The organism is Lacrimispora sp. 210928-DFI.3.58, from assembly GCF_020554865.1.
Taxonomy (GTDB): Bacteria; Bacillota; Clostridia; order Lachnospirales; family Lachnospiraceae; genus Enterocloster.
On sequence record NZ_JAJCIC010000006.1, the window covers coordinates 115,344 to 156,226 of the forward strand.

General features: G+C 48.0%; 31 protein-coding genes (1 of these 31 only partly in view). 6 read left to right on the top strand and 25 right to left on the bottom strand.

What is annotated here, in order from left to right:
- From LIZ87_RS06100 to LIZ87_RS06110, 3 genes are all read right to left on the bottom strand, one after another.
- A protein-coding gene (locus LIZ87_RS06100; protein WP_009320106.1) for a site-specific integrase crosses the window boundary here: on the bottom strand, window positions 1-961 show its 5' portion. Its footprint begins 233 nt before the window's first position; 961 of the gene's 1,194 nt are visible here — the first part of the coding sequence; its start codon is at window positions 959-961; its stop codon lies beyond the left edge, outside the window.
- A 78-nt stretch (window positions 962-1,039) separates the two neighbouring features.
- Complete coding sequence (locus LIZ87_RS06105) at window positions 1,040-1,243, bottom strand: excisionase (protein WP_002607397.1); 204 nt, start codon at window positions 1,241-1,243, stop codon at window positions 1,040-1,042.
- Window positions 1,243-2,304, bottom strand: coding sequence for a replication initiation factor domain-containing protein (locus LIZ87_RS06110; RefSeq protein WP_259302594.1), 1,062 nt, complete (start codon window positions 2,302-2,304; stop codon window positions 1,243-1,245). Before LIZ87_RS06110 ends, LIZ87_RS06105 begins: the two co-directional genes overlap by 1 nt.
- Before the next feature lie 496 nt (window positions 2,305-2,800).
- On the opposite strand from LIZ87_RS06110, the gene LIZ87_RS06115 reads away from it, so the two are divergent.
- The 5 genes from LIZ87_RS06115 to panD all read left to right on the top strand — a co-directional run bounded on the left by LIZ87_RS06115 (window position 2,801) and on the right by panD (window position 6,859).
- Window positions 2,801-3,472 carry a helix-turn-helix domain-containing protein gene (locus LIZ87_RS06115; RefSeq protein WP_004847061.1) on the top strand — a complete coding sequence of 224 codons (672 nt, stop codon included), beginning with the start codon at window positions 2,801-2,803 and terminating at the stop codon, window positions 3,470-3,472.
- A gap of 440 nt (window positions 3,473-3,912) precedes the next feature.
- Window positions 3,913-4,806 (top strand): Rossmann-like and DUF2520 domain-containing protein, encoded by an 894-nt coding sequence (locus LIZ87_RS06120; protein WP_009320104.1) that lies wholly within the window; start codon window positions 3,913-3,915, stop codon window positions 4,804-4,806.
- Complete coding sequence (gene panB, locus LIZ87_RS06125; protein WP_004847068.1) at window positions 4,781-5,608, top strand: 3-methyl-2-oxobutanoate hydroxymethyltransferase; 828 nt, start codon at window positions 4,781-4,783, stop codon at window positions 5,606-5,608. The genes LIZ87_RS06120 and panB overlap by 26 nt, the downstream gene beginning before the upstream one ends.
- An 11-nt stretch (window positions 5,609-5,619) precedes the next feature.
- Window positions 5,620-6,465, top strand: coding sequence for a pantoate--beta-alanine ligase (gene panC, locus LIZ87_RS06130; protein ID WP_004847070.1), 846 nt, complete (start codon window positions 5,620-5,622; stop codon window positions 6,463-6,465).
- Between the two features lie 13 nt (window positions 6,466-6,478).
- Window positions 6,479-6,859, top strand: coding sequence for an aspartate 1-decarboxylase (panD, locus tag LIZ87_RS06135; protein WP_004847071.1), 381 nt, complete (start codon window positions 6,479-6,481; stop codon window positions 6,857-6,859).
- A 491-nt stretch (window positions 6,860-7,350) separates the two neighbouring features.
- Here the strand turns inward: panD and LIZ87_RS06140 are convergent, their stop codons facing one another.
- The 3 genes from LIZ87_RS06140 to LIZ87_RS06150 all read right to left on the bottom strand — a co-directional run bounded on the left by LIZ87_RS06140 (window position 7,351) and on the right by LIZ87_RS06150 (window position 13,670).
- Window positions 7,351-8,418 carry an FAD:protein FMN transferase gene (locus LIZ87_RS06140; protein ID WP_227145814.1) on the bottom strand — a complete coding sequence of 356 codons (1,068 nt, stop codon included), beginning with the start codon at window positions 8,416-8,418 and terminating at the stop codon, window positions 7,351-7,353.
- A 47-nt stretch (window positions 8,419-8,465) separates the two neighbouring features.
- Window positions 8,466-12,995, bottom strand: coding sequence for a hemoblobin-interacting domain-containing protein (locus tag LIZ87_RS06145; protein WP_227145816.1), 4,530 nt, complete (start codon window positions 12,993-12,995; stop codon window positions 8,466-8,468).
- A 282-nt stretch (window positions 12,996-13,277) separates the two neighbouring features.
- Window positions 13,278-13,670: a hypothetical protein gene (locus tag LIZ87_RS06150; protein WP_178316086.1), complete on the bottom strand. Its 393-nt coding sequence runs from the start codon at window positions 13,668-13,670 to the stop codon at window positions 13,278-13,280.
- Between the two features lie 272 nt (window positions 13,671-13,942).
- On the opposite strand from LIZ87_RS06150, the gene LIZ87_RS06155 reads away from it, so the two are divergent.
- A complete protein-coding gene (locus tag LIZ87_RS06155) occupies window positions 13,943-14,941 on the top strand; it encodes a Gfo/Idh/MocA family protein (RefSeq protein ID WP_178316087.1) in 999 nt (332 codons plus the stop codon).
- Window positions 14,942-15,079: 138 nt separating this feature from the next.
- Here LIZ87_RS06155 and LIZ87_RS06160 read toward each other — a convergent pair whose 3' ends face one another.
- From LIZ87_RS06160 to LIZ87_RS06250, 19 genes are all read right to left on the bottom strand, one after another.
- Entirely contained in the window at window positions 15,080-15,454 is a 375-nt protein-coding gene (locus LIZ87_RS06160; RefSeq protein WP_178316088.1) for a DUF956 family protein, read from the bottom strand.
- A gap of 15 nt (window positions 15,455-15,469) precedes the next feature.
- Entirely contained in the window at window positions 15,470-16,381 is a 912-nt protein-coding gene (locus LIZ87_RS06165) for a PTS system mannose/fructose/sorbose family transporter subunit IID (RefSeq protein WP_227145818.1), read from the bottom strand.
- Between the two features lie 20 nt (window positions 16,382-16,401).
- Window positions 16,402-17,205 carry a PTS mannose/fructose/sorbose transporter subunit IIC gene (locus LIZ87_RS06170; protein ID WP_178313163.1) on the bottom strand — a complete coding sequence of 268 codons (804 nt, stop codon included), beginning with the start codon at window positions 17,203-17,205 and terminating at the stop codon, window positions 16,402-16,404.
- 17 nt (window positions 17,206-17,222) lie between these two features.
- The gene (locus LIZ87_RS06175; RefSeq protein ID WP_178313162.1) at window positions 17,223-18,218 is read right to left on the bottom strand and encodes a PTS sugar transporter subunit IIB; all 996 of its coding nucleotides are present in this window, start codon (window positions 18,216-18,218) and stop codon (window positions 17,223-17,225) included.
- A gap of 466 nt (window positions 18,219-18,684) precedes the next feature.
- Window positions 18,685-20,082 carry a glycoside hydrolase family 1 protein gene (locus LIZ87_RS06180; RefSeq protein WP_178313408.1) on the bottom strand — a complete coding sequence of 466 codons (1,398 nt, stop codon included), beginning with the start codon at window positions 20,080-20,082 and terminating at the stop codon, window positions 18,685-18,687.
- A gap of 5 nt (window positions 20,083-20,087) precedes the next feature.
- Entirely contained in the window at window positions 20,088-20,984 is an 897-nt protein-coding gene (locus LIZ87_RS06185; RefSeq protein WP_227145820.1) for an ROK family protein, read from the bottom strand.
- Window positions 20,965-23,058, bottom strand: coding sequence for a beta-galactosidase (locus LIZ87_RS06190; protein ID WP_178315862.1), 2,094 nt, complete (start codon window positions 23,056-23,058; stop codon window positions 20,965-20,967). The genes LIZ87_RS06185 and LIZ87_RS06190 overlap by 20 nt, the downstream gene beginning before the upstream one ends.
- Before the next feature lie 89 nt (window positions 23,059-23,147).
- A complete protein-coding gene (locus tag LIZ87_RS06195; RefSeq protein ID WP_178315863.1) occupies window positions 23,148-24,752 on the bottom strand; it encodes a response regulator in 1,605 nt (534 codons plus the stop codon).
- Window positions 24,749-26,482, bottom strand: a complete 1,734-nt coding sequence (locus LIZ87_RS06200) for a cache domain-containing sensor histidine kinase (RefSeq protein WP_227145822.1) — start codon at window positions 26,480-26,482, stop codon at window positions 24,749-24,751. The genes LIZ87_RS06195 and LIZ87_RS06200 overlap by 4 nt, the downstream gene beginning before the upstream one ends.
- Before the next feature lie 70 nt (window positions 26,483-26,552).
- Window positions 26,553-27,386: a carbohydrate ABC transporter permease gene (locus LIZ87_RS06205; RefSeq protein WP_178317194.1), complete on the bottom strand. Its 834-nt coding sequence runs from the start codon at window positions 27,384-27,386 to the stop codon at window positions 26,553-26,555.
- Window positions 27,387-28,271 (bottom strand): carbohydrate ABC transporter permease, encoded by an 885-nt coding sequence (locus LIZ87_RS06210; protein ID WP_178317193.1) that lies wholly within the window; start codon window positions 28,269-28,271, stop codon window positions 27,387-27,389.
- A gap of 16 nt (window positions 28,272-28,287) precedes the next feature.
- Window positions 28,288-29,601 carry an extracellular solute-binding protein gene (locus LIZ87_RS06215; protein ID WP_227145824.1) on the bottom strand — a complete coding sequence of 438 codons (1,314 nt, stop codon included), beginning with the start codon at window positions 29,599-29,601 and terminating at the stop codon, window positions 28,288-28,290.
- 219 nt (window positions 29,602-29,820) lie between these two features.
- Window positions 29,821-30,504: a P-II family nitrogen regulator gene (locus LIZ87_RS06220; protein ID WP_227145826.1), complete on the bottom strand. Its 684-nt coding sequence runs from the start codon at window positions 30,502-30,504 to the stop codon at window positions 29,821-29,823.
- Between the two features lie 18 nt (window positions 30,505-30,522).
- On the bottom strand, window positions 30,523-32,052 hold the full coding sequence (locus LIZ87_RS06225) for a DUF1538 domain-containing protein (RefSeq protein WP_442912182.1): 1,530 nt from the start codon (window positions 32,050-32,052) through the stop codon (window positions 30,523-30,525).
- Window positions 32,053-32,217: 165 nt separating this feature from the next.
- Window positions 32,218-33,147, bottom strand: a complete 930-nt coding sequence (locus LIZ87_RS06230) for a ketopantoate reductase family protein (protein WP_178316083.1) — start codon at window positions 33,145-33,147, stop codon at window positions 32,218-32,220.
- Between the two features lie 43 nt (window positions 33,148-33,190).
- Window positions 33,191-34,807 carry a diguanylate cyclase gene (locus LIZ87_RS06235; RefSeq protein WP_227145828.1) on the bottom strand — a complete coding sequence of 539 codons (1,617 nt, stop codon included), beginning with the start codon at window positions 34,805-34,807 and terminating at the stop codon, window positions 33,191-33,193.
- A complete protein-coding gene (locus tag LIZ87_RS22545; RefSeq protein ID WP_227145830.1) occupies window positions 34,804-37,071 on the bottom strand; it encodes a bifunctional diguanylate cyclase/phosphodiesterase in 2,268 nt (755 codons plus the stop codon). The genes LIZ87_RS06235 and LIZ87_RS22545 overlap by 4 nt, the downstream gene beginning before the upstream one ends.
- A gap of 6 nt (window positions 37,072-37,077) precedes the next feature.
- Window positions 37,078-39,441 (bottom strand): diguanylate cyclase domain-containing protein, encoded by a 2,364-nt coding sequence (locus tag LIZ87_RS06245; RefSeq protein ID WP_227145832.1) that lies wholly within the window; start codon window positions 39,439-39,441, stop codon window positions 37,078-37,080.
- On the bottom strand, window positions 39,428-40,732 hold the full coding sequence (locus LIZ87_RS06250) for an EAL domain-containing protein (RefSeq protein ID WP_227145834.1): 1,305 nt from the start codon (window positions 40,730-40,732) through the stop codon (window positions 39,428-39,430). The genes LIZ87_RS06245 and LIZ87_RS06250 overlap by 14 nt, the downstream gene beginning before the upstream one ends.
- Window positions 40,733-40,883 lie beyond the last annotated feature (151 nt).

The following is a 40,883-nucleotide window of genomic DNA, read 5'->3' on the forward strand; positions in this document are numbered from 1 at the left end:
AGGCGTTGTAATCAATCGCAACTTTTGGCTTGTCCTTATGATTGACAAATAGGAAATTGCCCCGTCCGTCTATCACAAATGGTTCTGCCTTTGGGCGTTTCTTCATAACCCGTTGAAATGCCTGTATCGTTTCTCTGCTTAATGGTACTTGCCTTATTCCGCTTTTCGTCTTAGGCGTTTCAATATAATAGCCTTGTTCCTTGCTCTTTAGTAACTGGTGGTCGATAATCACAACTTCATTCTTGAAATCAATATCGGCTACTGTCAGTCCGCACAGTTCCGAGATACGAAGTCCTGTTTTTAACAGTATCAGCACATCATCATAATACTTGTGATACACATTGTCCGTCTTGATGAATGAGAGTAAGGCTTGTTCCTGTTCCTCTGTCAATGCAACTTTCTCTTTGGTATCATTTTCTAGGACTTCACTTAACTTGAAATCAAAGGGATTTTTCCTTACGCAATCGTCTTGTATGGCGATATAGAATGACGCTTTTAACGAGCGTTTATGGTTGTTAATGGTATTGTAGGAAAAGCCTTTGTCTTTCATGCGTACCGCCCATTCTTTAGCGTCAGAGGGCTTGATTGTATCAATGCTCCTAGCACCCAACTTGTCCTCTTTCAATAACCGCATGAGTTGTTCCCGTTGTTTCATTGTGCTTTTCTTCACATTTGCCCTCTGTGCGTTCTGTTTGGCATAGAGTTGGCAAAGCGTCATTTTCTTGCCTGTGCTGTCGATACCGTCCTCAATATCCCGTCTTATCTGCTGTTCCAGTTCTCGAAGTGAGGGTTTTTCCCGTTTTCCCTTTGGTGTCGGGTCTGTGGGTGTCAATCTCCAAGCATACACATATTTTGTGTTTCCAAATGCGTCTACATATTTATATAAGTATTTTCCGTCTGTTCGTTGGCTCTCTCCAGTATGCAGGATACGACCTTTGCTATCCCGTCTTTTTTCTTTCATGGTGTCTGCTCCTTTCCTTGTTGGAAAGAGCCTTGATATGACTTGTGTTCATCATAACACATACAAGGCTCATTTGCATTAGATTGCGTCCAATTTGTCAATGACCTGTTCAAACTGTCGGCGTTTAATCTGTATGCGGTTGCCATTCATAATGAGCCAGCCAGCGTCCTTGTTTTCCTCTGCCAATCGTCTTAACTTGTTTTCTCCAATGCGGAAATACTTTGACGCTTCTTCAATGGTAAGGGTGTATTTTTCCCATACGGGAATATCGTTGTTATTCATCAGATACCCCCTTTCCCATGTTTTGTGTCATACTGGATATAGGGGATAAGGTCGGTGCGGTTTATCCTCTGTAAATGGGCGGTTAATTTACTGGAAAGGGAATTGCTGTATCTTGCCTTATCAAGCATAGTTCCTACTTTTTCCAGTCCACCTAATGCGTCATGTTCTTCCAAGAAATAAAAACTTTTGACAGCGGAAATGACGCCACCCTCTGTGAGCCATTGCTGTGTTTCTTCAAGGGAATTATGCTGCTTTGGTACTTGCAGTTTCAAGACTTCCACAGCCCCTAAAAAGCGTTCCCAAAATCGACACGTTTTCCACCTGCTTTTATTACTTTCGTTTCTGTTTGGCACGACAAAGCGTAGGTTGTTTGCCAGTAGCCCGAAAGCCAGTTCCCCAAGTTCCAGCGGTCTGTCCTTAAATGTCATGGCAAAAACATGAGCCTTATCATCACGCAGTTGCATTTCTGTTCGTTTCCAACTGCCGACTTCCTCAAGCGTCTTATTATGTTTTGAACAGACTTCCTTATCCTTATCATAAAAGCGGTAGGATAATCCAGATTTTCCAGCACCGATATAAACAGTCTTTGCGGTGTCGAAATCGTCAAACTTGCTTTCATCAAAGTGGTAGCCCTCACTATTGGAGATAAATTCCTCTTTTTCGCATTTCTTCTTTATCTGCTCTATGGTAAAGAATGGCTTTTCGTTCTTATCATCAATGGCAATATCAAGTCTTGTGAAATGAAAATTATCCAGTCCGTATCTTCGCTCACAGCGTCGGAACATATCCCCAAAGGTATAATTCCTACTGTCGAGAATACGGAAAATATCATCACAACCTCTGCCAGTCATAACAAGATAACAGCCTAGCCCCTGTGGGTTGTCCTCTGTCTTTCTTGCGTCCCCCGATACATAAATATCTCCAATCTGCCAGCGTGCTTGATAGGTTTTGTATTTAATGCTTGCCGGATAGACATTGAAAATATCAGTCGGTAAACCTAAAATGTGCATGATTACATCTTCAGCGGTTGCCGTTTCAAATACAATGCTGATGTAATCAATCTTAACGGATAAATTTTTGTGTGTAGTTATAGTGCATTACTCCTTTCGTATGCCCCGTTTTTTTGCGGGGTAAAAATAGCGTTTTGTCCTTTATTTATCACAGTTTCTAGGTACTATGACATGTATGCGCAGGGCGGTGTTACATATACGCCCTTTACGAGCGCCTAAAGGCGTTCCCTTTCTTCCTGTGTCTGTTCCGTTCTTAACGCTCACGAGCCTTGAGAGGCTCGTGGCTAAACGAAACAGCCCCAGTCAGAAACCCTATTTTTAGTCTGATAGTCCATGCTCATTCATGCTATCAAAGTGAAAACATCTCTTATATATGCTTACTCAAGTGTGTGATTGACCCTAGCGTGCTTAATCACTCTGTCTGATAAGATAATAACGCCACTAGAATTACTTGTCAAGAAGTTTCGATTGACTTTTCGATATATATTAAGTATGATATGCTTATAAATGACAATAAAAGCAACGAAAGGAGCGGTTATACTAAGTTATGGAGTATTATGAAAAGAAAATCAGTTTCTTAGGAGAAAACATACAAATCATAAGAAAACACAGGGGAATGAAACAACAGGAACTTGCCAATAAAATCGGTATCAATATGCAGAGCCTTTCCAAGATTGAACGAGGTGTGAATTATCCTACCTTTGATACATTGGAAAAGATAATGGACGTGCTGGGAGTAACACCGAATGAATTATTGTCGGGGGAATGGAAATATATTGACCACACCGAGCCATATATCATGGACGTTATCAAACGAGAACAGGATTTTAATGTTTCCTTAGATTATTTGTCTGAAAATGAATTTTTCAATGACGAAAAAGAATGTAGATTTTACATGGAAACTACATTGATTAGATACATTAGCAATTATCTTTCTAGTGAGGTAGTAGAGTTGGAAGAACTTATGGAAATCAAGCAGTTGATACAGCGTCAGAAATTGGAACGCATGATGAAAGTACATAAGGAAATGCGAGGGTTAGACCGATACAGAGAACAGCCCAAAGAGTATAAATATCACGACCCTTATGATGATTGGATATTCCGTCAGCTTGCAGATATAGACAACAGAAACAACATTCCCAACACTTCGCCACAATTAGATTTTAATGAAACGGACTATGAAGATTATCTAAAAGAGAAATGGAATAGAGGACTTTAATTTTCCTCTTGCATGAAAGATACAGCAAACAAAAAGCCCAATCAAGAGTGCAAAGCACCACCAATGGTGGTAAGGCTCTTTACAGGGTTCTTTCTTTTCTGTGGTGGGTAATCAAGCGAAAAATGAAGAAGTGTTTTGTCATGCTTTATATTTTTATCCCGACTTTGATAATTCAGATTGTGAAAATGATTAAATACAGAAAAGCTAAATAACACGATTTATATTAGCATCACTTTAATGATAAATTAGTTAGAGTGGTGCCTTATTTTTTTCTCTGTACAATCACTTAAATAGGTGCTATAGTAATGGGTAGATAGTATTCGAACAGAAACTATACCACATATTTTTTATTTTTAAACCATGAGGATTATATCAGTTTGAACGAGACCTCATCCATGCAGATTTTCATGATTGTCACTTCCCAGAAAGGAGTGATCGATATGAGAGCAGGATTTATCGGAGCGGGGAAAGTAGGATTTTCCCTTGGAAAATACCTGAAGGAAAACGGCGTAGAGATTACGGGTTACTTCAGCAAATCACCGGAATCAGCTAAATCAGCAGCAGATTTTACTAACACAAAACTATATAAGAGTATAGAGGATATCTTAAGTGACAGTGATACCCTGTTTATTACTGTGCCTGATGGACAGATAAGCAAAGTATGGGATTATATGAAGAATCTGGATATTAAAAATAAAAATATTTGTCATTGCAGCGGTTCGATTTCATCAACCGTTTTTTTTGATGGTGAAAACCTCGGTGCAAATATCTATTCGGTACATCCCCTATATGCAATAAGTGATAAGTGCGAATCATGGAAACACTTGAATAAGGCTTATTTTACTGTGGAGGGTTCGGCAGAGAATCTAGATGAGATTAAGAGTATCTTTGAGCGAGCAGGAAATAAGGTAATCGCAATGGGAGCGGAAAATAAATCTCTTTACCACTGCGGTGCAGTAGTTGTAAGCAATCTCGTAAACGGACTTTTTCAAGTGGGGGCTGAAATGCTTGTAAAATGCGGCTTTGATAAAAAAGATGCAAAGAAAGCCTTAGTGCCTTTGTTTACTGGAAATGCCGACACATTGGCAGAAAAAGGAGTTGCGGCTGCCCTCACAGGTCCTGTTGAGCGAAATGATTTGTCGACTATCACAAAACACATTGAAGCTATTAAGGCAGCATGGATAAACGAGTCTGAGGAAAAGGTGGGATATGAGATGATATATCTTTTGCTTTCAGAAAAGCTTCTCAGTATTGCACAGGAAAAACATTTAGACAGTGACTATTTGAAGATGACGGAGGTAATTAAAAATGAAAAACACAGTATCCACTTTTAAAGAACAGAAGGTTAAGGGCGATAAGATTACAATGCTGACAGCCTATGACTATTCGACAGCTAAATTGATGGATCAGTCAGGTATTAACGGTATTCTCGTTGGAGATTCTCTTGGCATGGTTATGCTCGGATACGAAAATACTTTGCCGGTAACAATGGAAGATATGATTCACCATACAAGAGCAGTTACAAGAGGTGCCAAAGATGCCTTAGTAGTTGGAGATATGCCGTTTATGTCATATCAAGTTTCAGTTGAAGAGGCCATGTATAACGCAGGAAGACTTATGAAAGAAGGAAGATGTCAAGCAGTAAAGCTAGAAGGTGGAGCCTCTGTTTGTCCACAGATTAAAGCTATTACAGCTGCTTCAATTCCTGTTATGGCACATATTGGACTTACACCTCAGTCAGTGAACGTTTTTGGAGGCTTTAAAGTTCAGGGAAAAAGTGAAGAGGGAGCAAAGAAACTCATTGAAGAGGCAAAAGCTGTTGAAGAAGCAGGAGCATTTGCGATTGTTTTGGAATGCGTACCTGCAAAATTAGCGGAAATTATTTCTGAAAGCATTAATATTCCTACAATAGGAATAGGTGCAGGATCTGGCTGCGATGGACAGATTCTCGTTTATCAGGACATGCTTGGAATGGTCTCTGACTTTACACCTAAATTCGTAAAACAATTCGCAAAGGTAGGAGATGTAATGAAAGAAGCCTTTGCTGCATATATAGAAGAAACTAAACAGGGAAGCTTTCCAGCACCTGAACACACATTTAAAATTTCAGAAGATGTAATTAACAAGTTATATTAGGAGATAGAACGATGAAAATAGTAAAAACCGTAGATGAAGTGAGAGTTATAGTCAAAGAATGGAAGAAAGAAGGTCTTACAGTAGGTCTTGTTCCTACTATGGGATTTTTGCACGAAGGACATAAGAGTTTAATTACAAGGGCTGTTTCAGAAAACGATAGAGTTGTTGTCAGTGATTTTGTAAATCCGACTCAATTTGGAGTAGGGGAAGATTTGGAAAGCTATCCGAGGGATTTGGAAAGGGATACTATGCTATGTGAGGAGGCAGGTGCTAATTTAATATTTAATCCTGAGCCGGAAAATATGTATTTTGACGATTTTTCAACATATGTAAACATAGAAAGTCTTTCAGAGGAACTTTGTGGAAAATCACGACCAATACATTTCAGGGGTGTAGGCACAGTAGTATCTAAACTTTTTAATATTGTAAATCCCGACAGAGCTTACTTTGGTCAAAAGGATGCACAGCAGCTTGCGATTATAAAAAGAATGGTTAGAGATTTGAACTTTGATATCGAAATTGTGGGCTGCCCTATAGTTAGAGAAGAGGATGGTCTTGCAAAGAGTTCAAGAAATACATATCTAAGCAAAGATGAGAGAAAGGCGGCACTAATTTTAAGCAAAGCAGTTAAGCTCGGAGAAGATATGGCAAAAGCAGGAGAAAAAGATACAGATAAAATTGTATCAGAAATGATTAAGCTTATTGAAACTGAGCCTATGGCGAAAATAGATTATGTTCAGGCTGTAGACGCTGTTTCAGTTAAACCGGTCAAGGAGATGACAGCACCAGTACTAGTTGCCATGGCAGTTTATATCGGCAAAACCAGATTGATTGACAACTTTATTTACGAAGGTTAAACGGGGGTTAAATATGACATTTGAAATGTTAAAGGGGAAGATACACAGAGCTACAGTAGTTCAAGCAGAACTTGATTATGTAGGAAGCATCACTGTAGACGAAGACTTACTTGACAGTGCTGGAATTTTGGAGTATGAAAAGGTAAGTATCGTAGATATAAATAATGGGAACAGATTTGAGACATACACAATTGCAGGAGAAAGAGGCAGCGGAATGATATGTCTCAATGGAGCTGCTGCAAGATGTGTTCAGACAGGTGATAAGATAATCATAATGTGCTATGCACAGATGACTCCAGAAGAGGTAAAGAAAAATCCACCTAAAGTAGTATTTGTAGATGAGGATAACAAAATATCAAGAGTCGCAAGATACGAAAAACATGGTAAGCTATAAGACATGTAATTTGCAAATAAAAAAGGGAATTTCGGTAATTAAAAAATGTAAAAGGTGAAGAATATGTCATCTGCCCTCGTTGTGAGCAAGAAGTTTATAAAGAAGTAATAATTTATCCATTTTGTAACTTTGGCATAATGGCATGGCTTGAAGGAGAAAATGATGAAAATAGCAAACCAGTGAAAGATAAATCTAAGTAAAATCTCAGCTTAACAATTTAATATCTATATTTACAAAGCAGTTGGTCTTATGATTGACTGCTTTTAAAAAAGACACCGTTTAGGTGTGAGGTCTTTTTAGTGTTATTTATAGTCATATCAAGGCTCGTTTAATTATGGTAAATTCGTGGTAAAATGAGTGCTTTTCTATACTTCAAAATATTTGAAAGTATAGTGTTTATACGGATAATCAAAAATTAGATATAAAATTTATTATAATTTAACGCTACTTACCTTTATTTTATTAGTCAGGGTTTATTAATTGAAAAAATGTCAGTTTCTGCGGATGATCCTTCTGTCTCGCTCAAGGCCTGCATCTGCCGGGATAAAGCTCTCCTCCAGGCCTTCTGTCATACTGATCGTGCCATCCGCCTCCACAAAAACAGCTTCAAAATCACCGTACTGCCTCCAATGCTCTTCTGCCTTCTCCATCCCCATTACAAAGAGAGAGGTGGACAGGGCATCGCACAGCAGGCCGCTTTCGCTGACCACAGTCACGGAGATCAGCCCGTTTTCTGCCGGAGCACCTGTAACGGGATCAATGATATGCCAATAAATGTTTCCGTCCTCATCCTCAAAAAAGCGCTCATAACCGCCGGAAGTGATGACCGCCTTGTCAGAGACAGCAACTCCTCCCAGATAGCCGGAGCCCTGGGGATCCTGTATGGCAATGAGCCAGTCTGTACCATCCGGCCTGCTTCCCAATGTCTGGACATTTCCTCCAAGGTTCAAAAGGGCAGAGGTGATGCCGTTTTCCCGAAGGAGCGCCAGCAGCTCATCCCCCGTGTAGCCCTTTGCCACACTTCCCAGATCGATTTCCATGTCAGGCTCCAGGGATGCATGGCCTGATGTAAGGCGGATTTTCCGGTAATCTACGTTCTCCAGCAGCTGCGCTCTCTCCTCCTTGCCGGGGACATGGTATTCCCCGGTGGTAAAGCCCCAGCTTTTTACCACAGGATAAATGGAGATGTCCAGGGTTCCCTGGGTCCGGCTGCACATTTTCAATGCACTCTCCAGCAGGCGCTCCGTATCCTCTGACAGCTTTGCCTTCCCACGGCTGTTCAGCTCATGGATCTCACTGTTCTCATCTGTGACAGAGAACAGTCCTTCCAGCTGTTTTATGCGCTCTTCCGCCTGTGACATCAGCCTGTCATTTCCCCCGTAAACAGACAAGGACATGACGGTGTCCATTGCAAACACCGTCATGTCACAGCTTTCCTCTGTCTTGCGGGAGCTCTGGCCGGGGCGGTCATAATGGGCCGTCCCGGTTTCCTTTGGCGCTAGCTGCTCCCTGCAGCCGCACAGCAATAGTGCCAGAAATATCCAACACCATCTTTTCATTCCTTCATTTCCTCCCAAATAGAGTAATACTCCCGCAGGATCCCTGGTTACAGGACTTCGGCGGACTCGCCAGACTGATCGTTGGCATCAGAAGGTGCTGCCTCCTCTGTGCTTTCTCCGGAAGCTCCGCCGTCCTCGGAATTGCCGTCCCCGGAGGATCCGTCTTCATCCAAACTGCCATCCTCCTCCGGCTCACCTTCCTCTGGAGTTTCCTCTGGATTCTCGCCCTTGGCAGGCTCAGTCTCCTCTGGATCCTCACCTTCGGCCGGGCCGGACTCTCCTGGCCCTTCGCCCTGTGCCGGGCCGGACTCCCCTGGCTTCTCTTCCTGGACTGAGCCGGATTCCTCTGGCTTTTCTCCCTCAGCCGAATCATTCTCATCCGGAGTTTCTCCTGCATCAGGCTCCTTCTCCTCCGGCTCTTCTGTTTTCTCAGAATCCGCCCCCTCCGGCTGCACAGCCTCCGCGGTGTCCTCCTTGGCTGTAAGATTGGTTTCCGCCTTCACGGCCTCAAGGATGCTGCTCTTTAAGGCTGTGATATTTAAGGCTGCCCTGAGTGCGGAGGACTCTTCTGTCTTGATCAGCTTTCCGTCCTTTACGGTAAAGGCGATATCCTCATAGCCATCTGCAGAGATCACAACCTCGATCTCCTCTTCTCCGGCAAAGCCATCGGTTGTCAGGTCAAGGCAGTCGTATGCATAGGCATCATACATGCTGTCTGCAGCCGAAAGCTTATACTCGCTGACAGAGTTCCAGAAGGAAGAGGTTCTCTTATAATCTATGCTTCCTACACGCACAGAAGTAATCTTGTTCAGATAACCAGTCAGTACATCACCTGATAATCCTCCAAAGGTCACGCGGTAGCACTCCGTATCCAAAAGGGACGACGGGACCTTTTTCTTAAACTCCTCTACTGTTGGAGCTTTATTGCCCTCCTCTGCTTCTTCCTCAACATCGATATCCACCGTATTATCTTCGTAGCCGTCTGCTTCCACTGTAAGTGTGACCATGCTGCCGCTTTCTAAACCGCTGACATCAATGGAAAGCTCACTGCCGCTTACATGATAGGATAACTCTTCATCCGCATCATAATAAATCTTTGAGACCGCTTCCAGATATTCCTCATCATCGCAGGTTAATATCACCTTTTCACCAGCACTGATCGTGGTTTCACCCTTTAACTTTGGTGCCGGTTTTACCTCAATTGTTTCTCCCGTTACCAGCTGTCCATCCTTATCTACTGTGAATATTACATCATCATAGCCATCTGCAAGGATTGTGACTTCTGTGTTCTCATCTGTACTGAAGCCATCCAGCGTCAGATCCAGGCAGTCATACTGTCCTGTTCCGTCCGTTACATTCTGATAATATTGCGGTCCGTCATAGGAATTAAGTCCAAGGAGCGGCCGCCTATAGGATGTGCCGTTGACTTCAACATCTGTGATTGCCTTCAAGTAAGCTTCCAGATCTGCTCTTACAAGTCCTTCAAACGTCACCCGGTAATGTTCCGGTGTGAAGCTCATAAAACCGGCATTATATGTAACCTTCCCGACCTGCGGCGCCTCTTTCTGCTCCTCTGCCGGCTGTCCGTCCTTTACTGCAAACTCTGCTTCCAGCTCATCCTCATAATATTCTGCTGTGATGGAAACCGTATAGCTTCCAGGCCTTACATTGCAAAGCGTGATGCTCTTTTTATCCTCAGAAACCACATAATATACGGCATCGCTTCCCTCTGCGCCTTTTGCTAATACATTGTCTGCCTCCTGATTTTCATCTGTCAGCACCACTGTCTTCAGATTCTTCAGGAAATCACCTTCTGAATTTCCTACAATGAAGGATGCCTCTGCATAACCATTTTCATCTGCTGTAAATGCTTCTTCATTTTCCGGATAATCCGGGAACAGCTTCAATCCGGTCTCCAGCACCTTCTGGTAATCCACTGTGACTGCCTGGCTCTTGTAGCCCGATGCATCGACCACCAGCTTCACCTCTCCGGCAGAGAGTACACTGGCGTCAATTGTCAGCGTACCGGCTGCTGCGTCTACTGTGTATTTATCAGATGCCAGTTCCTTCCAATCGCCGTTCAGATATACAGCTGTTATCTTTTCAAGGTACTCTGTATTTGAGCAGCTCAGAACGACTGCTTCGCCCTCTGCTCCCTGCTTTGGCTGAAGCTCCGGCGCATCCAGGCGTCCGTAATCACTGTTGTACTGGATATCGCCCAAAAGTCCGTCCTCCAGAACTTCCTTCACTGCATAGGGACGGTTTAAGTACTCTTCACCATCTTCTTTGTATGCCTCAAATGTCAGTACGGTATTGTTTACTTTTGCAGCTTCCACCTCATCAATGTAATCTGTCCAGTCATAATATACCGTATCACCGATATCCAGAACAGCATCATAGCTCATACTGTTCCAATAGTCCATCACAGCTATAACGGCGTCATTCTGCTCACCCAGCTCATTTAAGATCATGGCATTTACCAGCAGGTCTGTATCGAACAGAAGGTCTGCTGCTGTGTAGCTGCTGCCTCCGTCTCCGCTGCCTGAGGAGCCTCCTGAGGAGGAAGTGGCACGGCTGACGGCATCAAATGCAACTGCCATTTTGGCTCTGCCTGACCTTCCCGGCGAAGAGTCTCCCCCTGTCACCACAAAGCTCTTGCTCATGTTCTTAAAGCCATTGGAATATACGGTGATAGTGTAGGTACCATTATAGGGAATGTTGTTGCGTCCGTTTTCTGCTTCCACATCATTATACAGAACGAACAGATCTCCGATCAGATACCAGTCATCGATCATGGTCAGTTCCTTTGTGTCTCCTGCCGGATCTGTCAGAGTGACTCGCTCCACAGGCTGGGTGATCCCATAGACCATATTTTCCACTTCAAAATGCAGGTTCTTTCCGGATACGGCGCTCTCTTTCAGCTTCATTGTTGGCGCTGTTTCATTTACCAGGTGGATGGAAACCATAGCAGAGCTGCCTGTGGAGGATCTTACCCGCACATAATACCGTCCGTTGGTAGTAAAATTGCTCTGGCCCACAGGGATCGTCAGTTCTCCCACCTTTCCCTGACCATGGGAAACATTTTTTCTGGCCTTAAATTCCAAAGAGGAATTCATGGTATTGCGGTTCTCATTATATTCCACCAGTTCCAGAGTATGGATGCCGTCAAACCACTCCTTTTCCTCCTCTGTATTGTAATTGAAAAGGATCCTCACCTCTCCCGACACATCAAACGTACCGCTTCCGGCAATCTCCGCTTCCGGTGAATAGCCCGGATGAGCCGCTGACATCTCTCCCAGATTGAAGGTGGTCTTTGCCGGAGACACCCGCACCTCACCCTCATCATCGTAATTCGTCAGATAATAATCCCACACAGGAACAGCGCCATGGGTCAATATCTTTTCCGGAAGGTATCCCGTACCCGCATACACGGCATTGGCATCTGATCCTCCCAGCTTTACGGTCTCTGATTTCGAGCTGTCCGCCATGCTGGCAACGACCAGCGTGCCCGGACGGCCTGTCAGAGGAAGCTTTGCAATGGTGCCATCATCGGTTACCCTTGTTGCCAAAGAGGACACGTCCTGGCCGTCTACCGTGATAACACAATTATCCAGGCTATAGCCCTCCTCAAATACCAGAGGAAGCCATGTGGCTAAGGAATCCACCGGCATGATCTTTGTCATGTTCTCTTTTACGAGGGAATCCGTGGACGTATTTGTGCTGTCGGAGCCTGTGTTTCCTGCACTGCTTCCACCGCCGGAGCTGCTTCCGCTGCCCTCACTGCTTCCGCTTCCCGAACTGTTTCCGCTACCTGTACTGCTTCCGCTACCGGAGCCGCTTCCGCCACCGGAACTGCTTCCACTGCCGGAGCCACTTCCACTGCCTGTACTACTTCCGCTGCTGGAGCCACTTCCACTGCCGGAGCTGCTTCCGCTGCCGGAACTGCTTCCGCTGTCTGTACTGCTCTTGCCTATCCTTGATGCAGCTTCCTCTGTCTCAGTTGCAGAAAGCCCCTGCTTATCATGGCGCACAGTGCCATCCTTATCTACCCACCGGCCCTGCACATCCACAATAAATCCATCCGGCGTTACAGCGCCCTTATACATCTTTCCGTTATCAGCGCCCTCTGCCGGATCAAAATAATAACAGCTTCCCTCGATCCACTGCCATCCGGTCAATCGTGCTCCAAAGCTTCCGTTATGGGCAGTATTCATAAAGTAGCTGCTGCCATTTTTATCCTCCAGCCAGCCGCTGTGAAGGCGTCCCTCAATGGCTCCTTTTCCTCTGTTTACATCTTCCAGAGTTTCAAAATAGTACCATTGGCCATCAACGTCCTTCAACCATCCCGTCTTCATGATTCCTGTTATAGGATCCAAGTAGTACCAGCCAGATTCCTTGTGGATCCATCCTGTGCTTCTGACACCTTCCACATCCACATGTATCCATCCTTTGTCTGTTTCCTGCCATGTACCGCTTATGTAACTTCCCGCAGCCATAGTGGGAATCAAGCCTGTTTGCAAAACAACGCAGCCTGCGGTCAATGCAGACACTACTGTCTTTCTGAATAATTTCTTCAATTGCATTCCTCCTTACCTTCCAGTTAGTGTTTACTAACTCTCTGATACATTCTACCGTATACTGCCAAGTCATTACAAGTACAAAATGCATTGTATAATGACTATTTTTATCAATTGCATATCTTCATGTTGAATCAATCCAGGATAAGACGATCAGAAAGCTGTCCGCAGACTCTCACCAGAAAACAGATAAAGCGCAGAGCCTCTGTTTCAGACTTTGCGCTTTATATATGATATAATGCCCCACTCCGCTTATATGATCACTTATTTTTATAGCGGCAGTTACTCCACCATGGCCTTCAATCTCGTAACCTCCTCCGCCTGCTGATTGATCAGCCGCAAAAGCAGGTCAGAGTTATCTGCTTTTAAAAACAGTGCGTTATATTTTCCATTCAATTCTTTAATGCTGTCCTGATTTTCAAGCGCAATGCGCTCAACCCTCATTAATTCATCAAAGGTATCACTGCCTTGCTTTTTCAGGTCTTTGATATCTGTTTTCATGTTGTGTATGTCAACTGTTATACCCTGCATGTCAGACTTCATACCCTGTATATCAGACTTCATACCCTGTATATCAGACTCCATACCCTGCATATCGGTCTTCATACCCTGCATATCGGTCTTCATACCACACATTTCAGATAAAATCAATTCGAGCTTCTCGCTGTCTGTCATATCCGTATCCCTCCCTAAAACGAGATAGGGCTATTATACCATATGTAAAACGCAAAGTCACTATTCACTTTCCAAGGTAGATGATGTCCAATTTTCTAAGCCGGAAAATCACAGAGGAACCTCTGTTATCGATATAAATGATGTTAGATCAGACTTTCTATCTTTTAACATACTACATTTTCAGCCCTTTGTCAAATACTATTGGACACGCAGGCTGCCATCACCTATAATAGAAAAACAGGCAACTGCCATCAGATGCAAAGGAGGCTGACATGGGAAAACTGTCATTTGCAACTATCGGAACAAATTTTATTGTGGACCGTTTTTTAAATGCCGGAAAGCGCTGTGATGACTTTGGGCTTAGTGTGATCTACTCCAGAACAAAAGAGAAGGCCAGACAGTTTGGGGCGCGCAGCTGCTTTTTAGAATACCGGATATGCGATTCCCTGGAGGACTTGTCAGAGGATAAGGAGGTGGATGCTGTCTACGTGGCAAGCCCCACTGCCCTGCACTGCCGCCAGACTATCGATATGTTAAACAGACGCAAGCATGTCCTATGTGAAAAGCCCGCTGCATCCAATGCCCATGAGTGGGAACAGATGTGCCAGGCCGCCAGACAGTCCGGCTGCATCCTCTTAGAAGCAACGCGCCCGGTTTTTCACCCTGCCTATGAAGTTATCAGGGAAAATCTGGACAAGATCGGCCCCATACGCAAGGTATTCCTCCAATACTGCCAGTATTCCTCCCGCTACGACAATTACAAAAAGGGGATCATAGAAAATGCCTTCCGACCCGAACTGTCCAACGGCAGTCTCATGGATCTGGGGATCTACTGCATTGAGGTGATGGTCGGACTGTTTGGGAAACCATCCAGTGTGTCCAGTAAGGCCCTCCTTCTTCCCGGAAGCATTGACGGCCAAGGCACGATCCTGGCGGAATATCCCGGAATGCAGGCCATCATCTCCTACTCCAAAATTTCAGATTCTGCCATGCCCTGCGAGATCCAGGGCGAGAAGGGGGCCATACTCTGGCAGGATGTGGGCTGTCCGAAAAATGTCACCCTCAAGCTCCGCGGGCAGAATAGGACGGTCATTTACAACGAGTCCCCAATTCCTGATATGGTCTACGAAATACAGGAGTTTCTGCGCCTGGTACGCCAGAACAGAAATGCAGAAGCTTACCATGCGATCACAGCAGAAAGCCTCAGGATCACAGACGAGGTCCGCAGGCAGAACAGCATTATCTTCCCGGCTGACCGGAAGGCTGATTAACAGACCAGCTGCACATACAAAGGAGCCATCCTCCATGGATTTTAAATTACCCATGGAGGATGGCTCCTCTTGTATCATAACCGCATTCCCCCGGCTGGCTTCAAATACTCCCCTTCACTTGCCGATCAGCGTTTTCTGCTATTTCTTTTGCAGCCGTGCCTGCAGCGCTCTTTTCAACACTTGGAAAAAGCCCAGAGAATGTACCATCCGCTCTCTCGGAATGTATTGATTGATCGTCCGCAGCACTTTTTTCGGCTCTCTGGAGGAAAAGGAAAATGTCCCGCTCTGTTTTGTCCGAATCGCATAACGCGGTATATATCTCCCCTTGAACAAGACAGAGGCGATCACATAATCGACCTCACTCCAGGGTATCTGAATATAATCAGTCACTTTACGCCCATTGTAATACTCAAAGGCCTTGTCACCGATCATGATCTCCCCATAGGAATTCAGTCCCTGGAAGGATGTTCCCTTCACCACCAGATCCACCTTTGTATTTAATGACTGAACCATAAGCAGTGCCCTGCTTTAGAGCAGCCCAACCAGATGGCCAACGATACCTACAACAAACAGACCGATAATGATAACGATCGGGGAAACGTTCTTCTTTAACAGCCACATGCAGAACAGAGTAAGCAGCAGCGGCATAAATCCGGGGATCAGAGAATCCAGGTTGTTCTGCAGAGTCGTTACCTTCTCCGGAGACAGGGCCATGCCTGCGGAATACTGCATAAAGGCCTGCTTAATACCCTCGCCGCCTGCCGGAAGGCTTGCCCAGTCAATATAAGCACCCTCACTCAGCTGAACGGTGGAGACAACCGGCGTAAAGTTGATGGATACCCAGCGTTGGATCAGTGAGCCCAGCACAAACATACCCAGAATAGAAGCTCCCTTTGTAACCTTCTGAAGAAGGCCGCCGGAAAGGTCGTCTGTGATCTTGCTTCCTGCACGGTAGCCAAACTCCTGTGTGTACCAGATGAAGGCCCAACGGATCACGTTAAACAGTACAAAGAAGAGGATCGGTCCAAGAATACTTCCGGTCATAGCCAGAGAAGCTCCCAGTGCTCCCAGAATGGGACGTACCGTGTACCAGAACACAGGATCGCCCACACCGGCTAAAGGTCCCATCATACCTACCTTAACACCCTGGATCGCAGCATCGTCAACGGGAGTACCATTGGCCCGCTCCTCCTCCAGAGCCAGCGTAACGCCCATAACAGGAGCAGATACGAAGGGCTGTGTATTATAGAATTCCAGATGGCGCTTTAATGCAGCCGCCTGCTCTTCCTTGGTGGAATATAATTTACGGATCGCCGGAATAATTGCGAAGCACCAGCCGCCGTTCTGCATACGCTCATAGTTCCATGAACCCTGAAGGAAGGTGGAACGCCATGCGACAGCTAAACGGTCCTTTTTCGTCAATGTAATCTTTTCTGCCATTTTCTTTACCTCCTTTAGGATCAATAATCGTTGAGAATCTCATCCAGCGGATCGCCTACATTTCCGCCGCCTCCATTGCCTGTAGAGCCGCCGCCCTCAGACAGCTTCAGATAGATGAGAGCCAGAGAAACAGCAATGGCACCCAGAGCGATCAGAGTCAGGTCAGAGATAGCTGCCACGCAGAAACCGATAACGAAGAAGGGCCAAACCTCCTTTGTTGCCATCATGTTGATAACAAGGGCATAACCAACTGCAACTACCATTCCGCCGCCGATGGCCATACCATCTGTCAGCCATGCTGGCATGGACTCCAGAAATCCCTGTACCGTAGCTGCCGGGATAACTAAAAGAGCTGCTGCCGGGATCGCAATGCGAAGTCCCTGCATCACAATGGCAATGATATGCCACATCTCAACGCCGCGGATGTCTGCATTCACTGCAGCTGCATCCATACGATGAACGCATGCTACAGAAAGGGTACGAACGATCATGGTTAAGAACAGGCCTGCAACAGCCAGAGGGATAGCCACTGCGATGGCAGTGGAAACGCCTGCTACGCCCTGTCCGCCCAGAACCAGAATGATGGCGGAAGCCACGGAAGCTAGAGCAGCGTCCGGTGCGATCGCTGCGCCGATATTTGCCCAGCCAAGAGCGATCATCTGAAGACTGCCGCCCAGCACGATGCCTGCCTCAAGATTACCTGTTACCAGACCGATCAGCGTGCAGGCTACCAGAGGCTGATGAAACTGGAACTCATCGCACACACTCTCGATACCGGCCAGGAATGCAACGAATATTACTAATATCATTGATATAGGTGACATGTTTTTTCCTCCTATCTTTATGCCTTATCCAATTCTGTCTTTGCCTTTGCAATGATGTCGTCCATATTGTCTCTGGAATCGGAAGGAACCTTACGCACATCAAACTTTACTCCCAAGGATTTCAGCTTTTCAAATGTCTTTACATCATCCGGCCCTAAGGACAGAACCTTGCTAACAGCCACTTTGCCCACAGAATGGGCCATGGATCCGATATTCAGTTCCTTAATGTCCACGCCTCCCTCAATGGCTCTGAGAGCGTCCTGAGGAGTCTCAAACAAAAGCAATGCCTTTGTATTTCCAAAACGAGGATCTTTTGCAACCTGGATCATCTTATCAACGGGAATTACGTTCGCCTTTACTCCTGGCGGTGCAGCCTCTGTGATCAGCTTCTTGCGCAGATCATCATGGGCTACTCCATCTGACACAACAATGATCCTGGTGGGCTGAGTGGTCTTTGACCAAGCGGTAGCAACCTGTCCATGAAGAAGACGGGAATCCACACGTGCCAGCACATATTTGATCTTTCCATCGCCTACTACAGTGCCTGGCGGCAATGAGCCCTTTGGCTGCCCATTATCTGCCGGTGCAGCAGCTGGAGTCTCCTTTTTCGGCTCTAAGGTTTCCGGGCAAAGCTTCACTCCGTCTTTTGCGCTGGGAGCGATCATCTTTGCGATTTCCTGGGCACTGTCCATGCCCATACGCAGGGCATATGCCTCGATAAGCATCGGCAGATTGAGACCTGTCACAATCGCCCACTTATCCTCATGTCCAGCCAGCAGGCCATTCGCCTGGTTAAATGGAGTACCTCCCCAAAGGTCAACCAGAAACAGCACTTCATTCGGGTCATCAAAGGATGCGATGGCCTCTTCCATCTGACGCTTCACATCAGCTGGGCCCTGGCTAGGCTGCAGAGTAACAGCTGCAAGATTTGGCTGTTCTCCAAAAACCATAGCGCCGGACTGCTTAATGCCTTCTGCGAATCCGCCATGGCTAGCAAGAATAATTCCTACCATGTATCATTACCCCTTTCTTTTATTATGGTAAATGTTGCATCCCATATTAGCCTGCAATATTTTATCATTTGTTAATTATACTACAAAATAAATATTTTTACATACATTTTTATTATAAATATTATGAAATTTTTTATGAATTAGCCAGAAAAATGTAAGGAATCACTCTTTTCATAAACATATTCTCGCTTTTTGTTTAATTTAGCCTGCAATCAAAAAGGCGGCCGGACAAAGGATTCTCTTCTCCCATGTCCGGCCGCCTTTTCAATTGTTAACTTTTTCAATTTTATATCTTGATCATCTGACAGAGGATGATTATCCAAAAGCAGAGTAAAGGAAGATGACTGCGGCTGTCTCCGCCGGGTGCATGTAGCTTTACTGTCAAAGACGGGATTATACTACAAAATACATATTGCCGGAAAAATGCAAGAAACACTCCACTGGAGGCACCGGCCCGCTCTCCTCTCTATATTTCCTCTTCCGAAAATCCATTTCTGTCTGACAACGCTTTAAACCAGCTCCCTGACTTTTTCATTGTGATCTTACACCCATCGTAAATATCCACCCGCAGCAATCCATAACGATTCTTGTAAGCATTGATCCAGGACCAGCAGTCAAAGGGAGCCCACAGATGGTATCCAAAGCAGTTGGCACCCTCCGCTATTGCTTTGTGGAGGTATTTTAAATGGTCCTTGATGAACTGGATCCTGTAATCATCCTGGATCACTCCGTTTCCATCCATGAACTGCTCCTCATCCTGGATGCCCATTCCATTTTCAGACATATACCAGGGGATATTCCCATAATTTTCCTGGATATTCTTGGCAATATCGTATACTGCCGGCTCATAAATCTCCCAACCTCTGGAGGTGTTCATCTTCTGCCCCGCAAATTCATAGGGCTCATAATATTTTTCCGGCATCAGCGGGCCCTCATAGGGCGTTCTCCTGGCTCTTGCCCTTCTGGGATGATAATAGTTGACTCCCAGATAGTCCACCCTGTTTTCCCGGATAATCTGAAGCTCCTCCTCCGTCACCTCAGGAAGGATCCCCTCGGAATCCAGAAGCTCCACCAGCTCTCTCGGATATTCGCCCAGCACAGACGGATCCAGGAAGGAACGGTTAAAGATCAGATCCAGGGTGTCAGCCGCCTTTTTGTCTGCCGGATCATCGGGATTCTCGCAGTAGGTGGGAGTCAGGTTGATGATAACGCCGATCTTCCCCTTACAGCCGCTCTTTTTAAACTCTGCAACTGCCAGGCTGCTGGCCAGCTGGACAGTAAAGCCCACCAGAGCCGCCCTCCTTGCATCGCACACTGCGGGATAATGGCGCTGGTACAGATATCCGGTCTCCGGTATGATTACCGGCTCGTTAAAGGTGGTCCAGTAGGTCACCCGGTCTCCGAACCGCTCAAAACACACGGAGGCAAACCGGGCAAAGGCCTTTGCCGTATCCCTGTTCTCAAAACCGCCCTTCTCTACCCAGTACACCGGCAGGTCAAAATGGTGAAGGCACATCATGGGCTCAATTCCATTTTTGATCATCTCGTCAATGATCTTATTATAAAAGGCTACGCCTTCTTCATTTACATGGCCTTCGCAGTCCAGGATAATACGGCTCCACTGGATGGAAGTACGGTAGGACTTGATCCCGGCCTCCTTCATTTTCTTTATGTATTCCTTGTACTTGTGGTAAAAATCAGAGGTCACAGCAGGGCCCACCTGGCGGAAAAACCGCTCCGGCTCCCGCTCAAACCAGTAGTCCCACTCAGAGGGAACTCTTCCTCCCTCGTTCCATCCCCCTTCTGACTGCGGGCCGGAGCTGGCCCCTCCCCACAAAAATCCCTCACGAAATTGATAATCCATATCTCTCACCTGTTATCCTTTCTTTCTTCGTTCAAAAAATGATAGAGTGCGCCGTAAAGGTTCGCCTTATTTCCATGGGCACATGCACGGATCTGCGGGCGCAGATAGCCTGGTCGTTGTCCCTCAAGGAGCCTGTCGATCCGTTCCTGTATCCCCGCTATGAGCTCCCTGTTGGAGCTGATCCCGCCGCCTATGGCAATAAATTCCGGGTCAAAGGAAAAATTGATGTTGATACATCCCACTGCCATCCAGTGATAAAATTCATCCAGAAGCTTCTTTGCCTGTCCATCCCCGCTCTCTGCCCGTTCAAAAAGCTCCCTGCCATGGAGCGCTTCTCCTGTCAGACGATTGTACTTTCTTGCCTGCTTTTCCAGGGTATGATCGCTCCAGGTCAACAGAACGCCGTCTTCCATCCCTCCCATAGGATAGTTTCCGAACTCTGCGCGGTTCCCCGTGATCCCCTTTCTAAGCTTACCGCCCTCGATCGCCGCGCCGCCGATTCCTGTACCACAGATCACAAAGATCACTTCCTTGTGTCCGGCAGCCACGCCCTTCCACAACTCCCCCAGGCTTGCGCAGTTGGCGTCATTTTCCATGGAAACAGGAAGGCCTCCGTACCGGCTGCTTATCATCTGCTTTAGGGGGATTCCATGGATATAGGGGATGGCGCTGATCCCGCCGATATCTCCCTGTTCGCTGTGCACCTCCCCTGGAAAGCTGAAGGCCAGGCCCCTGAGCCCTCCCTTTTTCCGGACAGACTCCACGATCTCATCCAGGCTCTGAAGAAAGAGCTCCAGGCTGGAAGGCGTTGCAATGGAGCCCCATCCGGAAAGCTCTCCCTCCCTGTCAGCCAGGGCATACTTCACAGAGGTTCCTCCGCAGTCAAATACCAGACAGCTCATCCGGCTTTCCCTCCTCATCCCAGCTGTAAACATAGGCCGTATCTGCCGGTAAGGACAGGACTGTCTCATTTCCTGCTGTCACCCGCTCCCCCGTCATCCTGTTTTCAAGCTCTGTCCCTTCCTTTAGTCCAAAAAGCACACACTCATCCGGCTCAGAGGAAAAATTGATCACAAGGGCAGCCGTTTTCTTCCCGGAGGAAATGTAGCTTACGTGGACCTGATCTCTCTTTCTCGCCCAGAGAACCTGGGGCTTTTTCTCCAGCAGCTCCCTCATCAGAAATTCCCCTGCCTCCGCACAGCGGTTTTCCTTAAACTCCAGGCCGATAAAAGAATTAAAATAGATCGTCTTTCCCTTGCCCACGGGATGGACAACCACGGCCACACAGTCCTTTTTCTCTCCTGCCATCCTTGCGGCTATGGAAGCCTCCTCCTCCGTCTCCAGTATCTGGTCCATAAAGGGGCAGGGGAGCTCCTTCCCGCCAAGGAGGAAGCTTCCTTCGGACTCCACATCCTTTTCCCTCACACCAAAGAGCTCTGACAGAATAGTTCCCGGGATTCCTTCCGCCGGTACCTCCCCGTATTCATTCACAGCTCCCAGCCTTGCATCTGCAATGAGGATGCCCCCATTCTCCACATAACTTCTTAAATTCTCCGCCATTTCCCTGCTGACGCTCAAAATGGACGGCAGGATCAGGACATCGGCCTCCTCTCCCTCCAGATGCTCTAAATCTGCAAACTCTGCAGGCAGGCCGTAGTTCCAGAACATGCGGTACCAGCCCTCCACGTCCTTGCTCCAGAAGCTCCCGTTCCACTTTAAGAAGCAGTCAAAAAACAGTCTGGAGGAATAGGATACAGCAATCTTTACCACCGGCCTTCTCACGGTAAAATCAGAGAACAGATCCTTCTGTCCCTGAATCCAGCAGGCCAGCTCCCTTACCCTGCCTGCCCGCTCATTTGGCGTGCCGTCCATCTGCGTCAGTCCCCGCCCCGCAGACTGGTAGCCGTGGAGGAAGGGCCTCCAGCGCCACAGCTGCATCCCGCAGGAGCCTGTGAACATGCACATTAAGATCCAGTTGTAGAGCTCCTGAGGTGAAACCTCTGATCCCGGCGTCAGGATAGACTGTGTATGGGTCTGGAGCTCGTTGACAATGTAGGGCTTTCCTGCCTTCCTGGCCGCTGCGGCAGGAACAGAATAGTACATTGCCATCGTCCAGGGGGTATAGCGGTAATTGCGTCCCCAGCTCTTTGGATAGAAGGTGGAACCGTAGATATCAGGTATCCTGGCTGTGGCAAATTCATCGTTGTTGCGCAGCGTCACATCCCCGGAAAAGATCTGGGCGCTGGTACCGTCAATGATAATGGGATGGGACTGATCGTATTTTTTCGCCGTCTCGTACAGGAAGCGGCAGATCTCCGTCAGGTTCTCACTCCGGAATTTCTCATATTCCAGGTCGGGAAGTATGCTGCTCCAGATGCTGTAGGCAGAGCGGCGCTTTTTCGGAAGGATCTGGGAAAAGCTCTCGTACCTTCTGTACCATTTCCTGTTCAGCTTCTCAATAGAGCCGTACCTTTCCTCCAGCCATCTCTGGTATTTCCTGACAGTATAGGCATCGTCGCTTCTGAAATGTGCCTCATTGAACACATCAAAGCCAAATACCGCCGGATGGTCCTTTAAGCTGGTGATCGCCTTTTTGAAAAACAGATCCATATATTCCCGGACAACGGGATGGTTCAGATTGGCCCAGAAGCAGTTCTCATTCACATGCTCCCCACGCTCATCCTGTATCATCATCTCCTCTGTCAGGGCGGAATCCGGCATAAATTCCTGGGCCTGGTTCTGCCCGAACAGCTGCAGGATCGCCTTCATCCCCAGGGCCTGGCATTCATCCAGTACCATCCTTGTCTGGTCAAATTTCCACTCGTGAGAGCTTTCTGCCAGCCAGGGATTCCCCACAGGCCACAGTGTCACCAGGTTGCAGCCGTGATTCCTCATAAGCGACAGATCTCTTCTTATCTCCTCCTCCGTATAATCCTGTTCAATAATATAAACCGCACCAAATAAATAATCCTTCATCACGTCACCTCGGCTTTTTTTCGTACCTCCATTATAATAAGCCTTCGGTGAGATCAAAATCCCACGATCCTACACTACTATCCGATATTCTACACATTTAGGTCCCTGTAGGAGGTGGGAGTATAGCCTGTGATCTTTTTAAAGATAAAAGCAAAATATTTGTAGTCCTTAAAGCCGGACTCCTCTGCAATGGTGTAGATCTTTGTCTCCGGCTCCTGCTCCATCCTCTTTTTCGCCTTCTCGATCCGGTAGTGATTCATCCAGTCCGTAAAGCTCTGCCCCGTCTCCTCCTTGAATATCTTGCTGAAGTAGTTGGGCGTCACATAGACGGCCTGGGCCACGTCCGCCACCAGTATATTGTCCCGGTAATGCTCCTTCATGTATTCGATGCCGTTTGCCACAATGCTCTTATACTTATTGCCGCGGCAGTCGTTAATGCCGTCAATGCATTTATCATAGATCCCCTTGATCCAAAGCTCCATTTCCTCGGCCGTCTCATACCGGTTCATCTCCCTCTCATAGTGAAGATCGGCCCCCAATATCTCCCCGGCGGACAAGGACAGACGCTCCAGCTCCCTCACTGCAATCAGGATCAGATACATGCACAGCCGTTCCACCTGCTGCCTTTTCACATGCTGATCCCTGACATATTTTTCAAACGCCTCCTCGATCAGGTCATAGCACCTGCTGCGGTTTAAGAGGGCCAGAGCCTCCTGAATGCTCTTCTCCTCGTCTGCCGTTAAAAACAGGGGGCTTTCCATCCTCTGCTCCTGGTCCTCCTGGTGGATGATGATCTGGCTGCTGCCCTCCTTTATCTTGCTCTCAATGGCCTCCACTGCCTGCTTGTAGGAGCCTGCAAGGCCCTGCAGCTCGCTCACCTTCTGTCCGATCCCCAGGCTGACAGAGAGCCCGTAAAATTTTCTCATATTAAATTGGATTTCGCGGCAGCTGCGCACGATCTCCTTAATAGACGCTTTCGTGTTCAGAAGGAACAGGATCTGGGATTCCTGGTCCTCACAGGCCCTGGCTGTTCCCACCTTTCCCAGGAGTTCTTCCCCGATATTGGATAATGCATATTTTAGCAGGCCGGTTTCCTTCTCCCCATTTGCCTTCATTTGATAATAATAATCAATGCCTGCGATGATAATAACAAACTCCGGCCCCTCTGTGGGCAGGTTCAGCGGAACTGCCTTCCCGCAAAATTCCTCCAGGCCCACCTGCCCCTCAAAGAGCTGCTTAAGCAGCCGCTTCCTCATGAGAGGCTGGCTCTCCTTTAGTATCACATTTTCCCTGGACCTGCTCTGCCTGTGGGTATTTTCCCTGACGATCTCCTGCTTCAGCCGTTCCATAAGCTCGATCAGCTCTCCCGTGTTCACCGGCTTTAAGAGATAATCCTCCGCTCCAATGCGGATCGCATGTCTGGAATACTCAAAATCACTGTAGCCTGTGAGGAATACGATCCTCACCTTTGGCAGCTTCTTGCGCAGCTCGCTTGAAAATGTGATCCCGTCCATAATAGGCATCTTAATATCTGTGATCACAATGTCCGGCTTTTCCAAAAGCGCCCTGGAAAGCCCGTCCCTTCCGTTGGCAGCCTCCGCCACCACCTGAATATCCAACGCCTTCCAGTCAACCACCGTTACGATCCCTTTTCTGATAACCGGCTCATCATCTACGATCATTAATTTTATCATTTTTGCTCCCCCATCTGCCGAAAGGGCTGGATGGCCTGTACCCGAAGGCCTCCTCCCTCAGCGTTATAAAAGAAAATTCCGTACTCTTCTCCAAAACACAGCCTGATTCTGTCATTTACATTGGAAATCCCCATTCCCCGAAGGCCCTCTGGATGGCTTTGCAGCAACTCTCGAAGCTCCTCGATGTCGGCCCCCATTCCGTCGTCCTCCACTGTCATCACCAGCTTGTCCTCCTGCCGCCGGATATCGATGGAAAGCTTCCCCGGCCTCCCCGTAGGCTCCAGGCCATGGAGGATGGCATTTTCCACCAGAGGCTGCAGGATAAAGCGCACAGTCTGGCACTTAAGCGTCTCCTCCTGTGCCTGCACCTCAAACTGGATGAAATCCGTATGCCTGCACTCCTGGATCATGATGTAGCTGTTTATGTACTCCAGCTCCTGCTCCACAGAAATGACCTTCCTGGTATCCCTGGCTGACATGCGGAACAGCTTTGAAAGCGCCTCTATGAGATTGCATGTCTCCTGTGCATCCTCCATACGGCTCATCCAGCAGATGGTATCCAGGGTATTGTAGAGAAAATGAGGATTGATATAGGCCTGCATAGCCTGGAGCTGAGCATCCTTCTCCTTGATCTGGGCCAGATAGACCTGGTTCACCAGCTCGTCCAGGCGGACAGACATCCTGTTAAAGGCCTTGGAAAGCACCGCGATCTCATTGTAGCCCGACTCAGGCAGCATCGCCTTAAAGTGATTCTTTTCAATCTCCTTCATGGATGTCTCCAGGGTATTTAAAGGCCGAAGCACGCTTCTGGAGAGGAAATAGGCTCCCAGGCTGCAGATAGCCACTGCCAGGATCACCGCCGACAGTATGATCTGGGCCACCACCCATTTCTCCTCATTCATCTGGGTGAGGGGCACTGTCTGTATCAGCTGCCAGCCCGGATAGGAAATGCGGGCGCAGGAGGCCATATACCTGCTGCCGCTGTAGTGAAACACCCTGCTCCCCTTTTTCTGATAGCAGAAATCCTCTCCCAGATATTCCGCCGGATCACGTCCCAGGGCTTCCTCATTGGTGGAAATGATGATCTCATTTCCCTCCACAATGTAATACTCTGTGCCTGTATCTGTCTCTTCTTCCTTTAGGAGCCGCAGTATCTGATCCTTCTTGATATACAGCGCCTCAAAGCCGATCTCCGTATCCAGATAGTTGATATCCCGGATACATCTGGCATATCCGTATAAGCGTTCCCGCCCGCTCCCTGCATCTGTGATGAACAGGGGCTTTCCCCCTTTTTCCTGCAGCGCAAGCTTCTGCTCCTCTGTGAGCCGTTTTGCCACCGATGTGGAGCCGTAGCGGTATCCGTCCATCCTTACAAATTCCACCCCGTACAGATATTCCTCATAAGCAATGTAATTCCCAATATACCGGTCAAGAGCCTCCCAGGCCTCCTCCCGCTCCTCCTTCGGCGCAAGAAGAAAATCCCTCACTTGGCCGTTCTGATAAAATGACAGGGAATTGTTCTGGATGCTGCGGAAAATGGCTTCAATATTGGACGATACCTGCATCACATTGTTCTGGCTCAAGGTGCTGACCTTCTCTGTGATGATCTGGCTGTACTGCCGGTAGGCGATGACGCCCATGGCCCCTGTAGGCAGGATGATGAACAGTACAATCAGCACGAACAGCGTCCTCTGCAGGCTTCCCCTGATAAACCGGATCATTTTCCCCATACGTCTCCTCCTTCTTTCGTAACGCACTTAAGACAAGCCCCTGACAAGGCTTGCCTTAAACATTTTCTTTTTATCCCTTTACTGCTCCGGCTGTCATTCCCTTCATGATCTGGTTATAGAAGAGAAGGTACATGATGATGACTGGTAAGGTGGACACCACCAGCGCCGCCAGCATCAGCGGGTAATTCACTGTATAGCTTCCGACGAAATTCGTCAGGCCAATGGGCATGGTCTTTAGGGCATTGCTCCTTATGAGCACCAGGGCCAGCGGAAACTCATTCCATGTGTTTAAAAATGTCAGGATCGCACAGGTGGAAAGCACCGGCTTGCACATGGGCATAACAATGGTGAACATGGTGTTTAAAAAGGAACTTCCATCAATACACGCCGCCTCCTCGATCTCAATGGGAATCCCGTACATGCAGCTCTCCACCAGGAAGACTCCCACCGGAAGGGCAAAGGCGATGTAGGGAAGGATCAGCGTATAGCGCTTGTTCAGCAGCCCCATGGCCTTAAACTCCACAAAGATGGGAATCAGCAGCGCGTAGATGGGGATCAGCATGCCGGACAGAAACATGGCGTAGATCAGTCTTTTTCCCTTAAATTCAAACCGTGAAATGCAGTAGCCTGTGACAAAGGATATCACGATCACGATAGCTACGGTGATCACAGTGTTGAACATGCTGTTGCTGAAATAGCTTCCGATATTTCCCTCTGCAATGGCCTTGCTGTAATTCTCAAAAAATGGCTTCCTCGGCAGGCTCAAAATGTCCAGCGAAAATTCCCGGTCCGTTTTCAGAGAGGAGTACAGCATCCATATAATAGGGAAAATACAGGTGATGGAAAATATCCACACAAACAGGTTTGCAAAAAGTCCCTGAACCGTTCTCACAAGCTTGTTCATCTATTCCTCTCCTTTCTTGCGCCCTGCCAGCCTGCTGATGAATATGAGGGCAAGGCTGAGCATCAGTATCCCAATGGCCGCCGTACTTCCATAGCCATAGCGCATGCGGTTCATGGAAATGTTATAGGCATACAGGGCCACTACCTCGGAGCTGGTGCCAGGCCCGCCGCCTGTCATAACAAATATCTGGTCAAAAGTCTTCATATTGCCTGAGATGCACAGCATGATCGTTACCATCAGGGTGCTCTTAATCAGCGGTATCACAATATACCAGGATTTTTTCCAGCCAGTGGCGCCGTCCAGCTCCGCCACCTCCAGGACACTCTGGTCAATGCCCTGGATGGCAGCCAGCAGGATGATCAGATAATATCCGATATACTGCCAGATCTTTGGTATGGCGAGGGAGGGGATCACGATGTCCGGGTCATCCAGCCAGAGCTGGATCAGATTTTCCAGTCCCAGAGCCCTGAGAAAGGTGTTGACGATCCCATACTCTGAATTATACATGATTCTCCACAAAAATCCTACTACCACCGCAGACAATACCACTGGAAAGAAAATGACTGTACGGTGCAGGTTCTTTAATTTCAGTATCCTGGACTGGAGCAGCATGGCGATGATAAAGGCTATGCCGATCTGTCCGATCACTGTCCACAGGATAAAGGTCAGGTTGTTTAAAAATGCACTCCAGAAGGCCTTATCCCTAAAGAGCTCCACATAATTGGAAAGCCCGATAAATGTCCTTGCAGGGCCTCCGTTCCAGTCAAAAAAGCTGTTGTAGACCGCGACGAACAGAGGCGCAATGCAGCACACCACAAAGATAAGGAGCCCCGGTGTCAGAAGACCGTATATGACAACATTTTTCGGCCTAAGCGCTTTGCTCATAATCCCTCACTCACTTTCAATTATTCTCATACTCTGACTGGATGCGCTCTGCCAGCTCCTCCGGGGTAACGCGTCCGATCAAAAGCTCCTGAAGTCCGCCCTGCATTACATCGATAACGCCGGAGCTCAACTGGTGGTCATATACTGGAATGAATGGACGGTCCTTTGCAAAAGCGTCGAACTTAGCTGCGATAGGCTTATCGATGGTTACTTCGGTTCCCGGCTTCACAGCGGATAAGGTTCCCTCTTCAATGGCCGCAGTACCGTACTCAGGTCCTGTCATCGCCCTTAAAAGCTCTGCAACCACTGGCAGCTTTTCCTCACTGATGTTTGCATTGACTGCGATGGCCCAGCCTGCTCCTCCTGTGATGGCCGCCGGATTGCCCTTGCCGCCGTCTACCATGGGAAGAGCTGCGATCTCAGTCACATCACGCACTTCCTCCGGGCAGTTCTCGTCGAAATTGGCAATGGCCCAGCTTCCGTCAATGGTGATGGCTGCTTTTCCGTTCATGTACATCTGTCTCTGCTGCGCTCCGTCTATGCTGTTCACATCCTCGTTGAACGCTCCCAGAGCGGCCAGGTCACTCAATGCCCTTAAGGAATCCACAAACTCCGGATCAGTGAAGCTGGAGCCGCTGCGGTCCCTGATGCCCTGGTACCACTCGTCGCCTGTGCAGCGGTTTCCCAGCGTACTCATGATAACGGACTCTGCATTCCAGCGCTCCTTATTTCCCAGCACGATCGGTATCACATCAATAGCCTTCAGCTTTTCCACCGCATCCTCAAGCTCTGTCCATGTCTCAGGGAAGGACTCGATGCCGGCTCTGGAAAAGATCTCTGTGTTATAGAACACGCAGGTATTTGTCACCTGGAAGGGAACTGCGTAGATGCTGCCTCCCACCTCAAAGTTAGAGAATACGCCGTCCTTAAAATTCTCCTTCCACTGGGTATCTGCATTCAGCATCTCATCTAAGGAATGCATCTTGCCGTTTTCCACAAAGGTCTCCGCCATCTGTCCCTTGATCATAAAGACATCCGGCAGCTCGTCTCCTGCGGCCAGCGTCTGTACCTTTGTAGCCAGGTCGCTGTTGGATACAGATTCCTGATCCAGGGTCACGTTGGGGTGCTCCTCTAAGAAGCGGTCGATCTGAGGCTTCATAGCCTTTGTAACGCCCTCGCCTGGAATAAAGAAATCCAGCATAGAGACCTCCACCTTCTCCTCCTTCTGCGTCTCCTTCGCTCCGCACCCTGTTATAGCTCCCGTCAGCGTCCCTGCGCATATAGCTCCGACACACATTTTCCATAGTTTTGCTCTTAATGTTCTTCTCATACAGAATCTCCCTCTCCTTTTATGATTGTTTTTTGTTTTCTCAACTGCTTTAAGCAGATTATACCAACAGATCCTCGGAGAGATAAGGACACAAAACTATAATAACATCCGAAATTCAACACGCCTTTTCAAGATCTGGCAGTACACTGTCAAAGGCGGCCGGACAAGGTACTTTCTTTTCCCATGTTCGGCCGCCTTTTTATTTTATCCTAATATTGTTCAGTCCATCTCCTCGATCAGCCTCATCCCCGCCGTCTCCGTAACCGGCAGTGAAAACACAATGGATTTTGCCTTTGTCTCCAGACCGGCTTTGTCCATGATGGCTTTCATGATGGCATTTTTGCCCTCCTGCCTTGTCACCATGAAGATCATCTCTTTTTCTGTGGCAAGGGAAACGCCCAGGAACTTTTCGGCTTTCTCTGCGCCGGTTCCTTTTGCGTGGATCACGGTGCCGCCGGGAGCGTGAGCTTTTCTGGCAGCGTCCATGATCATTTCCGTGTATCCCTGGTTTGCTATAACAACAAGGAGTTCATATTTTGTATGCTTCAATGTACTTTCCTCTCCTTTTACAAATTCGCGCCCTTCGATCAGAAACTGCAGCTGCTTTTTTCCGCCAACGCTGCTTAAGGGGACAATAAAGGCAATGCCGCTGCCCGGGATATCGATCTTAATCTGCTGCTCCAGGCCTTTCTTGATCTTTTTCCACTCTGTGGCTGTCACAAAGGCAAAGAGAATGGATTTCTCCGCCACCTCCAGGCCAAAGGAATCCAGCACCTCCGATACGGCTGTTCCCTGCCCGTATGTCAGGAGCGTTACCGTAACGCCATATTCTTTATAAAACATCAGAAACCGTCTGGCCTGGTTCCGGTCGCTGATGGTCACCATCATATGTAATTCGCTCATAGATACTTCACCTCCTGCTTACAGCTCGATAATCGCATCATCCTCCAGCATATCCAGTGACAGGACGGGGACCTCGCCGCCCAGAGCCTTTTTCTTTCTGGCACCTGTGAATTTGGATATCAGTCCCATTATCTGTATCGTAATAAGAGGCGTCATCGCCACCATGGCCACCACGCCGAAGGCATCTGTGACAATATTCCCTCCAAGAGCAGCGCAGGCGCCCTGAGCTAAAGGGAGCAGAAAAGCAGCTGTCATGGGACCGGAGGCCACACCGCCGGAGTCAAAGGCAATGGCAGTGTAGAGCTTCGGAACAAAGAGAGAAATGCCTAAGGCAACTGCATAACCAGGCACTAAAAACCATAAAATGGAAATCCCGGTGATCACCCTGACCATAGCCAGGCCCAGTGAAACAGCCACGCCGATGGAAAGGCCCATTCCCATAGCCTTTGCAGAGATCGCACCGTCTGTGATCTCTTCAACCTGCTTATTCAGAACATACACCGCAGGCTCCGCCTTTACGATAAAATATCCGATCAGCATGGCTATGGGGATCAGGATCTCCGGATGACTCCTTCCTGCCAGCACCTGTCCCAGATAGTTTCCCGCAGGCATAAAGCCCACATTGGCCCCAGTTAAGAACAGCACCAAGCCCACATAAGTATAGCCAAGGCCGATCAGGATCTTTATCATCTTCCTTTTAGAAAGCTTTAACATCAATACCTGGAAGATCATAAAAAACAGGAAGACCGGAAGCAGGGAAATGGCGATCTCCTCCATATAGGTTGGCAGCCCTGACATAAAAAGCCCCCAAAGCTGTCTGGAATTATCCACCTCCGGAATAGCAGGAGGGGTATATGTGCCATCCTGGGGATTGTAGACCATTCCCAGGATCATGACTGCCAGGATCGGACCGATGGAACAGAGGGCCACAAGGCCGAAGCTGTCATCTGCGGCATGGCGGTCGCTTCGGATCGCAGAAACGCCCACGCCCAAGGCCATGATAAAGGGAACCGTCATAGGACCCGTAGTCACACCGCCGGAATCAAAAGCAATGCTCAAAAAATCCTTGGGCACAAAGACTGCCAGGAGAAATACAAGCGCATAAAACACGAGCAGCAGCGGAGGAAGGGGAATTGCAAACAGCATGCGCAAAAGAGCCAGGGTCAAAAAACCACCCACTCCGCATGCCACAGACATGATAAGGACCATGTTCGGCACTGCCGGAACCTGGCCTGCCAGCACCTGCAGATCCGGCTCAGAAATCGTGACAAGAAAGCCCAGCAGGAATGACAGAAGGATGATCAGAGCCAGATTCCGGCTCTTTGTCAGGCAGCTTCCCACCCGCTCTCCCATGGGAGTCATGGCAATCTCTGCTCCCAGCGTAAAAAACATCATTCCAACCAGAATGAGCACTGCTCCTATGAGGAAGCACAACAAAATACTGGGAGAAATCGGCGACACCGTAAAGCACAGCACCAGCACGATACAGATGATCGGAAGCACTGCCTGCACGGCCTCCTGCCATTTCTCCTTTAATTTCTTTCGGATACCCAAATCTTCACCAACATCCTTTCAAATAATTAAAGTATTATTATATTATTCAAAAGGAAAGAAAGCAATTAAGATAGGGTTAAAATATTCTCAAAACCCCAGCCTGCCGCAACAGTTCAGGCGTCTGCTGGGAGGGCGGCTGAACTGTTACAGCCTGCCTCCTCACAGGATACCCTCATTCTTCTCCTCCAGCACCCGGATCGCATGGTATAAGAACTCGTTGAGCGGAGTCTCCACCCCGACCTCTTTTCCCAGGCGCATCACTGTTCCGGCAAACATCTCCACCTCTGTCTTTCTCCCATTCTCAATGTCCTGAAGAGTGGAGGGCTTATTTCCTGCCGGAACCTTTTTCAGACGGCGGATATGATCCTCGGCATAATCCTCATCGATCATGATCCCCTTCTTCCTGGCAACGGCGATCACTTCCTTTGCCACCAGGATCCGGAGAGTGTTGGCATGCTCACTGCTGCACCAAGATCCGAAGGTCAGTCCCAGAAGGGCGGACACCTGGTTTTCGCTGACATTGCAGATATATTTTTCCCAGATGGCCTTTTCCATGTCCCGGCGGATGCTGGACGTTATCCCTGCTCTGTCAAACAGGCATTTCACCGCTTCCACCCGCTCTGACAGGGTCTCGTTCGTCTTCTCCCCGTATTCGATCACGGAATTCCTGGGATCAAAGTTCACCTGATTGCCGTTCATGACTACACTGACCCGTGCCAGGGAATAGATGACCCTCTCCCACCCATAGGTCTTTGCCACCAGCTCCTCACTGTCCACGCCGTTTAGCGGTGACATGATGATCGTATCCGGTCCGATCTGATTCTTCATATCCCTGACCGCTGTCTCAAGCCCCATGATCTTTGTGATCAGGATGGCCAGATCCGCATACCCGGTCTCCTCCTCCGGGGATACGATATGAAAATGCATCTGCTTTCCATTTACAACAATCCCATCTTTTTCAAGCCGCTCTTTTCTGCTGCCTCCTGCAATGATCCTGAGCTCATCTCTCAAAACCGGCTGCAGATTGCTTGCCAGGTAGCTTCCTATGGCACCCAGGCCGATCAGGGCCACTGTCTTTATCTCTCTCATTGCTCCTCATCCTGCCTTTCTTTTCCTTTTTAATGCCATATTATCATAAAAATCCTCCTCTTTCCAGCTTCATCTTCTGTTTTCTCACATACATGTCAGCATCTGCTCTCCGAAACAGCTCCTCTGCTGTATCCGATTCCTGCTTCCACAGGGCATATCCGGCGGCAATGGACAGGCAGTGCGTCTCCTTTTGTCCATTCTCCTTCTGTACCCGCTGCTGAAAAGCTTCCAATGCCTTCTCCACCTCTTCCGCTGTACTGTTCTCCAGGATCACAACAAACTCATCTCCTCCGATCCGGTAGCCCTTTCCCAGCGGTCCAAATACATCCAGGATACAGCTGGCCGCAGCCTGGATCAGGCGGTCTCCCTCATAGTGCCCATACCTGTCATTGACCTCCTTTAAATTGTTAATATCCATCACGATATAGGCTCTTTCCCTGGCCGAGGGATCCTCTCTCTGGATCTTCATAAATGCGGCCCTGTTTTCCATTCCCACCATGCTGCCCATGTAGGCCATCCTCTTATAGATGCTCAGACTGGCTGTTTTCTTCATCTGGCCATACAGTGCGTCAAAGGTGATATCCAGCAAAATCAGATAAAACAGGAAGATCCCAATGCAATAAAAAATAGGATAATTATAAGTTGGGTTAATATAGAAAATAAGAAAGGCCACGATTGCAAACAGGCTTAATACGGCAAACCCGGCAAACATTTTTCTGGCCTCCTTTTTTTCCTGGGACTTCATCTGCTCCCGGCCGGTTTTCAGCACTGCACCCATGGCGGTAAAGCACAGGATATGGTCCGGCAGGAGCAGAAAATATCCGGGAATGACCGGGTGCAGGTAATTGAGCAGATAAACAACCGAAATGAGCAGGAATAACCAGCAGCAAATATCAAATACGGGCTTTCTGATCCAGATGCAGCTGATGAACCGGAGCAGATACACAGGCATAATAAAAAAGGAGACAAAAGAGATCATGTTAACCAGCGCCACCTGATCCGTCAGACACAGCAGCAGCCCGGAATCCGTTACCACCCAGACTCCGGCGAAAAACATAAAGCCGCTTAAAGATTTCAGAGCACTTTTTTCATCCCGCTGCCTGTTCCTTTTCAGATAAGATGCCAGCATCAAAAGCCCTGTACCAGCCACAAAAGAACACGCGCCAAATAGCAGGGCATACATATTGTCCCGCCATAGCTTTCCCAATACCTCCTTTTCCCTTCCCAGATAGGCATAGATCACAGGATACTGGCCGTAGGACTGCCCGTCAGTCTTTACACTCAGCACAAATCGGCCCCCGGCACAATCTGCCGGAAGCTTGACCACAAAACGGCTGCCGCCCTTCACTCCATATACATCCTGAAAGGAATAAAAGGCCTCTCCATCCAAAAGCAGTTCAAAGCTCCGCAGATAGGATTTCATCACAAAGCTCACATCACCCTTCAGGCTTTCCGGTATGGTATAGCAGTAATCCATACTCCGGCTGTCTTCATCCCAGCTCTGCTCCCACTTATCATTCAGCTCAGTCACTGTTCCCGAAGCCAGCATTTCCACAGGAGGATGGACAGTATATCCCTTACATACGGCCAGCAAGGCCAGCACAACCATGGCACCTATAAAAATCCCATGGCATCTTCTCCCGATTCTGCCCTTTTTCATCCATTCTGTATCTCCTTTGCTTCATATTGGCCTACCCACCGCTCAAATTCGTCCATGGGCAGAGGTCTGGAAAAATAATATCCCTGTACCTTATCACAATTAATCGAATACAGGAAATCCACCTGCTCGGCTTCCTCAATGCCCTCTGCAACTGTCTCGATCTCCAGCTTCACTGCAAGCTCCACGATGCTCTGGATTATATTCTTTGCCTTTTCATTTGACATATCAAGAAAAAAGGAACGGTCCAGCTTCAGCGTATCCACATCGAATTCCCGCAAAAGTCCCAGGGAGGAGTACCCAAAACCAAAGTCATCCATGGAGCAGCGTATCCCAAGCTCATGCATTTTCCGGATCTCCTTTTTCAGCCGCGCAATATGCTCATCATCAAAAAACATGGACTCTGTCAGCTCAAACTCAATGGAATGCTCCGCCAGCCCATACTCTTTGTAAACCTGATAAAACTGCTCCAGAGGTGCCTCCTCATAGAAATGATATCTGGAAAGATTGACCGATACGGGATACCATTTTTTTCCTTCCCGCCTCCGGCGTTCATAGAACCGGCAGATTTCCTGAAAAACATAGAAATCCAGCTGGCAGATCCTTCCTGTGCGCTCAAACAGCGGCACAAATTCCGATGGCGGGATCAGGCCTCTCTTTGGATGGTTCCACCTGATCAGGGCCTCTGCGCCCTCCGGCTTACCTGTGATCAGGCTTACCTTTGGCTGAAGATAAACTGCAAAGTCCCCACGGATAACGGCTTCCTCAAACTGTTCTTCGGTCTCCTGCTCTCTTTCTATCCTCTTTGCGACCTCCTCATCATAGAAAACACACCATTTTCCCTCATCCCCATTTTTGCTCTGAATGGCGATCCGTGCCCTGTCCTGTATCAGATGGATATCCTGAACCTGGCCGTCTGCCAGGCAGCAGCCTGCTGTAAACGATATCTGATACCTGAAGCTGTCGCTCAAACGGCAGTCATTGATCTCACGGACCAGACGATCCAGCCGCTCCTGTATCGCCTGAGGTTCCTTCTCCCGCATACACAGGAAAAAATGATCGGTCTCGCCTCTGGCAGCAAATTCCTCCTTTTGCTCGTCCAGATGTACTTTGATCCCCTGGTAGATCTGGCTTAATATCTCATTTCCTGCGGCAAAGCCGAATTTTTCATTGATCCTCTTAAAATTAACGACATTGAGCAGCACAATGGCAGAGGGGAACGATTTCCCTTCTGCGGCATTCTTCTGGTATTGGAGCTGAAAGGCCTTATTGTTCATGCCTCCGGTGACAGGATCGATAAATGCAATCTGAGACAGATAGTTCCTATTATCTGTGTAAATACAATAGATCGTCATCAGATATGCCAAAAAGCACAGGGATATTCCTCCTATGATCAGTATGGACCGGAACGTGTACTGAGAAACGCTGTCAGAAAACAAATTTTCCGGTACGATTGTCAAAAGTATCCAGTCATTGATCCCCAGATTGTTGTATGCCAGCATGTTGTGGTTGTTATTGACATCCAAAAAATGGATAACTCCGTCCTCTTTGGAACGGATATCTTCCTGCATCTGCCGGATCGCCGCAACGGTCTGCTTTCTGGAATTATCCTTAAAAATATTGTCCAGATACAAAAAGGCCTTTAAGTCAGTGGGAGACAGGATCACCTCCCCATTGCTGTCAATAATGCAGCTTAATGTCTTGTCGTAAAAGGCTTTGGAAGCGATCATAGACTGCATATTTTCCCTGCTGCGGACTCCCACCAGAACCACAGGACACTCCTCCCCCACAAATACGGGTGCGGAATAAAAAAGCGTCTGGTTATCAAAAAAACCCATATTTACTTGGCCGGAAAAGGACTCCTTCACGCTGGACAGCTGGGCCAGCTTCTGAACATTAAGGACCATTCCATCGTTGATCGCCCCGGAAATACAGGCGCCCTGTTCATTGACCATAAGGATCGCATCAAAGTCCTGCTGATCGATCTCCCTCCTGAAAAACCGGTTCAGGCCATTTTTCTCATTGTTCCCGACCACACCGGAAACAGCATCTGCCACATTGAGAAGCTCTGCCTTTTTATTGTCAACGCTATCCCTGATCTCTTTTGCAATATGGGTAGTGATCCCCACACAGTATTCCCGTGTGTGATAGCTCAGATCCTTTTTCATCACTGCAATATTCCACACAGAGCACAACAGGGCCAGAAACGAGATCCCTGCTAAAATTCCCAGCTGTCTGCTTTTCCGAATAACCTTTTTAAACTCCACACAATTTCACCCCCCCCCCCGCAAATTTCCCATATCCAGGGATTGGCTCATATCCATAAATATCCACAGTGTCTCCCTGCAGTTTTCCTCGTTATGCTTTGTCCGCATTACGTACAGATGGATCCAAGAGCCGTCCTGTTTCTGGTATGTAAGCTCCGGCACGGATTCCTCTGCCAGCCTCTTCTCCATATGATCCAAATGGCAGAATTGCTCAAACTGACTGCTAAACTCTGCCTTTACTAACTGCCTGGCATACCGCCGGAGTCCCCGCTTAAAGGAGCCCCCTTCCTGTTTCAGGATCTCCGAAAAATAAGACGGAATAAATATATGGCGTACGGCATCCTGCCGCAGATCCACAAAATATACCCCCTTAAACATAGGTGACAGCACGGACAAAAACATATCCATATCCTGCTTCTGGCGCATCAGCTTTACCGCTCTCTCATCCAGAAGACGGCTTTGCTTCTCTTTTCCATTTTCCGCATAAAACCGCTGTTTATCTATGCGCATGGCAGCCTCTGCCTTATTTACAAGCTGGCTTATATTGAGATTCCCCTCCTGGCACTGTATTCCCACAGATATTTCATAGCCCAGAGCCCGGATGAAGCTGCGCGCCGTCTCCGTCTGTTTCCGGATCTTTTCCCTGCTCTTGTTTTCACACAGAACGACAAATTCATCTCCTCCAATGCGGAAAATACGATCTATAGGGAAGCTGTTCTTTAAGCCCTCTGCTATGCGGATCAGCATCTCATCCCCGGCCTGATGGCCCAGCCTGTTATTGATATCATGGAGCCCGTTGGCGTCAATGTATACACAGGAAACAGAAGGCTGCTTTTCCCCGGCCAGTTCCTTTAATATGCTGTGATAATAATTCCTGTTCATCAGCCCTGTCATGGCATCGATCCGGCCCATCTGGTCTAAGCGCCTGTAGCTGTTATACTGCTCTATCGTCATTGTGAAGCTTAAGGCCACCTGCTCAAGAGCCTCTGTTGTCTCCCAGTACCGCTCCATATTGACAGCTCCCAGCACTCCAATGATCCCCCCGTTCCTCTTCTCAACCGGTATCGCCATCAGGCTGTTTACTCCTTTGTCCCGCAGCCATTTCATCTCCTCCGGGCTGATATCAGGATCTCCATCTATCTCATGGAGGACAAAACCCTTTTTCTCCTTCAAAAGCTGAAACAGGCCTGGGAACATCTTCCTGTAGGAAACATCCTCATTTTTCTTATCCTCTCTGCAGCTCCAGTACAGCGTTTCCTTTTGGCTGCCTCTCACCCAGAAAAACACTCTCTCAGCAGACAGATATTCTGCAATTTTTCTCAAGGCCTTATAAAACTGATCCGGGTCCATATGAGCTGCAAACAGATTCTTTTCCACATCCAAAATATAGGCTATGTTTTTCAGCCCCTGTTCGCTCTCCCTCTGCTCCCGCCTCATATCCCTCAATGTCCAGAAAAAATAACACCCAAAGGTTATGATCAGCACACCTGCCAGGAGATGGAAAAACACCTGGATATTTTCCGCATAGGAAAATGCAATGCTTTCAGGCACACTGACGATCACCATCCAGTCCTCTTCCTTCACAGGCGCATAACTCACATAGAAATTTTCTCCCGCCTTTTGGGACTGAAATACCGTCGTCCCATTTTTTCTCTCTGAAAAGTCCTCTACAAACTGCTCCCTGGTATAGCCTGCCGCCGGATTTCTGTTTTTCAGGCCCTCCATATTTCCCAGGCTGTCATGCCAGGTATCCAATAGAAAATCTTCCGTCTTTCTATCTACAATATAGATCTGCATACTGTCCCCATAGTCCCGCACCGCTACGGTGTGAAGCAGCCATTTCAGATCAACCACACCGCAGAGGATACCCACAGTCTCGCCTTTTTGTATAAGGGGAATACAATTCCTGAGGATCATCCGCTTTTTGTCCTGGAACACAAGTTCCTGCCGCGCTATATGGACTCCCTGCTGTGCCTCCTCCGCAAAAGACAGCTGTCCCGATACGTCTTCCCTTCCCCCCTCCTTTAGGAGGATATCGCCAGGAAGCAGTATCTCCAGCCGCGAGATCATGCCTACCCCTTCTGCGGTTCTCATGATCTCCTGTATTCTCTCACAGTCCTCCATATCGCACTGCTCCAGCATTTTGGCAGCTGTCTCCAGATACTGCTTGTCCGTAATAAAGTTCCTGTCAATGCTCTGCCCGATCAGTTCCACATAATCGGTCAACCGGTCAAAGCACCGCACTCTCTCTGCACTGTAATAGAGCCGCGTTACTACAAGGAGCACGCTCCCCCAGGAAGCCAGCAAAAGAAGCGTGATCCCTATTCGATTTTTCTGCTTCTTTCTCTTTCGCTCTTTAGCATCCTTCATCTAACAGCCGGTTAGCCTCCTCCACTGATACTGCCTGATAGAAATAATATCCCTGCATATAATCACTTCCCAGCTGACGGATAAACTCCATCTGCTGTCTTGTCTCCACACCCTCACACAAGACCTCCATATGCAGACTGTGGGCCAGGGAGATCATCCCCTTTAAAAGAGCAGCTCCCTGCTCCTTCTTCGCTGACTCCAGGACAGAACGGTCGATCTTCACAATGTCAATGGGATAATTCTTAAAATCTAAAAAAGAAGTATTGCCGCTTCCCACGTCATCCAGAGCGATCCGGAAGCCATACTCCTTGCATTTGGAAATGTTCCTCGCAGCATGCTCCCTGTCAATCTCCATGGCGTCCTCCGTGATCTCGATGACCAGGTTCATATGGTCAAAGGAATACCTGTCTGCGATTTCCCTGATCCTCTGTGTAAAGTCCGGCTGCCCGATGGTGATCCTGGTGATATTACAGGAAATGCTCCTGTTTCTTCCCCGCCTGTCCCACTGCTCCAGCAGCCGGCACACCTCCTCAAACATGTAAAAATCCAAGTCCGCCACATTTCTTTCGCTCTCTATGACCCCAATGTAGCTGGATGGGTAAAGCCTGCCCCTAAGGGGATGCTCCCATCTGGACAGAGCCTCTGCGCCCACGATCTCCTGTGTCTTGCCGTCAACGACCGGCTGCAGGACCACCTTAAATTCCCTGTCCTCAATGGCCTTGAAAAAACGTTTTTTCAATTCCCTTCTTTCCCTGTCCTGCTTCAGCATCGTAGTTTGGAAATGCATATAGCCCACATTTTCCCTGATCGCATGGTGATAGCCCTGGCGGGCACAGTATAAAACAGTTTCGCTGCGGTCCCTTCTCTCTTTGCTGGTCCGGTATACCCCTCCGTAAAACCTTGTGCTGGCATCCCTCTGGCAGATACGGTCATACTGATTCAGGCGTTCCAGCATATGTTCCATCCAGGCCTTAAGCTCCGTTTCCCCACGCCATGGACGCAGAATGCCAAAGCCGCCTCCGCTGACTCTCGCCACAACAGCCCCATTCCCGGCGCCTTTTCTCAGCTCCCCGGCCGCATACTTAAGCCGCCGCTCTGCTTCTGCTTCCCCGTAATACTCGTTAACCTTTTCTATCTGAAAGCCGATATATATCACACTGCAGCACCTTCTGCACCAGCCTGACCTCTGAAACTGGAAATAGAAATATTTTCTGCTCTTCCTGTACGGATGCCCCAGAAGACTCCATGAAGCCCTTGCTTCCGTCAAAATAGCTGCTGCCCTATCCTTCATCTGCGTCATACTCCTTGCTTTCTGTCACACAAAGCTACACAAAAAGCCCAAAAAAGGGACAAAAAAAACCGCAGTACAATACGCTTGTACTGCGGTCAGACTGTAGACAAAGTCCCGAGCGAGAGCTCGGACTTTTCTACATTTATCGCCG

Coding starts and splice junctions, on each gene's coding strand:
- LIZ87_RS06105 (WP_002607397.1), bottom strand. CDS start 1,243: ATGAATAACAACGATATTCCCGTATGGGAAAAATACACCCTTACCATT.
- LIZ87_RS06115 (WP_004847061.1), top strand. CDS start 2,801: ATGGAGTATTATGAAAAGAAAATCAGTTTCTTAGGAGAAAACATACAA.
- LIZ87_RS06120 (WP_009320104.1), top strand. CDS start 3,913: ATGAGAGCAGGATTTATCGGAGCGGGGAAAGTAGGATTTTCCCTTGGA.
- panB (WP_004847068.1), top strand. CDS start 4,781: ATGAAAAACACAGTATCCACTTTTAAAGAACAGAAGGTTAAGGGCGAT.
- panC (WP_004847070.1), top strand. CDS start 5,620: ATGAAAATAGTAAAAACCGTAGATGAAGTGAGAGTTATAGTCAAAGAA.
- panD (WP_004847071.1), top strand. CDS start 6,479: ATGACATTTGAAATGTTAAAGGGGAAGATACACAGAGCTACAGTAGTT.
- LIZ87_RS06140 (WP_227145814.1), bottom strand. CDS start 8,418: ATGAAAAGATGGTGTTGGATATTTCTGGCACTATTGCTGTGCGGCTGC.
- LIZ87_RS06150 (WP_178316086.1), bottom strand. CDS start 13,670: ATGACAGACAGCGAGAAGCTCGAATTGATTTTATCTGAAATGTGTGGT.
- LIZ87_RS06155 (WP_178316087.1), top strand. CDS start 13,943: ATGGGAAAACTGTCATTTGCAACTATCGGAACAAATTTTATTGTGGAC.
- LIZ87_RS06160 (WP_178316088.1), bottom strand. CDS start 15,454: ATGGTTCAGTCATTAAATACAAAGGTGGATCTGGTGGTGAAGGGAACA.
- LIZ87_RS06165 (WP_227145818.1), bottom strand. CDS start 16,381: ATGGCAGAAAAGATTACATTGACGAAAAAGGACCGTTTAGCTGTCGCA.
- LIZ87_RS06170 (WP_178313163.1), bottom strand. CDS start 17,205: ATGTCACCTATATCAATGATATTAGTAATATTCGTTGCATTCCTGGCC.
- LIZ87_RS06175 (WP_178313162.1), bottom strand. CDS start 18,218: ATGGTAGGAATTATTCTTGCTAGCCATGGCGGATTCGCAGAAGGCATT.
- LIZ87_RS06180 (WP_178313408.1), bottom strand. CDS start 20,082: ATGGATTATCAATTTCGTGAGGGATTTTTGTGGGGAGGGGCCAGCTCC.
- LIZ87_RS06185 (WP_227145820.1), bottom strand. CDS start 20,984: ATGAGCTGTCTGGTATTTGACTGCGGAGGAACCTCTGTGAAGTATGCC.
- LIZ87_RS06190 (WP_178315862.1), bottom strand. CDS start 23,058: ATGAAGGATTATTTATTTGGTGCGGTTTATATTATTGAACAGGATTAT.
- LIZ87_RS06195 (WP_178315863.1), bottom strand. CDS start 24,752: ATGATAAAATTAATGATCGTAGATGATGAGCCGGTTATCAGAAAAGGG.
- LIZ87_RS06200 (WP_227145822.1), bottom strand. CDS start 26,482: ATGGGGAAAATGATCCGGTTTATCAGGGGAAGCCTGCAGAGGACGCTG.
- LIZ87_RS06205 (WP_178317194.1), bottom strand. CDS start 27,386: ATGAACAAGCTTGTGAGAACGGTTCAGGGACTTTTTGCAAACCTGTTT.
- LIZ87_RS06210 (WP_178317193.1), bottom strand. CDS start 28,271: ATGAGCAAAGCGCTTAGGCCGAAAAATGTTGTCATATACGGTCTTCTG.
- LIZ87_RS06215 (WP_227145824.1), bottom strand. CDS start 29,601: ATGAGAAGAACATTAAGAGCAAAACTATGGAAAATGTGTGTCGGAGCT.
- LIZ87_RS06220 (WP_227145826.1), bottom strand. CDS start 30,504: ATGAGCGAATTACATATGATGGTGACCATCAGCGACCGGAACCAGGCC.
- LIZ87_RS06230 (WP_178316083.1), bottom strand. CDS start 33,147: ATGAGAGAGATAAAGACAGTGGCCCTGATCGGCCTGGGTGCCATAGGA.
- LIZ87_RS06235 (WP_227145828.1), bottom strand. CDS start 34,807: ATGAAAAAGGGCAGAATCGGGAGAAGATGCCATGGGATTTTTATAGGT.
- LIZ87_RS06245 (WP_227145832.1), bottom strand. CDS start 39,441: ATGAAGGATGCTAAAGAGCGAAAGAGAAAGAAGCAGAAAAATCGAATA.
- LIZ87_RS06250 (WP_227145834.1), bottom strand. CDS start 40,732: ATGAAGGATAGGGCAGCAGCTATTTTGACGGAAGCAAGGGCTTCATGG.